Raw genomic sequence first — 46,576 nt, 5'->3', positions numbered from 1 at the left:
CACCGGCTGACCAGCCGCACGAAAACTTCGTCTTCCCTGAAGAGGTTCTGCCCCGCGGCAACGCTCTCTGATCACGCTGGCATCGACTGCCACTGCTTCAGTCATCCAGCCCGCCGAAAGGCGGGTTTTTTAATGACCAGCAAGGGATGGGAGGGGTCAAAGCGGCACGTTGCCGTTACGAAAAAGGAACGCTTTCGTGTTATCTCTCTGAATCATTGCTTCCCCCTGCTGGCAGAGGGTCAAGCCGGATGGCCAGCGTTGGCATTGCCATCCAAGAGCGTCCGCCTCATCCAGCAGCCGTTGTTGGCTGCTTCGGTTTGAGCCCCAGCCTGGGTCCTTGGGATGCAGTAACAGCAGAGTCCAGGGGCCGCTCGTTAAGGAGGGATGGCTGCCCTTCTTGACAAAGGCGACGATCGAACGACGGCTGAGCTGGGGGGCCAGGTAGCTGGTGGTCAGCACCGCATCCTGGTCGCTCACGAGTGCCATGGCACTGCGTGCTTCCGGGATCACGGTCATGCGGCTCAGGTAGGGCTCGGTAAAGAACCATGGCTTGGCCAGCGCCAGCCAACAGGCCACAGCCCAGCTGAGGGTCCACGGGAAGGACCGAGGTCGTTCTGGTTGCTCATGCAGCAATCCATCAATGGCGGCCACCACGGCCACCACAGCCAGGGGCAGGCTGTAGTGATGGATCAAGGTTCTGTAGCTGGGGGACGCTGACAGCAGGTTGGTGAGGAGCAGCGGCAGGGCGATCAACAAGGTGGGCAGTGAACGCCGTCTCCATAGCCATAGGCAGGGCAGTGCAAGCAGCAGTAGATACAGGCCCCCTCCCGACCAGTCGATGGTTCCCAGGACCTCCAGGGGTGGGCCGAGGAGATGATTGAACATGCGGCCAGCTGCCTTGGGCCCTTCCCCGTCGCGTAGCCAGGGATAGAGCCAGCGGCTCAGCAGCAGTAGCCAGCCGCTGGAGAGCAGGGCTGCAGTGAGACTCCAGCGCCAGCGGCGATGCCAGGCCTGCTCGAGAGCGATGCCGGCGGTGATCAAGACGAGGCCATCGCGGGCGCCAAGGAGCAGCAGAAGCAGTGCGAACCAGAGGAGCGGTCGCTGATCCCTGGCCGCCCAGATGCTCAGGGCCAGCACAGGCATCACCCATGTTTCAGGATGAAAGTCGAACAGGGCTGCGTTAAAGACCACCGGTTGCAGCCACCACAACAGACAAGCCAGCCAGCAGCGACGCGGCGATAGGCCGGCCTGCTGGCCAAGCATCCAGATCGGTAGGGCGGTGAATGCCAGGGCCATGGCCTGACTGGCCAGCAGCCATTGGGTTGACGGCAGCAGGGCATAGGCAGCCCCGGCGGCATAGAAGAGCCAGGCGCCGTGGTCAGCCATCACATGCACGCCCTCCATGCTGGAGATCGGCGGTAGACCGTTGCCAATCAACCAGGCCCACTGGTCAAACAGGCCCAGGTCGTAGGCATTGCTCTGCAGCCAATGATGGCGAAGGGCCGCCGTCCCCCAGAGGATGAGGCCCACCAGGGCGGCCCCCAGGCTCAGGCTCCAGGGGGGGGCAGATCTGACGGCTCGACGCCCCATCATCGTTGCTCCCCTTGGCAGTACCAGAGCTTCCACTGCGTTCCCGGCTCAGAGGGCGTCGCGTCTTGGATGGCGGGAGCATTGCGCACCGGAAGGCAGCCCGGGCTTGGTTTTTTGCTGACCAACCAGTGCTCAAGAGGCCCTGCGGCCCCAGGCCGTTGCAGTTCCCGTCCGGCATACCAGCCAAGGGATGGACGGGTGGGACCTTTGAGTTCGACGATCGCAGCGGGCGGAAGCTGTTGGATTCGGCTGGCGATCGGCCTTGGATCCCAGCTCTCATTGAGTTCCCATAACCAAAGCTGGCTCTGCCAGAAAGCCAGCAGGGCCAGCCCCCAGCCCAGCAGCAGGATCCCAAGGCCGCGCCTTCTGGCCTGAGGTGACATCTGACGCAGGCCTCCGCCACCGAGGAGCAGTCCTGTGCCAGCGAGGATCAGACTGGCGCTCGCGCTTTCGGGCGCCTGCGGCCATAGGACTGTGATGAGCGCCAGGAGCAGGCTGCCGATGCCGAGCATCTGAATGCCCCAGCCCACCCAGCGTGGCCGTCCTTTTGTCAGCAGAACGCTTAGCCCTTCTCCGCAGAGCAGGGCGATCGGGGGCCAGAGCAAATGGCTGTACCAAGGCAGTTGCGTGCGCAGGGGCAGCACCAGGGCTGCGGAGCCGATCAGTAGTCCCAGTTCCCAGCGACCGCTGCTCTGCTGCCGATGTCTCCAGGCCCAGGCGATTCCGACGGGAAGGAACAACAACCAGGGCCACCCTCCTTCCACCACCTCGGTGATCGGCATCACCCAGGCGCCACGGTTACCCCCGACGACCCCGGCCACCCTGCCGAGCCCCTGGCCGCCCCACATCACGAGCGCATCGGCCCCCCTTTGCAGGCCGTGCCAGCCATGCCAGCTGAGTCCGGGAAGGCACCCCAGGCTCAGCCAAGCTGCTGCCGCAGGCTGCCATGGTCGGCGGTCCCAGGCGCTGATGACGATGGCGATCAGCAGGAAGCCAAGCAGGGCTGGCGGTTTCAACAGCAGCACTCCGCTGCTTCCCAGACCGGCCAGAAGGGCATGCCAGTGCGTATGGCGACTGCTGATCCAGCCCCACCAGAGCAGAAGTGAGCAAGTCACGAGCGTGCCATCGAGCATCGCCAGGCGTCCATGTCTTGCCATCGGCAGAAGGGTCATCAGCACCAGGGCTGCCATCAGGGCACTGCGCTCCCTTTGTTGTTGGGCACCCCGATCTGCTGGTGATGGGTCCAGGGCACGACGCAGCAGATACAGCAAGGGAACGGCAACACTCGCCAGCAGGCACGGCATCAGCCGTATCGCCCATTCCGCCTCTCCGAACTGCTGGAGCATGCCCCCGATCAGCCAATGCAGGCCCGGTGGTTTATTCAGGTAGGCCTCGTCCCATTTGAAGGCCAGGAGCCAGCTGCTCGGGTCTTGACCAGCGCGCGCCAGCGTGGATCGGGCCAGCGTGGAGCGGGCAACAGTGGCCACCAGGCTCTCGTCCCAGTCCCGTAGGGGTAGGTTCCCAAGCCAAGGAAGCCAGAGCACCAGGCTGAGCAGCCAGAGCTGCAGAGGCCGGCACCCCAGAACCCGGAATGTTCCGTTAAGGTTCAAGCGTCAAGAACGCAGTGATGTGAAGGCATCCTCGACCTTTCGAGGTCCGGTTGTCTTCGAAGGCATTGCCGGCGTTCATCAATCCATTCAGGAGGAGGTGTCCATGAGTTCCAGTTCTTTGATTCAGGGTCTGCTGATCGCGGAGAACGCCGGCTGACGGCACCTTCTGACTGATCAATCGGTTCCGCGACAGAGCGGACCCGGCGAGAGCCCCCGATCGGTTTCCGGTCGGGGGCATCGTTTTTTGAATGTTCAACGTCTTGCTCTGGAGCCTGCCCGTGGATCTTGAGGGAGGGGGCGAGCGAGCCAGTCCTTGAGTTGTCGTTCCAGTTCGGGTTGCTCAGGGCCATTGCGCTCGAGGGCAACGATTCCGTCCTTGAATGCCTGCACTCGGTACGAGCGAGTCGGTTCAGCGAGCAGCTTGCGCATCTTGCCCAAGCTGCGCCAGTCGCTGCGAAAGGCCAGGCTGTAGCGCTCTGGAAGCGCGAGATCAATCGCTAGCCACTGCACGGGAACGACCTGGCGGGAACGATCCTGGTAGCTGCTGCTGTCCGGATAGCGCACCACCACGTCGCGTCGTGCCAGCAAGGGGACCAACGGGGTGTTGGCGCTCACGCTTGCATCCGCCGGGATCACGCTCAAGACCTCCCTGGCTGCGTGTCCGTGTCGCCACTGCGCCAGAGGAGTGCTGTACACCCAGGGCTGAACGCTGTCGGGGATCAGAAAGGACAGGCTGCGATGGGGATTGCTGCTGATGGTGAGCAAGAGCGAGAGGGCAAGGGCTGCCCCCCAGGCCAGGCGCGTTCGCGGGCCGGGTGGGGCGACGGACCTGCGCTGCCACCAGAACACCGTGCCCAGGCTGAATCCAGGCACCACAAGGAGCGTGTAGCGGATCGTGATCGACAGGGGGTCGTTGCTGCCCTGGGCTAGAAACAGCCCAAGCAGGCTCGGCCCCGCTATCACCCAGGCATCGAGGCTGATCAGGGGCACAAACAAAAAGGGGAGGGCGTGGCCGAGGAGATAAAGAACCGTCTGCCCAGGAGGGTCGATCAGCTCCTGGAGAAGGGTCAAAGGCTGACCGAGGGCCTGTCGCACCATGCTCAGGCTGCTCGCCCCATCGGCTTTGTCTGCCGTGAGGTATTGGCCGAAGTTCTCGACCATGAAACGCTTGCTGTTGTCGTCGGAGAACAGGGGCATAAGCTGACTGGTCACCACCAGCATCCAGCCGGCGCCCCAGGCGATGAGCGCAAAGGCCAGTGGCCAGCGGACCCTTTCTCGCAGCAGCATCCAGAGCCCCACGGCCACGAGGAGGATGCCGGTGTCTTCCCGGATCAGTGGGATCAGCAGCGCCGCCGTGAGGATCAGCCAGGACCGTCGCTCGAGCAGGCCGAGCATCAGTGCGAACACCGCGAAGGGAAGCTGGCAGAGATCAGTGAAATTCCCCAGGGTTGGTCCCACGAGGGCATTGCCGCAGAAAAAGCCGTAAGTGATCCAGTTGGCGGTGCGGATGGGGAGACCGCTGCTGGCGAGTCTGTGCAGCAGCAGACCGGCAGCAGCGATCAGCGTCACCTGAACCAGGGGTAGAGCTGCAGCGCCAATCAGTGCCAGCAGGGGGGCCCAGAGCAGGAGTGTGGGGGTGAAGTGTTGTCCGAGGCGGGCATAGCCAAGGGCTGGCGCTTCGCCGCCGTGGATCACGTTGGTGGAAAGCTGTGAGGAGAGGGTGCTTTCGAAGGGATGGCCCCGGAGGCTGTTCCAGAGCACCTGTTGGAAGATTCCCTGGTCGTAGCTGGCCAACAGCACGTGGGAGCGCCAGGCTTGAAGCCCAAGGCCGATGACCCAAAAGAGAAGAGCAGCGATCAGCGCTTCGCGCGACAAGCCCATGAACGTTCTGGGCGAGCGCTGGTCTGAACGCACGGAGAGGCCCCTAGGCGGAGTGAACACCGATTCTGGAGCGTTGCCGCCGGGCTGGATTTAGTAACAGCGATAACGCTTTTCCCTCGTTTTGGTTATGGCTGTTACCAGTCGTTGCGCAAGCTGGCACAGGTCAAGTTGGTTATTGGTAGGTAAAGGACGACCTTATTGATTGGCGCACTGCGCTTTTCCTGTGTGAGGAACTCCATGAAACTCTTCCAGCAACTGCTGGTGGCACCTGCTGCCCTGGGCCTTCTGGCTCCTGTGGCTGCGTCTGCCGCTGAGCTGAACATCAACGGTGTGTCTGACTACGCCGCTTCTGGCGAGCAGGTCACCAGCATCTCCCAGTTCTCCGACGTCTACCCGACCGACTGGGCTTACCAGGCTCTCTCCAACCTGATCGAGCGCTACGGCTGCGTCGCCGGTTATCCCAACGGCACCTACCGCGGTCAGCGCGCCATGACCCGCTTCGAGGCGGCTGCTCTGCTGAACGCCTGTCTCGACCGCGTCACTGAAGTGACCGACGAGCTCAAGCGCCTGATGGCCGAGTTCGAGAAGGAACTCGCCATCCTCAAGGGCCGCGTGGACGGTCTCGAGGCCCGTGTGGGTGAGCTGGAGGCGACCCAGTTCTCCACCACCACCAAGCTGAAGGGCAAGACCACCTTCGTGATCGGTGCCAACAGCTTCGGCGGTGACGCCACCGTGGTCGGTCAGTACGGCATCAGCACCAAGAGCGACTCCAGCCCCTTCTCACCGTTCTTCGGGATCGGTAAGAACAAAAAGATGGCCGCTACCGCCAACGAGAACCTTGGCGCTGCTGTCTTCAACTATGACCAGCAACTGGAACTGCTCACCAGCTTCACCGGTAAGGATCTGCTGAAAGCTCGCCTGCGCACAGGCAACTTCCAGAACAGCGCCTTCGGCTTCTCGGCTTCCACTGGGATCGCCAGCCCCTTCGGTGGTACTTACACCACCGCCTCAGGCATGGAAGCAGCCTTTGAGGAAGGCACGACCGGTAATGCGATCATTGTCGATCGTCTCTTCTATCAGTTCCCCCTCGGCAGTGATTTCACCGTCACCGCTGGTGGTCAGGTTCGTCAGGACGACATGCTGGCTGTGTGGCCGAGCGCATACCCGGCTGACACCGTTCTCGACTTCTTCACCTACGCCGGCGCTCCTGGTACCTACAACCTGAACCTCGGTTCCGGTGCTGGTATCTGGTGGCAGAAAGATGCCTTCAGCATCAGTGCCAACTACGTGTCGAGCAACGGCAACACCACTGATCCCACCGAGGGTGGCATCGCAACGGATGCTTCCTCCGGTACTGGAACGGTTCAGATCGCCTACGCCAAGGACAACTGGGGCCTGGCAGCTGCCTACAACTACAGCTCCGAGAACTTCGGAAACATGTACCAGGGCACTGCGACCCCTCTGGCGACGCAGGTTGGCAGCCTCGGCAACACCAACTCTGTGGGTATCAGCGCCTGGTGGACTCCCGAGAACTCCGGTTGGGTTCCCTCCGTTTCCCTTGGTTGGGGTCTGAACTCCACCAGTGGTGCTGATGGCGCAACGCTCTCCGGTTATGAGTTCGACTCAGCCACGACTCAATCCTGGTACGTGGGCCTGCAGTGGGCCGATGTGTTCCTGAAGGGCAACGCGGCCGGTATGGCTGTGGGTCAGCAGGGCTTCGTGACCGCCCTGGACCTCTCCGGCAACGGAACTGGCCTGGGATCATCCTCGCAAGCCGAGGACTCTCTGGTCCGCGACGGACAGTACGCCTGGGAATGGTGGTACATGTTCCAGGTCACCGACAACATCTCGGTCACTCCTGCGATCTTCTACCTGAGCCGTCCTCTTGGTGCGGCCACCCAGAACGAGACGTTCAATCAGTTCGGCGGTCTGGTGAAGACCACCTTCAAGTTCTGATCGGTTTGGATCGATCCGTCAGCTTTCGCGACAGAGGAGATGACCAACGCCCCGGCCATTGGCCGGGGTTTTTTGTTGGTAGACAGATTTTTGACTGACCAGCTGGTCGGCGATCAGATGTCCTCTGTACGCTCGGTTCGCTCGTGATACTGCGTGCTTTTCCCTGCGCACTGCTACCGCGAGCTCCATTTCCCTCAAATTGGTGTGAGGAACTCCATGAAACTCTTCCAGCAACTGCTGGTGGCACCTGCTGCCCTGGGCCTTCTGGCTCCTGTGGCTGCGTCTGCCGCTGAGCTGAACATCAACGGTGTGTCTGACTACGCCGCTTCTGGCGAGCAGGTCACCAGCATCTCCCAGTTCTCCGACGTCTACCCGACCGACTGGGCTTACCAGGCTCTCTCCAACCTGATCGAGCGCTACGGCTGCGTCGCCGGTTATCCCAACGGCACCTACCGCGGTCAGCGCGCCATGACCCGCTTCGAGGCGGCTGCTCTGCTGAACGCCTGTCTCGACCGCGTCACTGAAGTGACCGACGAGCTCAAGCGCCTGATGGCCGAGTTCGAGAAGGAGCTCGCCATCCTCAAGGGCCGCGTGGACGGTCTCGAGGCCCGCGTGGGTGAGCTGGAAGCAACCCAGTTCTCCACCACCACCAAGCTGAAGGGTCAAACCACCTTCGTGATGGGTGCTGTGAACGCTGGCGGCGACAACGGTTACCCCACCAACTCCACGTCCTTCAGCAAGAACGGCACCAAAGGCGGTGCTGACGCCTACAACCGCAACTACGGCGCCTGGGCTTTCAATTACGACCAGCGTCTGGCTTTCAACACCAGCTTCACCGGTAAGGACAAGCTGTATGCCCGTCTGCGTGCCGGCAACTTCCTGGGTGAGAACGCCTTCAACGGCAAGGGCGTGAACCTGACCAAGCTGGACATCGCTGAGAACACCTCCGCGTCCACCAACAACTCGGTGGTGCTCGACCGTCTGTACTACAAGTTCCCGGTCGGTAAGGAGTTCACCGTGATCGCCGGTGCCCTGGCTCGTAACACCGAGTCCCTGGCCCTGTGGCCTTCTGTCTACAACAAGGGTGGCGCCAAGATCCTCGACTGGACCGCTCTGATGGGCACCAGCGGTGTGTACAACAAGGAGACCGGTCAGCTGATCGGTGCTTACTGGAAGCAGAAGGTCAAGAAGGGCTCCAACGCCCTCAGCGTGTCTGTCAACTACGTGGCTGACGACGGCGACGGCAACGAGACCGATCCCACCACGGGCGGTTTCATGACCGACAACTCCCAGGCCAGCTTCCTGGCTCAGCTGGGTTACGGCGGCCCTCAGTGGGGTCTTGCCTTCGCCTACCGCTACGGCCAGTGCGACTCCGGCAACGGCTATCGCCGCGGCACCGAGTTCGCCAAGGCTTCCAACTGGAATAACCAGTGCTGGTACACCGATGCCAACGGTGACACCGTGCGTACTGGCAGCAGTGCCAACAGCTACGCCCTGAACGCCTACTGGCAGCCCAAGAACGCCGGTTGGATCCCCTCCGTCTCCCTGGGCTGGGGCATCAACAACACCACCAGCGACAACAAGCTGGGCGGTTCTGCCATCACCACCCAGAGCTGGATGGCTGGCCTGAAGTGGGATGACGTGTTCCTGAAGGGCAACGACCTGGGCTTCGCTTTCGGTCAGCCCACCTTCGCCACCTCCCTGGAAGGCGGTGATACTCCCTTCGACGGCAACTATGCCTTCGAGCTCTACTACAACTTCCAGGTGACCGACAACATCGCGATCACCCCGGCTGTGTTCTATCTGTCCCGCCCCATGGGTCAGTACACCAGCAACCTGGTGAAGGATGGTTCCGGTTACGACGGTACCTTCAACATCTTCGGTGGCCTGATCCAGACCACCTTCAAGTTCTGATCGTCTCGGATCGATCCGTCAGCTTTCGCGAAAGCGGAGCTGACCAGCACCCCGGCCATTGGCCGGGGTTTTTTGTTGCCAGACAGATTTTCGAACGGCCAGCTGTTCTGCGGCCAATTGCCCTCAGTACGCTGCGACTGTTCGTGAAGGTGTACGCATTTTTATGCGTCACTCCTTTGCGAGCTCCATTTCCCTCAAATTGGTGTGAGGAACTCCATGAAACTCTTCCAGCAACTGCTGGTGGCACCTGCTGCCCTGGGCCTTCTGGCTCCTGTGGCTGCGTCTGCCGCTGAGCTGAACATCAACGGTGTGTCTGACTACGCCGCTTCTGGCGAGCAGGTCACCAGCATCTCCCAGTTCTCCGACGTCTACCCGACCGACTGGGCTTACCAGGCTCTCTCCAACCTGATCGAGCGCTACGGCTGCGTCGCCGGTTATCCCAACGGCACCTACCGCGGTCAGCGCGCCATGACCCGCTTCGAGGCGGCTGCTCTGCTGAACGCCTGTCTCGACCGCGTCACTGAAGTGACCGACGAGCTCAAGCGCCTGATGGCCGAGTTCGAGAAGGAGCTCGCCATCCTCAAGGGCCGCGTGGACGGTCTCGAGGCCCGCGTGGGTGAGCTGGAAGCGACCCAGTTCTCCACCACCACCAAGCTGAAGGGTCAAACCACCTTCGTGACCGGTGCTGTGAACGCTGGCGGCGACGATGCCTCCAAGTACATCCGTTCCTTCGACGTGAACGGCAACACCGTGAAGGTTCAGCGTAAGAACCGCAACACCAAGTTCTCGAAGAGCGGTTTGAACGGCGGTGCCAACGCCTACAACCGTAATTACGGTGCCTGGGCCTTCAACTACGACCAGCGTCTGGCTTTCAACACCAGCTTCACTGGTAAGGACAAGCTGTACGCCCGTCTGCGTGCCGGCAACTTCGTGGGTGAGAACGCCTTCAACGGCCAGGGCGTGAACCTGACCAAGCTGGACATCGCTGAGAACACCTCTGCTGCCACCAACAACTCGGTGGTGCTCGACCGTCTGTACTACAAGTTCCCGGTCGGCAAAGAGTTCACCGTGATCGCTGGTGCCCTGGCTCGTAACACCGAGTCTCTGGCCCTGTGGCCCTCTGTGTACAACAAGGGTGGCGCCAAGATCCTCGACTGGACCGCTCTGATGGGCACCAGCGGTGTGTACAACAAGGAGACCGGTCAGCTGATCGGTGCTTACTGGAAGCAGAAGGTCAAGAAGGGCTCCAACGCCCTCAGCGTGTCTGTCAACTACGTGGCTGACGACGGCGACGGCAACGAGACCGATCCCACCACGGGCGGTTTCATGACCGACAACTCCCAGGCCAGCTTCCTGGCTCAGCTGGGTTACGGCGGCCCTCAGTGGGGTCTTGCCTTCGCCTACCGCTACGGCCAGTGCGACTCCGGCAACGGCTATCGCCGCGGCACCGAGTTCGCCAAGGCTTCCAACTGGAATAACCAGTGCTGGTACACCGATGCCAACGGTGACACCGTGCGTACTGGCAGCAGTGCCAACAGCTACGCCCTGAACGCCTACTGGCAGCCCAAGAACGCCGGTTGGATCCCCTCCGTCTCCCTGGGCTGGGGCATCAACAACACCACCAGCGACAACAAGCTGGGCGGTTCTGCCATCACCACCCAGAGCTGGATGGCTGGCCTGAAGTGGGATGACGTGTTCCTGAAGGGCAACGACCTGGGCTTCGCCTTCGGTCAGCCGACCTTCTCCACGAACAACGATTCCTGCGACAGCACCAAGTACTACTCCAACTCCACCCGTTGCAGCAGCACTCCCTTCGATGGCAACTATGCCTTCGAGCTTTACTACAACTTCCAGGTGACCGACAACATCGCCATCACCCCAGCTGTGTTCTATTTGTCCCGTCCCATGGGTCAGAACACCCGCAACCTGGTTGAGAACGGTCAGGGCTACGACGGTCAGTTCAACATCTTCGGTGGCCTGATCCAGACCACCTTCAAGTTCTGATCGCAATCAGAACGGACGATCGGAGCCCTGCTTCGCTGGGGCTCCGAGTCCATCAATGTTCACACCGTCAAACGTGAGGCACTCCTCACCATTGCCTTGCGATCAGCCCCCGGAACCCCGGGGGCTTTTTTGTGGATCTTCAGGGCATTCCATTCAGCGCCCTGTCGTCCGCTTCGGGGGTTTGATTGGATGGGTGAAGTGTTGGTGTTCAGTACCGCTCCCACCGTCTATGCCGATTGCGCCTGACATCACAGCGCTGGTGGGTCGCACCCCTCTGGTGCGCCTCAATCGGCTACCTGCTGCCCATGGATGCCGCGCTGAGATCCTCGCCAAGCTGGAGAGTTTCAATCCCACCGCCTCGGTGAAAGACCGTATTGCTGGCGCGATGGTGCAGGCGGCTGAGGCAAGCGGCACGATTCATCCTGGTCGCACGGTGCTGGTGGAACCCACCAGCGGTAACACCGGTATTGCCTTGGCGATGGTGGCGGCTGCCCGCGGTTACCGCCTGATCCTCACGATGCCCGACACGATGAGCACGGAGCGGCGCGCCATGCTCCGGGCCTACGGCGCAGAGTTGCAGCTCACACCAGGGAGCGAAGGGATGCAGGGGGCGATCGCCTTGGCGCGAGAGCTGGTGGAGGAGATTCCCGAGGCTTATTTGCTGCAGCAGTTTGACAATCCGGCCAACCCTGCGGTTCATGCCGCCACCACCGCGGAGGAGATCTGGGCCGACACCGACGGTGCCTTGGATGTCTTTGTGGCCGGGGTTGGCACCGGCGGCACCCTCACCGGCTGTGCCCGAGTGCTGCGCGAGCGGCTTCCGCAGCTGCAGGTGGTGGCGGTGGAACCTGCTGGAAGCCCTGTGCTCACGGGAGGTGTTCCAGGCCCCCACCGGATCCAGGGCATCGGTGCTGGCTTTGTACCGCCTGTATTGGACCAGGACCTGATTGATGAGGTGCTCGCGGTCAGTGATGAGGAGGCGATGGCGATGGGTCGCCGTCTCGCCCGGGAGGAGGGTTTGCTCAGCGGTGTCAGTAGCGGGGCTGCGGTGGCAGCCGCTCTGCGGATCGGAGCACGTCAGGAGATGGCTGGCCGCCGCATCGTGGTCATCCTGGCCAGTTTCGGCGAGCGTTACCTGTCCACGCCGATGTTCAGTGCAACGGCCGTGATGCCTGCCAGGCGGGATGGGCACCTATGAGTCGTGCCCCTCAGCTTGATGCCCATGGTGGTGATCCCTATGGGGTGCTGGGGGTCGGGCGCACCGCCAGTGATGCCGAGATCAAGGCTGCCTACAGGCGTCTGGTGAAACAGCATCATCCCGATGCTGGCGGCGATCCCGAGCGGATTCTGGCTCTGAATGCCGCCTGGGAACTGCTGGGGGATGCCGAGAGACGTCGTTCGTTTGACCGGACGTTTGCGCTCATGGCAGGAGGGAGCGATGAGGCGAGCCGGCGGGGGGCTCGCAATGCCCGGGCTGCCCAGGCGGCCCGCCGCTCAAGCGGCCAGGGGGCCCATGCCGATGACGCCCTGGTGCAATGGCTGCAGACCGTATATGCGCCCATTGATCGGCAGTTGGGTCAGGTCATCAATGCCTTTCCTGCTCAACTCCGTGCTTTAGCCGCCGACCCGTACGACGACACACTGATGGAGGCGTTCTGCATCTATCTCCAGCAGAGTCGCCAGCGCATCGACAAAGTCAAGTCGCTGTATCAATCCCTGCCGACGCCAGCGACGGCCCGTGGTTTCGGTTTGAGCGTCTATCACTGTCTGTCTCAGGTGGAGGATGCCCTCAACGAGTTGGATCGCTACACGATGGGTTATGTGGATAACTATCTCCACGACGGGCGCGAGATGTTGCGAGAGGCGAAACGTCGGCGTCAGCGTTTGCAGGAAGAGCGCCGTCGGCTGGAGATCAGCTGATGGGCCCGTGGCTGTTCCGTGCGCTTCTCCTGCTGATCTGGTTGCTTGCCACCGGAATCGACCGGCTTTGGTGGAGGCTGCAGAGCGGGCTCCCCGCTTGGGATCAAGCCGACTATCTCAACAGTGCCCTTGAGCATGGTCGAGCTCTTGGGTTGCTTCCCGGTGGCGGTTGGCGGGGTTGGCAGGCCCTGCTGGATCTCTCCCCAAAGATTCCGCCCCTGGCCTCGCTGGTCAACGGCACGGTAATGGCGGCGGCCGGTGATGCCCCGGCGCAAGCGGCCTGGAGCCTCAGCCTTTGGCACGGCCTGTTGTTGCTGGGCGTCGCCTCCTGGGCCTTGACGTTGCGGCAGGAGCGCCGTGAGGCCAGAGGCTTTGCGCTCCTGGCCAGCTTGCTGGTGGCCGTCACTCCAGCGCTGCTGGAGTTACGCAGCGACTACGTGTTGGAAATGGCTCTCAGTGCCACGGTGGTGTTGGCGCTCTGGCGTCTGAGCTGTTGGTGGCATCCCCAGCGCGGAGGCCGCTGGAACCAAGCGATCGCGGCGGCGCTGGCCTGCACCGTGGCGCTGCTGGTGAAACAGAGTGCGCTGCTCGTGCTGGTCCCCGCCCTCGCCTGGGTCGCCTGGGGGGCTCTCCGTTGTGGTCACGGTCGCCGTTGGCAGTTGTTGATGGGCTTCATCCTGGTGTTGGCGGGAGTGCTGCCCTGGTTGCATCACAACTGGATCACCACCCTCGGTGGCACCAACCGGGCGGTGTTGGAGTCGGCATCCCGAGAGGGGGATCCAGGCCCGCTGACCCTGGCGGGATGGCTCTGGTATCCCAAGCTTCTGCCTGGGCAGATCGGTGTCGTTCTGCTGGCCGTCGGACTGGGAGGACTGCTGCTCTGGTGGTTGCAGCGCACCCGTACCGACGGGGATGACTCCCTGGGCTGGAGGTTTCTGCTCGTCACCCTGTTGGCGGGGTGGATCGTCACAAGCCTCAGTCCCAACAAGGACGACCGTTACATCGCACCGCTGTTGGCTCCCTTGATCCTTCTGCTGACGCGCGGCTGGTGGCAGTGGGGACTCTGGTGGCGTTCGCGTTGGCCTGGATCGTTGCCATGGCTGGCGCCGTTGGCTCTGGTCTCGGGCCTGCTGGCGTGCCTTCCGGCTGGCTGGAGTGCCCAGACGTCTCGTTTGCGCGAGCAGCCGCAGGGCCCTTTGGAGGCCATCGTCCGCCGGGCTGGTGGAGGTGATCCCCAGGCTGCACCTTCCACGCTGATCGTCGTGCCGAGTACCCCTGATCTCAATCAGCACAACGTGAGCTACTACGGCCGTCGCCACGGCGGTCAGCTGGTCGGCCGCCAGCTCGGAGGCCGTCGCAGTGACCTGCAGCCCGTGCTCGATCGCGCCAGCTTGGTGCTGCTCGCTGAGGGCGATCAGGGGTCCGTTCGCAAGAGCGCCAGACGTCTTGATCAGGCGGTGCGCCGCAGTGGTCTGTTCGAGCGGGTGGAGCGCTTCCCAAGACCTCAGGGCGGCAGTTATTCCCTCTGGCGGCGGCGGCCTCAATCACCGCCGCTCCCAGGATTTGAAGAGCGTTTCCCCACGCTTGCTGCGGGCTTGGCGCAAGGGCCTGCCGGCTTGGATCCCCTGTTTCAGGCGGTAGCTCTGGAGCATATGCTCGACGGCCACATGCTCTATCGCGACCGGGTCCGTCGACAGGCGGAGCAAGAACGCCGACGCGATCCCCAGGCGGTTCAGTCCCATTGGAGCCTTGCCCTGCTCGCCCTGCTGGGGAATCGACCAGGCGAAGCGGAACGAGAGTTTGCTGCTCTTCAGGTGCGGCTGCCAGGGAACCCCTGGCCTGCGGCCTATCGGTCTGTGGTGCTCCTGGCGGATTGGGCCCCTTGGAGGGCGAGCGCGGTGGCGGCCGAGGCTCGACATCGGCATGGCCCCCAGCCGTTGTTGGTGGCTCTTGATGACCTTGGGGCCGTGCTGTCTGGGGCCTTCTGGCGCTTGCCCTCTGCCGTTATCTCGGTCCCCCGCGCTGTGCAGGAGGTTGAGCAGCAGCTTCAGCCGCAGGCTTCGAGCTGATCCAGCTTGAGCCACACATCCGGCACTGGACGACGCCAGCGCACTTGGGCGTAGTCCCCTTTCACGAGAAGGATTTCGCCCGGGCCCTCGAAGATGTAGGCAGGGGGCAATGGATCGCTGGCTGCAGCTTCGGTGCTGCCGGCGTAGGCCTGGCGGTTGACCCGCACCAGGGTGCCTTTTTTGAGGGCGGGGGCTGTCTCGGCCATCACGGGAATTGTGCTGTGAAGCAGGCTAGAACCATCCGATCGTCGCGTTGTCTCCCGCTTGGCCCATCAACTGGCGGTGTATCTGCTTGCTTTCGGTGGCTTGCTGCTGGTGGCGGTGCTTCTGGATGATCTGGCAGCTCGGATCCGAGTGCCGGGCATCTTGATGGTGCTTCTGCTCGGGCTGTTGATCGACAACAAGCTGGAAGTCTCCTCAGGCACAGCTTCCCTGCTCAGCCTGAGTCATGCCGAGCAGATCACTCAGATGGCTCTGGTGCTGGTGCTGTTCTTTGGGGGGCTGACCACCAACTGGGCTGAGGTCAGGGCTGTGATTCGCCCTGCGGCGAGGCTTGCCACCTTGGGGGTTCTCCTGACCTCAGTGCTGATCGCACTGGTGATCCTTGGTTTCGGGTCCCTTGACCCCGATGGCTCCATGGCAGCTCTGTTGCCCAAGGCCCTGTTCGTGGGCGCCATGGTCGGGAGTACCGACGCTTCGGCCGTGCTGGCACTGCTCCGCCCCCTAGCGGGTCAGCTGCCCCAGCCTTTGATGGATCTGATTGAAACCGAATCCGGGTTCAATGACCCGATGGCTGTTGTCCTGGCAGGGGTGGCGCTTGCCCTTGCCGGTGGCGAGGGGGTCGCCGCTGCTGATCTGGTGATTGATGTGGTTCGCCAGTTCCTTCTCGGCATCCTGCTGGGCTTTCTTGGCGGCAGCGTCACCGTGCAGCTGCTGGGCAGTCGCACCAGCCTGAACCACAACACCATGCTTCCCCTGGTGAGCCTGGCTCTCTTGATGGTGCTCAGTGGCGGTGCGGCGTTGATGGGCGGGAGCCCCCTGCTCGCGGCTTATGTGGCCGGTCTGGTGCTCGGCAATGGCCCCAGCCTCGATCAGGCCGTCCTTGAGGAGGCCCATGCCAGTTTCGCCAAGATGGCAGAGCTCGTGCTGTTTCTTTGCATGGGCCTTGTGGTGGAACCTCAAAACGTCGTTTTTGCAGCGGGTTGGGGATTGCTCCTCTTCCTCGTGATGCAGCTGGTGCGACTGCTGATCGTTCAGGCCCTGCTCCTGCGGACGCCCTTTCGCCCTGCTGAGCGAATGTTCGTCTGTTGGGCAGGCTTGCGGGGGGCGGTGCCGATTGCTCTGGCGATTGATGCCTGGGCTTCCGGAGTGCCCTGGGGACGCGAGATGCCACCGCTTGCCCTGGCGGTGGTTCTGTTCGGATTGTTCATTCAGGGGTTCGCATTAGTGCCCCTCGCCCGTCGCATGAAGATCACGCTTCCCGTTAGCGGTCCCTAGGCCCTTAGCCTTCAGAGCCTCGCCAATCAAGCTCCATGCGCCTGCTGCTGCTCGGTTGCACCGGTCTGGTGGGCCGCGAACTGATCCCCATGCTTCTTCAGCAGGGGCACGAGCTCACGGTCGTCAGCCGTCGTCCGGAGGCGGTCAGGATGGAGCTTGGGGCGGCTGAGGTCACCTGGGTGGGGGTGGATCCGGCCCAGTCATCCAGCTGGGAGAAGGCCGGAGCGTTGCATGCAGCGTTGGAGGCAGCTGAAGGCGTTGTGAATCTGGCTGGGGAGCCGATTGCCGAGCAGCGCTGGACTCCCGAGCATCTGAAGCGGCTCTTCGATAGCCGCATCGCCACCACGGAGCATCTGGTGCAGGCGATGGCGGGCCTGGAGCAGCCTCCCTCCGTTTTGGTGAATGCCTCGGCCGTCGGTTTTTACGGCACCAGTGAAACCGCCTCCTTCGTGGAATCCAGTGCAGGTGGAGATGATGTCCTTGGTCGGCTCTGTCAGGCCTGGGAGGCCGCCGCAGCGCAAAAGCCCTTGGCCACCAGACTGGTGGTGGTGCGGATCGGCATCGTCTTGGCCGGCGATGGCGGAGCACTGGGCAAGATGCTGCCGGTGTTCCGGGCTGGCTTCGGTGGTCCGATCGGCACCGGCCGTCAGTGGATGAGCTGGATTCATCGCACTGACCTCTGTCGTCTGATTCAGACCGCCCTGGAGACGCCGGCCTGGTCAGGGGTGGTGAATGGCGTCGCTCCTAAACCAGTGAGCATGGGGGAGTTCGCCTCCACGCTCGGTCGCTGTTTGGGGCGTCCCAGCCTGCTGCCAGTTCCTGGACCGGTGCTCCATCTGCTGCTGGGTGATGGGGCTCGTGTGGTGTTGGACGGCCAGCAGGTGCGTTCCGAGCGGCTTGAGCCACTGGGCTTCCGGTTCAGCCATCCTGATCTGATCGAGGCCCTCGCCTCTGCCACCAAGACCAGCCGCCGCTGATGAGGGCTGCGCTGATCAGCAGGCCGATGGCCGGTGTAAACAAGGGCTCCCAGAGTTCCTGAAACAGTCGCAGGGGTTGTTCCACCCCCTGACTGCTCGCCAGAACGGCCGCTGCAAACCAGAACGCGCCTGCAAGAACGAGAAACACATTCAGCACCAGCAGCCGGTCCAGCCAGCGCTTCCAGAGCGGTTCCTGCGGATTCGCGTTCATGTCGAAAGGGGCTCTTGGCAGAGGTGGAGCTGATCATCGATCGCCTGGGCGATCCTGGTGCCGCCGCCAATCGTCCCAAGGCGGATGCGGGCTTCGGTTCGGCACTGCTCCTGTAGCTGAGGATCCGAGGCACTGCGCTCCAGTAGCTCTAGAGCGAGCTGCGCTGTCGCGCTCAGGGTCTCAGGGCTGCCGATGGGACCCTCAGCGCAGAAGACGGTGGGGCCGAGCAAGCGCCGCTGGGCCTCGGCAAAGCTGGCCGTGAACTGGGGGCCTTGCCCTGCCAGCTGCAGCACAGGTTTGGCCAGGCCCACCGCCTGCTCTGCGGCGGTTCCAGCCATGCAGAGAAGCAGATTCGAGCTCTGCAAGACGGCACCGAAACAGCCGCGCCGCAGGGTGATCCTGCGGCCTCCTTGCACCAGCTCTCCGCTGACGTTCATCTGCCAGCCCCGTTGGCTCACCAACGCGGCCAATTCAGGGTCGGGAAAGCTGTTGACCAGGGCCAGGTCAAGGGCCAGTTCGCCGCTGCTGATCAGCGGCTCCGGCAGCCTCTCCACCACTTGAAGCAGCAGCATGAGATTCTGTTCCAGTTCCGGGCGCCGGCTTCCTGGAAGCAGGCCAAGACGCCGCCTGCAGGAGGGAAGCGGTTCCTGGAGCTTCAGGACAGGATCCATGAAGGGGTTGCCAAGGAAGCGCACCGGCCGTCCCAGCTGCTTGCTCAGATCATCGGCGCTGCGTTGGTCCCGGCTGAAGACCAGGCGTGACTGACGGCCTGAGAGGCAGCTGCCGCAGGGCCAGGGCAAGCGCAGCACCCCCTCATAGTGACTGGAGTAGGCCACGAGATAGGTGGCGACCGGCCTTCGGCAGAGCCAGGCGCCTATCACCGGAATCACATCACCCACCACCACCACCAGGTCGTAGCGATGGGCGACCTTCAGGAGCCTCACCAGGCCACCGAGCAGGTGGAGCACCTGACCCTGCACGAGTTCCGTCAGCCTGCCGCGCAGGCTTGTGTAGCCCAGTCCACCTGTACTGAATTCTCGGGTGCGCAGGATCAGTGGCAGTCCTGCCTCTCGGTAGGGGTGGCCGTTCCCCACCAAAGGCAGGGCGTCCACCTGATGGCCGAGTCGCTGGAGGGCAAGGCCAAGCAGGGCACCAGAGAGATCTTCGCCATGGCCATTGCTCAGCAGCAGCAGGCGCGACACCTCAGAGCTCCAACCAGGCCTTCACCTTGGTGAGGGCGGGCCAGCCGGGCTTGCGGGCCAGGCCATCGGCGATCGAGGCTTTGAGCTCGTCTCCCACCTCCGGAGCCATCGCCAGCACCTGTTGCACCATCTGGATGTGATCGCGCACCCCTTTGGCTTCGGTTTCCAGCATGGCCAGAGAAAGGTTGATCCTGGCTTGAGGGTCTTGGGGGTTGAGTTTCACCGCTGTGCGGGCCGAACGCAGGGCTTCTTCCCCCTGATCACAGAGCAGTTGGAGCCAGGCCAGGCAGGTCCAGCCTGCCGATTGCCTGGGGGCCGCGTTCGTGATCGCGATGAAGTCATCCAGCAGTTCTGAGGCCTCTGCGCCGCTCTGATAACGGCCCATCGCCTGTTCAAACAGGCTTTCCTCGTTGATCGCGTTCACCGTTCAGGTTGTTCCTGCAGTGCTCTCAGATTCCCATGCAGCGGACTCAAACGGCGAAGGAGCTGCCGCAGCCACAGGTCTGAGTGGCATTGGGGTTGGTGAAGTTGAAGCCACCACCGATGAGGGCGGTACTGAAATCCAGCTGCATTCCATAGATGTAGAGCAGGCTCTTGGGATCACAGATCACTTGGAAGCTGGCGCCATCTGGGGAGCAGTAGTCGTAGATCTCATCGCTCTCCTCGATCTCGCTCGCCGGCACAAAATCCATCGTGTAGCTCATGCCGCTGCAGCCACCGGAACGCACCCCGACCCGCAGGACACGATCCTCTCCCTGTTCGCGGCAGAGCTTGGCGAGCTGCTGCATGGCCGTGGCTGTGATCAGGATCCCCTTGCCGTCCTTCCCGGTGTGGGGCGCCGTGCCGTCAGTCGTGCCGTCAGCCGTGTTGGTCGTGGCAGCGTTGAGAGGGGATGCGGTCACGGGCATGGGTTCAGACCTGCCCTCACTGTATGGATCCCCGCTGCGTCCTGCCGATTCATAGAGTCGTCTTGTTGTTGGCGGATGCTGCCGGTGCGGGTCGCGATCGTGGGCGCTGGGTTGGCTGGTCTGGCCGCCGCCGTGGATCTGGTGGATGCCGGGCACGAGGTGAACCTCTATGAGGCGCGGCCATTTTTTGGCGGCAAGGTGGGTAGCTGGGAAGACGACCAGGGCAACCACATCGAGATGGGGTTGCATGTGTTTTTCTTCAACTACGCCAACCTGTTTGCGCTGATGCGCAAGGTTGGAGCGATCGAGAATCTGTTGCCCAAGGATCACACCCACTTGTTCGTGAACTTGGGTGGTGACCTGCGCGAGCTCGACTTTCGCTTTCCGATTGGTGCCCCCTTCAACGGCTTAAAGGCCTTTTTCACCACCCCCCAGCTCAGTTGGATCGATAAGTTGCGCAATGCCCTGGCCCTGGGCACCAGTCCGATCGTGAGGGGGCTGGTGGATTACGAGGGGGCCATGCGGACGATCCGGGCCCTGGATTCCGTCAGTTTTCAGGACTGGTTCGTCGGTCACGGTGGCAGCCCTGAGAGCATCCGCAGGATGTGGAATCCGATTGCCTATGCCCTCGGATTTATCGATTGTGAGGCGATCTCTGCGCGCTGCATGCTCACCATTTTCATGATGTTTGCGGCGAAGACGGAAGCCTCGAAGCTCAATCTGCTTAAAGGATCACCCCATCGCTGGCTCACAGGGCCAATCTTGGATTACATCAACGCCCGTGGGGGGCAGCTGCATCTGCGCCACCGGGTGAAGCAGGTGCATTGCAACGCTGCCGATACGCCGGAGGTGAGTGGCCTAACCCTTGGCACCCCTGAAGGAGACATCCATGTGGAAGCCGATGCTTATCTGGCCGCATGCGACGTGCCTGGCATTCAGCGTCTGCTGCCTGAAGACTGGCGTCGGTTCCCGCAATTCGACGCGATCCACAGGCTGGAGGCCGTTCCGGTGGCGACTGTCCAGCTCCGCTACGACGGCTGGGTGACCGAACTCGGGGATCAGCAGGGGCAGGACCAGCGTCGCCGCGATTGCTCGAAGCCCGCTGGACTCAACAACCTGCTCTATACCGCTGATGCGGATTTCAGTTGCTTTGCGGATCTGGCCCTCGCCAGTCCAGAGGACTACCGCAAAGAGGGCCAGGGCTCACTGCTGCAGTGCGTGCTGACGCCTGGCGATCCCTGGATTCCGAAGTCAGTGGATGAGATCGTCGCCCATACCGATGCGCAGGTGCGCGCTCTGTTCCCCTCTGCCAAGGAGCTCACACTCACCTGGAGCAACGTGGTGAAGCTGGCCCAGTCGCTCTACAGGGAGGCACCAGGGATGGAGCCCTACCGCCCTGATCAGCGCACACCCGTGAGCAACTTCTTCCTGGCAGGGAGCTACACACGGCAGGACTACATCGACTCGATGGAGGGGGCGACGATGAGCGGACATCTTGCCGCTGCTGCGATTCTCGACAGACCTGCGGCACTGGCCACCAACACGGCAGTGGCTTAAACCATGGGACGTTGGCTCGAACACACCGTCACCACGGAGGTCAAAGCGCCGGTGGACCGCGTCTGGGCGGTGTGGAGTGACCTCGAGGCGATGCCGCGTTGGATGCGCTGGATTGAGTCAGTGAAGACCCTCGAGGATCCTGATCTCACCGACTGGACCCTTGCCGCTCAAGGATTCCGATTTCAGTGGAAGGCCCGGATCACCACCCGCGTGGAAGCTCAGCAGCTGCATTGGGAGTCCGTGGGTGGGCTGCCCACCAAGGGTGCCGTCCGCTTCTATCCCGAGGCGGATGATCGGACGGTGGTGAAGCTGAGTGTCACCTATGAGCTGCCTGGAGTCTTGGCACCCCTGATGGAACCGACCATCCTGGGTGGGATTGTCACCCGCGAGTTGCAGGCCAACCTTGACCGTTTCCGTGACCTGGTGGAAAGCGATTACGCCGTTTCGAGCTGAGCTGTTGCTCTGCACCCTGTTGGCGGCCTGTGGCATTCCAGTTGCGCGCACGCAGAGCCCAGCGCCATCTGTTCAGCCTCCTGCTCCTGAGAAACCAGCTGAGGGTGCCGAGTCGGCAGCACCCACTCTCCAGGCTCCGGGGCTGGTGGCTCTGCCCAGTAGCGCTCAAGTGGAGGCGGCTGTGCCGCGCGGCCGTCCTGATCCATTCGCGGCCCTTCCCCTCGCTGCAGCTTCTGCAACGGCTGGAGCTGCCCAGGCCAAGCCAGCGACCTCCGGATCTGCACCGATCCTCAGCCTGCAGGGGGTGCTCGCCGTGGGCGGTCAGCTCCAGGCGCTGATCACGACGGATGCAGGCTCCGGTGCCGTCTGCGTCGGAACGCGCGGCCGTTGTTTTGCTGAGTCGGCACCTCTCCTTCCTCCCGACTGGAGCGTGCGGGCGATCGATCTGCGCAGGGGCTGTCTCATCTATGCCGTCGGTGCCAAGCTTCAGCCGCCCGTCTGCATGACCTGAACGCAGCATTGCACCAACCCCTCCAGGTCGTGGGGGTCGGCTTCACCATCCACCCGGCCCAGCAGTTCGCGGCAACGCATGCTGGTTTGGGGACCAATCGAGATCAGCTTCACCTCCCGTAGGAGTGCCCGCCAATCAGCCCCAAAGCATTCGCTTAGCAGGGATGCGGTATGCGACACGGTCTTCCCGCTGCTGAACGTGATCGCATCCACCTGCTGGTTCTTCAGGGCCTCTGCGGTGACAGCCGGCATGTCTGCGGGGCAGCGTGATTCATAGGCGGCCACTTCCACCACCCTGGCCCCGGCTTCCCCGAAGGCTTCCGCCAACACGGTGCGACCGCCGCTCTGCACGCGTGGCAGCAGCAGGCGAAGGCCCCACCCCGACACGGGGAAATGCTCGATCAGGCTGTCTGCCACGAAGGTGGGCGGCACGAAATCCGCGGGAGCGCCAAGCGCCTCCAGGGCCGCTGCAGTTTTGCGGCCAACGGCGGCAATCTTCAGGCTTGCGGGGCGACGGCTGAGGCTGCGGCCCGTCAGTTGCAGGCGCTCCTCCACCGCGTTCACTCCATTGGCACTGGAGACCACCAGCCAATGGAATTCATCCAGTTCCGACAACGCGTCATCCAACGGCCCCCATTCATCGGGCGGGCCGATCACCAAAGCCGGTAGGTCGAGCACCGCCGCACCGAGCTGCTCGAGCTGCTTCCTGGCTTCCCCTTGCTGCTCCTGAGCCCTGGTGACCACGACGGTGCGCCCGAGCAGGGGCTGCGCTGCGTTGCTCATCAGCGTGCCTCGTCCAGTTTCACGAGGCCCTCCACCTGGGCCCGCAGCGCCTGGGCATCCTGTGGGCGCGCCTGTTGATGAAGCAGCTCAATGGCCAGACGGAAGCTGCTCCTGGCCCCATCGATGTCGCCCCCGAGTAGCCGAGCGACCGCCAGGTTTTGGTGGCTTTCCGCATGCTGAGGGTTCAGGGTCAGGGCCCGTTCATAGGCCTGGAGGGCTGCGGCGATGTCGCCCTTGCGGCGTTGCATCAGCCCAAGGTTGTACCAAGCAAGGGCCACCTCCGGTGCCCTCTGGGTGGCAGTGCCAGTGAGCTGCAAGGCCTCTTCGAGAGCCCCCTGCTGAAGCAGCAGGGCCGCCAGGTTCAAGCGAGCGCCCAGGCCCAGTCGGGTGTCGATCGGCAGCTCCAGCGCCTTGCGGTACGTGCTGATGGCCGTGTCTGGATCCGTCTCTGCCTGGGCGATCGCCAGGTGCAACAGCAGTTCGTAGTGCTCGGCAGGTCGTTGTTCTCCCTGGGTTGCTTCCAGGGCCGCGAGTCCCTGCTGCAGCAGGCTGAGGCCCCGCTCCCTGTTGCCTTCGGAAACCTCGAGGGCGCCGAGCTTCGCGCAGGCGTAGGGGTCGTCGGGGTGCTCCGCAAGGGTGGCTTCCATGGCCTGGCGCAAGCGTTCGGCTTTGTCACTCCCTTGCAACAGCTCAGGGCGGTAGCCGTCATGCAGCAGGGCCGGCTCACTGCAGTTGACGATGCGCCAATGGGGTTCGCGGTCCAGGATCCCCTGCACGCTGTCGTCAATCATGGAGTGATAGGGCCGGCTCCAAGCGATGTCGGGATGTCGGCGAAACAGTCGGCTCACGCTGGAATAAGGCGCCATGGCCGCCCCCTGCTCGTAGCGGAGCAGGTTGACCACGAGCACATCCGGCTGGGCCATCAATGCCTTGAGAGGGGGGATGGCTTCCGGGCGCAGTTGCTCATCGGCATCCAGCACCAGCACCCAGTCGCCCTTCACATGCTCGAGGGCTGCGTTGCGGGCTGGGGCGAAGTCGCCTGGCCAGTCGATGCGCTCCACCCGCGCACCCGCTTGTTCCGCCAGCGCCATGGTGTTGTCGGTGGAGCCCGTGTCTACCACCACCATCTCGTCCACCAGGTCCTTGACGGATCCCAGGCAGGCCTCCAGACGCTGCGCTTCATCGCGCACGATCATCGAAAGACTGAGCATCGGATCGGGGCCGGAACTGGTGGGAGATTACGGCTGCTGCTCAGTCCGTGAAGCCCTCGACGGTCATGGCACTCGGGTCCGATGATCCCAGCAGCAGCGAAAGTGCCGCCTGCTGAGCCTCAGCCATCTGTCCTGGGGCATAGACCGCTGGGATCTGCGGCTCGAGCTCCCCGCGCAGATTGGCCCAGGTGTATGGGCATCCATACACCACAAGACCCGCCAGTCGCTGCTGTCTTTGGAGTTGCCGCAGCGCTGCGCTCCAGGGTTCGGCTCGATCCCGCTCGCCCCGGAAGGGGTTGCCCCGCAGGAACAGTTGCAGCAGCACGTTCCCATCGCCGAGGCGCTCAAGAGCGAGGGGGTGCTCGTCTGCTCCTGGTTGCCATGGCGAGATGCCTTGGGGGTGGCAGATCAGGCTTCGATAGCCAGCTGCCTCCGCCAGCGCCAGCGACGGTGCATCGGCTCGCAGCAGGGGCGATGGCAGAACAGTGTCGACTCGCAGCAGGTTGATCCCTTCAGCGTTGAGAGGTGGCAGGGGCAGTGGTCCCTGGGTCTCGAGGCTGAGTTGAATCAGCTCCACAGCCAGGCTCCTCTCCCCATCGAGTTCAAGGGGCTCGTCTTGAAACCCCTCGCCCGTCGTTCCGGAGGCGGCAGCTGCCGCGACCTTCTGGAGCGCATGCTGCCGGCGGGCGAGAGCCGTCTCTAGGTGCTCCCGGGGGATGACGCCGTTCTGGAGAGCAGCCACGATCGCCTCGATGGCGGCATCGGCATCCGCCGGCATCAGGATCAGATCCGCCCCAGCGGCGAAGGCCAGCCGCGCTGCCTCGCCGGCACCCCAGCGCTTGCTGATCGCCTCCATCACCAGTGCGTCGGTCACGACAAGCCCCTGGAAGCCCAGATGGTCTCGCAACAGATTGGTTAGTACTGCCCGGGAGAGGGTGGCTGGAAGCTCGGGATCGAGGGCCGGGATCAGGAGGTGGGCCGTCATCACGCTGTCGACTCCAGTTTGGATCAGCTGCGCAAAAGGGGGCAGTTCCACGCGCTCCAGGCGAGCTTTGTCGTGGCGAAGCACCGGCAGCTGCAGGTGGGAGTCCACGCCGGTGTCCCCGTGGCCAGGGAAATGTTTGGCGCAGCCGAGCACTCCTGTGCTGGCCAGTCCCCGCTGGAAGGCACAGGCGAGGGCCTTCACACAGTCTGGAGAGTCGCCCCAGGCCCGAACGTTGATGACCGGATTCCCCGGGTTGTTATTCACATCAGCAACCGGAGCGAGCACCCAGTTCAGTCCGCAGCGTCTGGCCTGACGTCCGGTGCAGCGTCCGTAGCGCTCCGCCAGCGCAATCGCTCGTTCGGGATCGCGGGCATGCAGTCGGCCGAGGGCCATCGGAGGCACCAGCCAGGTGCCCCCCTCGAAGCGTTGGCCGACCCCTTCCTCCACATCGGCACACAAAAGCAACGGCTCTCGGGCCCAGCTCTGCAGGGTCTGGCAGCGCTGCTGCAGTTCGGTGCTGCTGCCGCCGAGCAGAATGACACCACCAATCCCCTCACCGATCAGACGACGCAGCTCCTGATTCGGGAGTTCCCAGCGGGGGTAGCGGCGTTGTCGGTCTTCAGCATGGCCGCTGCCGCGCACCACCAGCAGCGAGGCCACCTGTCGTCGCAGTTCGGCCTCGGGGCTCATGGCCGCTCATCATCCGCGTCGGAGCCTTCGGGGATGTCTCCCCGCTCCTGACGCTCCTCCTCCAGGCGGTTGAGCAGGCTCAACACGGTGGTGCCCTTCTCAATCCCACGATCCTGCTGGAACACCACCTCAGGTGCTCGACGCATCTGCAACCGACGCCCGAGTTCACCACGCAGGAAGCCGCTGGCGGCCTGCAGTCCTGCGAGCACTTCTTGTTTCTGGCTGTCATCGCCATAGATGCTCACGAAGATCTTGCAGTGCTGCAGGTCTCCGCTGACCTCCACTTCGGTGATGCTCACCATGCCCTGATGGACCCGCTCATCGCGGATGCCGTTGATCAGTAATTCGCTTGTTTCGCGTCGGATCAAGGCCGCAACTCGTTCGACACGCCGTCCCGGTGCCATCGCCTTCTTCAGATCAGGGGGGATGGCGTCACCATGGCACGGAGCACCAATCCCACACTGATCAGGCCGCTCACCAGGGCGCCAATCAGCGCCACAGCGGTCACAGGATTGCTGCGCCGCTGGGCCAAGGGCTCCGCAACCGAGTTGAGAACCCCCAGGCTGAAGGCGATCAGATAGCGGGGATACCGCGTCACATTGATGAAGAAGTCCTTCATGGCCGGGAGCTACAGCTGAAGCGGCTCCCCATCATCGCCGAGACCCTGAAGCTCAGGAGCGTTTGAGGTAACGCTTGCGTCCATCGGCAGTCAGCACATAACGACCGCCATGCGGCCCTGTGAAGACTTCCATCTGGAGAGGAGATGGAGTTTCCGTACTCATGCTGCGCATGAAATCGATCATGCGTTCCAACAGTGTGGTGTGGGCCATGGGGCAGGTTTCTCTCTTCAAGGTATGGATCTGTCAAGACGATTTGCGCTCAGTTCATCACTGCTTTTTCAGCCTGTGGTGCGCTTGGATTGCACACAGTCCACACCTCAATCCTCCCGATCTCAGCGCTGATCCTGGATGGCTAGCCTGGAAGTCGCAGGCGGGTGTTGACCGTGCTGGAGCTGCATCAATTTCGCCATTCCGCCTTTTGTCTGAAGGTGCGGATGGTGCTTCAGGCCAAGGGGCTCAGCTATCGCGAGGTGGAGGTGACGCCGGGCTTGGGTCAGGTCGACGTCTTTCGCCGCTCTGGTCAGCGACAGGTGCCAATGCTGGTCGACGACGAGACGGTGATTGCCGATTCCAGTTCCATTGCCGCCTATCTCGAAACCCTTGCCCCAGAGCCGCCTCTCTGGCCCGAAGACCCGCGGGCGGCAGCGCAGGTTCATCTGATCGAGGACTGGGCGGATACCACCCTGGCCCACGCCGCCAGGGTGGCGTTGGCTCAGGCCGCCACCATTGACTCGGAGCTTCGGGTTGCCCTGCTGCCCGATGACCTGCCGGAGCCCCTGCGCCGCACGGTTGCAGGGATTCCGACCGGACTCCTGCAGGGGGTTGGGGAGATCATGGCTCAGGGGGAGCGTGCGTCTCTGCTGACCAGCCTGACCCAGTTGGCTCAGGCGCTGGAGCAGGCTCCTTGGATCGTGGGCGATCGCTTGTCGATAGCTGATCTTGCTGTTGCCGCTCAGCTGTCACTGTTGCGCTTTCCTTCCTCCTCGGGAGCCGCCTTGGCAGGTCGCGGTGTGGCTGGGCTCAGTGACCACCCCCGCCTCCAAGGTTTGTTCCGTTGGAGGGATCAGTTGGAGGCCCAGCTGATGCAGAGCGATCCTGCAGTCGTGTGAGTTCGAGCCGGTAGCGATGGACTGATTCAGGGCTGCGATTCAGCCCTGTGTCGGGTCCGCTGTAGCGGGCCTGCCATTGATCGGCGCAGATGCGTTCGCGGGACGCTGGGGCGCATGGTTGATAACGGCTCAAGGTTTCAACCCTGCTGATCCTCGGAGCCTCAGGACCGTGGAGGATCTGTAGGACCAGTTCGTCACTGAGGAACTCGCTGACGACATCGCTGCGGTTCGGATCACTCTGTCGTCGTCCGATCACGGTGGTTTCCAGCAGGCGATCGCCGCGCAGCCTCGCGAGTTGGCGGTTGGGTTCGCGCTCAGGTTGCTCGACTGTCAGCAGAGTCGATCCGAGAACTGCCTGGCCAACGGCAATGGCATTGAAGGCTCTGTCGCCGACCACAGCACCCCCCCGGCGGATGAATCGAGCCTTGTGTTCTAGGGGCGAGGACTCATCGTCCGGACTGTCCAAGGCCATGCTGCTGACCTTCCATTCGCCTTCAAACCAGCTGGGGTAGACGAGATCACTGTGGCGGCCAGGACGGGGGAGGGGGGCTGGCAGCTGCCATTCCGGCCAGAGCTGAAGGCGCTGGTCCAGCGTGGGATCGTCCGCAGACCAGGCTTGTCCGGCCCCGCTCAGCAGAAGCAGTCCGATGATCAGTGGCAGCAGTCCTTGCACCTTGTCTGACCCCCTGATTCGTGCCTGTGATCACTACGTGGTGCTTGAGCCTGGTCGCCCGGAGCAACTGCTCAGCGCTGCCGACACCCTGACATGGCTGGAAGCGCACTTGCGGGCGCTGGATGCGCTTCCTTCCGACCTGCAGGCTGCCGGTTCCGTTGCGGCGGCCGCCATCCGGCTGCTCGACACCGCCTGTGATCTGGAGGTGGCTCCCGGGGTCACACTCCAGTGGTTTGCGGTGCGCCTGGAGCCCCCTGGACGGGACTGAGCACCCCTGGGATGGCCTCCAGTGCCATGGCGGCGACGGCGTCTGGTGATTGCGACTGGATCCGTAGATGCAGATCAGCCTCGGCGTAGAGCGGGCGTCGGGCTGCGAGCAGCGCATCGAGGCTCGCTTCGGGATCCGCGTTCTGCAGGAGTGGCCGCTCTCCAGGATCCCGCTGCAGACGCTCCAGCAGCTGCTCCCGGTCGGGGTCGAGCCAGATCACCAGCCCCTGATGCAGGACCCCCCAGTTCTCTGGTCGCGTCACGACGCCACCGCCTGTGGCCACCACCAGGGAGTGTCGTTGTCCGATCGCCTGCAGCACCTGGGCTTCGAGGGCGCGGAAACCTTCCTCGCCCTCGTCTTGGAACAGACGTGGAATCGAGCGGCCAGCCAACTGCTCAAGCACTGCATCGGCATCAACAAATCCGTATCCCAGGGCCTGGGCCAGGGGCCTGCCGCTGCTCGTCTTGCCGCTGCCCATCATCCCCACCAGGTAGAGGTTGCGGCCCCCGAGCCTTGTCTTCAGAGGGTGAACAGCTGTGGGGGAAGACTCGGTCATGGCGAGGGAACCGCGGGGTCGGACGGTGGAAGACAGGAACTCCCTAGGATGCCTCCTGGTCTGGGCATGCCATGGCTGACATTTCCGCAATGGCCCCTGCTCCCCATGGTCAGGGTCGACGCTGTGTGATTACACGGCGGGCCTGCTTCAGTTCGTCGCATCGTTACTGGCTCCCAGAGCTCAGTTCCGATGACAACAATGCCCGATTCGGTGCTTGCGCCCTGGCGCCTGGCCATGGGCATAACTACGAACTCATCGTCTCGATGGCGGGTCCCCTTGATGCGGACGGCATGGTGCTCAACCTCTCGGAGGTCAAGCACGCGATCCGTGAAGAGGTGACCGGATCTCTGGACTTTCGCTGTCTGAACGACGCTTGGGATGAGTTCGACGTCTCCAAGCCCGAGGGCTGTCTTCCCACCACGGAAGCACTCGTCCGCGTGATCTGGACGCGTCTTGCTCCCCACCTTCCTCTGGTCGCTTTGCGGCTTTACGAATCACCAGGCCTCTGGGCCGACTATCTCGGACACGGCATGGACGCTTTCCTCACGCTTCGCACCCACTTTGCGGCTGCACACCGCCTGGCCCGCCCTGAGCTCTCCCAGGAGGAGAACGAGCGGATCTATGGGAAGTGTGCAAGGCCCCACGGCCATGGCCACAACTATTTGGTCGACGTGACCGTGCGAGGCACGATCGACCCACGGACCGGGATGGTCTGTGACTTGGCGGCGCTTCAGAGCCTTCTGGATGACCTCGTGGTCGAGCCTTTCGATCACACCTTCCTCAATAAGGACGTGCCCCATTTCGCCAGCTGTGTTCCCACGGCGGAGAACATTGCGCTTCATATTGCCGATCGTCTCGCCACTCCCATCCGGGCCATCGGAGCGGTGCTGCACAAGGTGCGCCTGCAGGAAAGTCCAAACAACGCAGCTGAGGTTTATGCGGAGACGCCTCAGCTGAATGCGAGCCCAACCGCCCTTGAGGCGGTGTTGGCCTCCTGAAGCTCACCGAAGCACCGACGCTTCGGCTGGTGCTCGCCATCAGCCTGGACGGCCGCCTCGCCCCTGCTGCTGGCGGAGCTGCTCAGCTCGGTGGAACCGGGGATCGTCGCGTTTTGGAGGAGGCCCTGGCCTGGGCTGATGGCGCCCTGATTGGCGCAGGCACGCTGCGGGCCCATCGCACGACCTGCTTGATTCGCGATGGGGAGCGTCAGGCGCAACGGGTTCAGGACGGTAGACCTCCGCAGCCGGTGGCCCTGGTGGTGTCTCGTCACCAGAGCTTTCCAAGTGAATGGCCGTTCTTCCGGCAGCCCCTGCAACGTTGGTTGCTCACCCCAGCTGTGGCCGCTCCAGTGCCCTCAGGGTTCGACCAGCGGCTGACGCTCTGTCAGTCCTGGCAGGAGACACTCCGCTCCCTGGCTCAAGCGGGGCTCCAGCGCGTCCTGCTGCTCGGTGGTGCTCAGCTTTGTGGATCACTGCTGGCCGAGGATGTTGTGGATGAGTTGCAACTCACGCTGACTCCGAAGCTGCTAGGGGGTGCTCACCACTGGGTGCCGACCGGTCCCAAGGGGCTGCCTGACCTGCTCGCGGAATCAGGCGCTTGGGGCCTCGAACGTTGCGATCGTCTCGAGACCGATGAAGTGCTGTTGCATTACTGCCGCCAGCGCTGAAGAAGATCCTGAAGGGGGAGGTCACGAAGGTTGCTCTCCTGGAGGCCCAGCAGGGAGGCCAGACAGCGCTTGATCACCACTTCGGCATCGTCGCCGACTCTGCCGGTCAACAGTTCACTGATCACCCCCAGCTCCCGGCCTGTGCGACTGGTTTCACGGATCAGGCAGGCGCTCACTGGCTTGGCGAGCGAGCGGCAGGGCTGTTCCGCCAGCTTGTTCAGCTCTGATTCCAGAGCTGCTCCCCCTTGCCTGCCGATCAGTTGCCGGCATTGATCGGTCAAACGCGATTCAATCCGGGGCTGCATCATCTGCAGCACGGGGGCCAGCCAGCCGGCCGAGGCTGCTGGGCTAGCCAGCGCCAGGCAGGCGACGCTCAGCAGCGCTGTTGGCATCTGGCGCTGGAGAAGGGATGAACCGAGCAAGGCGCATCACGGGCGGGATTGAATTCTGATCCCTGCCCGTCGCCATGGTTAGGGTCACTGCGACTTCGCCCTTTGGCGGTGATGGCATCCCTCTCCGCCCGGTGGCACCGCTCCCTTCGCGAGATTCCAGAGGCCGCCTGGGAGCAACTGGTCGGCTCGCAGGCCATTCCCTTCTATCGCTGGTCGTGGCTCACGGCCCTGGAGGAGTCCGGGAGCATCGTGCCGGAGCAGGGATGGCAGCCCCTGCATCTCTCCCTCTGGCGTGGCGCAGACAGGCTGGTGGCTGTCGCGCCTCTCTATCTCAAGGGGCACAGCTATGGCGAGTTCGTCTTCGATCAGGCTTTCGCAAGGCTCGCCGCTGATTTGGGGCTTCGCTACTACCCCAAACTTCTGGGCATGAGTCCGGTCAGCCCTGTCGAGGGTTATCGCTTCCATATCGATTCTGCGGAGGATCCTGCGGTCCTGACCGCGCTGATGTTCGAGCTGATCGATGATTTTGCGCGACGAAACGGCATCCTCAGCTGCAATTTTCTCTATGTCGATCCCGCTTGGCGGCCCCTCGCCGAGGTGGCGGGCTGTGCGACTTGGCTGAATCAGCAGAGTCTCTGGTCAGCCGAGGGACAGCGGGATTTCAACGATTACTTGAGGGGCTTCAATGCCAACCAGCGCCGCAATATCAAACGGGAACGCAAGGCCGTTCGCGAGGCGGGTCTTGAGGTGACGGCCCTGAGGGGTGAGACGCTGACCCCTGGGTTGTTGACACGCATGCATCGCTTCTACGAGCAGCATTGCGCTCGCTGGGGGATGTGGGGAAGCAAATACCTGGAGGCCTCCTTTTTTGATGCCCTTGCGGGCGAAGCCCTGCGTTCGCATGTGGTGTTGTTCAGTGCCCATCGGGGCGATCCCCAGGAGCCAGTGGCCATGTCGCTGTGTATTCAGGATCAGCAGCAGCTATGGGGCCGTTACTGGGGCAGTGACGAGGAGATCGACTGCCTGCATTTCGAGGTCTGTTACTACGCACCAATCGCCTGGGCTCTGGAGCAGGGGCTGCAGCACTTTGATCCCGGTGCCGGGGGCAGCCACAAACGCCGCCGCGGATTCGTCGCCAGGCCTCAGCACAGCCTTCACCGCTGGTACGACGAGGGCATGGATCGCTTGATCAGGACCTGGCTGCCCAAGGCCAATGCCCTCATGGTCGAGGAGATTGATGCGGTGAATGCTGAACTGCCCTTCCGGGCAGAAGCTCCTCAGTTGGGAGCGACGGCGGCTGATTTGTAGGGTGTCGGGATGGCAAGCAGCAGTTCTTCGGCGTCGTCCCACCCCTCCGCATCCGAGCCGGTGGCTCCTCCTTGTGATCCGGGTGAGGGCCGGGCACTCGATGATCGATTGTCCCAGCGTTTCATTGCCCTCGATCCGGCCGGGTATTTCTTGATCCGGGTGGATGCGGCCTCTGCAGAGCTGGTGGCTGAGCATTACCGAAATGATGTGGATGACCGAGGGCGTGCCACGGATCCCGACACAGGTGAGGTGCTGGGTTGTCGGGGCGGTGGACCCCGCTCCCCTGATCGTGTGTACCGCGGCAAGACGGCAAAACAGCTGGGAATCGAGCTCAGCGAGGGGGATGAGCCCCTTCCTATTAGCCGGCTCGACCACGCCCTGTATCTAGGGCGTGAACTCCAGAAGGCCGAGCAGTGCCTCCTGGAGGGGCGCCCCTACGTGCAGGACTGAGAGCGTCTCGATCAGGCCGGTTGAAGTTCGCGCGGATTGCTGGGTTCCTCGGGGGGCAGTGATTCGAGCTGTTCTCGAATCTCCCGCTGCACGATGGAGCGATATTCCAGGAAATGTTCGTTGTGCGCGAGCACCACGAGGAACTGCTCCAGCAGGGCCGGGTTGTGGCGGGCCATGCCGAGCATGTAGCGCCAGAAGCGGGTCCGGGTGCTTCGCTTGACTCCCTGGCGCCAGATCACGATCGACAGCGCTCGGAGATCCGTCCAGGTGGGCAGCTTGGCAGCAGCCTTCCAACGGGGTGCCCCCATCTTGAGGTAGTAGGTATAGACCCGATCCATGTAGGCATTAGGTTCGTAAAGAGCGCAGAAGGCCTCTACGTATTCGTTCGCAATGTCCCGGATCGGGCGGGTTGGTTTGAAGTTCAGAAGGTTCGTCTGGTTCACCCCCTTGGCGGCGGCTTTCTCCTGAATGAGGCGTCCTTCCTTCTCCAGGCGATACCAGAGCGCCGTGTTGGGGAGAGCTTGCAACATGCCCATCATTGCGGCCGGGATGCCAGTGCGGGTCACAAAGTCGACGATCCTGCGACCGGCTCCATCTTTTTCGCCATCGAAACCGATGATGAAGCCCGCCATCACCCGGATTCCGTTGGCGGTGATCCTGTCGACAGCGGCATCAAGAGGGTTGCGCGTGTTCTGCACCTTCCGTGCTGTTTCCAGGCTCGCCTCGTCGGGCGTTTCGATCCCGAGAAAAACGCTCTCAAAACGGGCGTCGTGCATCATCTGCATCATCTCCTCGTCGTCGGCGAGATCGACGGAGGCCTCGGTGGCGAAACTGAACGGGTAGCCCCGCTCCTCCTGCCAGCGCCTGATTTCAGGAAGCAACAGCTTGGCGTTCCGTTTGTTGCCGATGAAGTTGTCGTCCACCAGAAAGATGGAGCGTCTCCAGCCCAGGTCGTAGAGCCGCTGTAGCTCGGCGATCAGCTGTTCGGGGGTTTTGGTGCGGGGCTTGCGGCCGTACAGCACGATGATGTCGCAGAACTCGCAGTTGAACGGACAGCCACGGGAGAACTGCACGCTCATGGAGTCGTAGGCATCCAATTCCAGAAGGTCGAATCGGGGAATCGGAGTCGAGGTCACATCCGGTTTGTCACCCTCCGCGCTGAACCGACCGCTCCGATCACCGCGTTGAATTGCTTCCACGAACATCGGCAGAGTGATCTCACCCTCGTCCAGCACCTTGAAATCCGCTTCGGCGATCTCCGGTGCATCAGGGGTGGAGCTGGCGTAGGGGCCACCAACGGCAACCAGGAGGCCTCTCCGTTTGGCTTCGGCGATCTGTCGCTGCATGTCGTCCTTCTGGACGATCATTCCCGAAATCACCACCAATTCCGCCCAGTTCCATTCCGCTTCGGTGAGCTCCCGCACATTGCGGTCAACCAACTTCATCTCCCAGTCCTGAGGAAGCAGGGCTGCAACGGTTGCCAGTCCTAGGGGTGGAAGCAGAACCTTGCGGTTAACGAGCTCGAGGATTTTTTCGTAGCTCCAGAAGGTCTTCGGGAACTGGGGATAGATGAAGAGGGTGCGCATGGATCTTGCTGGCGGACGCTGGCTTGACGGTGCTTGGGCTGGTGGCGCTGAGCTGGGGCTTGCCGCTGACCCTTGGCGCGGATTGCGTCAACCTTAGGGGGTGTGGCCACGAAGGCGTCCCTGTTTCTGGTCTAATAGTTGCGACTTGCTGTGTCTGTCGTGGGCGTTGTCATCTATCTGGGTTTGGTCGGTGCCGGTCTCGTTACCGCTGCAGTGATCAGCGGCGTGCTGCGTGGCATCAAACTGATCTGAGCTTGTTTGTCTCGTCCAGCACGGTTTGACCGCGCTGGCTGATTTCAACTATGGCCAGCGCAAGGCCAATGCCTCCGGCAATGGCGAATGCGCTCTTGAGTCCGAGGGTGAGTGTGATGGCTGCGGCCAGTATTCCGCTCAGTCCTCCGCCCCCAAGGAAGGCGATCTGACTGAGACCTGCCATCCTTCCTCGCATCACCTGCTTGGATCCAACTTGGGTGATCAAATTGGTGCTGCTCAGAAGCCCGGCTGTTCCGGCTCCGATCAGAAAGGCCATCATCAGCACCAGGCCTCGCGTCTCACCCTTGGCCATTCCCAGCTGGGCCAAGGCCGTGATCAGAGCGAAGCAACCCAAGGTCAGGCATGGACGCTGACAGAAGCGGTGACTATTTCTCTGCAGCACTAGGCCGCCGGTAATGCTCCCTGCGGCCAGCACGCTGGTGAACAAGCCAAGATCCCTCGGATCAGGTCCGATCGTGTCGGCGGCGATCAGTGGTGCCAGGCCGGGGTGGAAGAAGCCCACCAGGCAGATGACCGCGGTGAAGCGCAGCACATGGCGCAGAGTGGGCCCGCAGTCGCGCCAGGCATGCAGCAGGGACGCGTGTTCTTGATTGCCACTGCGCTGTTCCTGTTCGAGATTCGGTTTGAGCAGCCAGATCACGCTGGCAATGGGCAGCAGATAGGTGAGGGCATCGAGGCTGAGGGCTGTTGCTGCTCCCGTGAGGGCCACCAGCCATCCCCCAATTGGGGGACCCACGAGCTTTCCGACGTTGAAGACCACGGAAAAGCTGGTGAGGTAGGGGGCGAGCTGGGTGGGTTCATCCACCAGCAGTGCGCAGTATTTGTTGCGTGCTGTGAGCTCGTAGGCGCTGGCGATTCCCACCAGCAGCGTGCTGCCCAGCAGTGCGCCGACCTGGGCAGTGCCTTCTAGGAGCGGGATCGACAAAGCGCCTAGCAGTCCAGCGGCCAGCAGTGCCCACTGGGCCTGAATGAGCACTGTTTCGCAGCCGACCCTGTCGGTCCTCACGCCCGCCGGCCCACTCACCAGCAGGGTGGGAAGGGACAGGGCTGCGAAATGAAGGGCCAGCAGCATCGGATTTTCCGTGCCGTTCATCAGGATCCAGCCTTTCGCCGTGAGCCCTGCGAAGGACCCTGCGGTGCTCATTCCTGACGCCACAAGAAAAATGCTGCGCTGTCTGGCCTGGGAGAACCGTGTGGCGGTCACGATGAGGAGCGGGCGGCCGCCACCATGGCCGCGGCTCCCACCATCTGCCCGCTCAGGTCATAGACGTCGGAGCCGGTGATTTTGACGGGCACCATCGTGCCAGGACCAGCCTGCAGACCGTTCTCCCCTGGCTGGACGAGCACCTCGCCATCCACCTCAGGCGCAAAGCGTCCGCACCGTCCGATCATGGCGCCAGTGGAGGGGTTGTGCTGCTCGATCAACACATCCACTGTGCGACCCACCCAAGAGGCATTCGCTGCGGCGGAGATCGGTTGCTGAAGGGTCATCAGCCTGTCCTTGCGGGCGATGGCAAGGTTCTCCGGGACTCGTTCAGGCAATGCGGCTGCCGGGGTCCCCTCTTCGGGGGAGAACGTGAACACGCCCACATGATCGAAGCGCTGGCTCTCCAGGAAGCGAGCCAGATGCTCGAACTGGGCCTCGGTCTCCCCTGGGAAGCCGACGATCAGCGTGGTGCGTAGCACCGCGTCGGGGAGCTGGTCGCGGATGCGGTCCAGCAGTCGTTCATTCACCTCTGCCTGCCAAGGACGGTTCATGGCCCGCAGCACATCGGGGTGACTGTGCTGCAGGGGCAGATCCAGATAAGGCAAGACGTTGGGCACCTCCCGGTAAGCACTGAGCACTTCGGGGGTTAGGCCGGTTGGATAGGCGTAATGCACCCGGATCCAGGGGATCTCCACCTCGCCAAGGGCGCGCAGCAGATCAGCTAGGCGGGGCTTTCCATAGAGGTCCAGTCCGTAGTTCGTGGTGATCTGGCTGATCAGGATCAACTCCTGCACACCCTGGGCTGCGAGCTGATGGGCTTCGGCCACGATGGATTCGATCGGCCTAGAGCGTTGATCGCCTCGAAGATGGGGAATGATGCAGAACGCGCAGCGGTAGTCGCAGCCCTCGGCAACCTTCAGATAAGCCACGGCCTCGCCGGTGGTTCGGTATCGGGGCAGGTGCTCATCACCCACGAAGGTCGGGGTCCGGCTGACCCGGTTCACCCGCTCCCCGGCTTCCACCCTCTGTAGCACCTCAACAATGTGCTGGTAATCGCCGGTGCCCACGATCGCTTTTGCTTCCGGTAAGGAGTCGAGCAGTTCCTCCTGAAAATGCTGCGCCAGACAGCCGGCGATGATCAGCTCCTTTCCCTGTTCTGCCAGGCCCACCAGGGTGCGCACCGATTCCTCACGGGCGTCCTGGATGAAACTGCAGGTGTTCACCACCACCACGCTGGCGTCGTTTTCATCGCTGCTGACGCCGTAACCCGCTTGGGCCAGGAGCCCAAGCATGTGCTCCGTGTCGACCCGGTTTTTTTCGCAGCCAAGATGGGCAAAGGCAACGGTCGGTCGACGGGTTGTCTGAGCCTCAGTGCCTGGATCTTTGCTCATGCCCCGACCGATTCGGCAATCTCTCACCATAGGGTTGCGGCACTATTCCTTTGTGTTCAGAACGGTTCTGGCCGGCGGTTGCTGTCAGACTTGACGCGCTCTGGACGCAGCTGATGTCGACCACCCGCCTCACTAGTCGTCGCCGCCAGGATTCCGGGTCGAAATGGGTCCGAATCGCCATGGCGGTTCTGGCCACGGTTGGGGTGATCGACACCGGCTCAATCACTCTCAAGCGCTGGGGAATCCTGGGGGATCTCAGCTGCCCGCTGGGGGCTGACGGCTGTGACAAGGTCCTGAACAGCGCCTGGGGCACCCTGCTTAAGGGGGATGGTTTCAGTATTCCGCTCTCCTTTGCCGGCCTGATTGCTTATTTGGCTGTGCTGGTGATGGCGATTGTGCCTCTGCTGCCTGGGTTAGCGGAGAACAAGGCGAATCTGTCTCGACGCACCTGGTGGGGCTTGTTCGTCGTGTCCGTTGGCATGGCGATGTTCAGCCTTGTGCTGGTGGGCCTGATGCTGTTCAAGATCCAGGCCTTCTGCTTCTTCTGTGTTCTGTCGGCACTGATCTCGATCGCTTTGCTGATTCTTTCGGTCGCCGGCGGTGGCTGGGAGGATCCAGCGCCGCTTCTGTTTCGAGGGGTGTTGCTGGCTCTTGCCGTTTTGTTGGGCAGCTTGATCTGGGCTTCGGTGGTCGACCCCAATCGCCCTGACGCTGCGGTAACCGGGCCTGGAGCGCCTCCCTCTGTCACCACCTCGAGCAATCCAGCCAAGATTGAGCTTGCTGAGCATCTCACCGCTTCCGGTGCCGTCATGTACTCGGCCTACTGGTGCCCGCACTGCCATGAGCAAAAGGAGTTGTTCGGCCAAGAGGCCGCCGCCAAGCTCAAGGTCGTGGAGTGTGCCCCGGATGGTCAGAACAGTCAGACCAAGCTCTGCCAGCAAAAGGGCGTTGAAGGCTTCCCCACCTGGGAGATTGATGGAAAGCTCGATTCCGGTGTGAAGCCACTGGCCGATCTCGCCAAGCTTTCCAATTACCAGGGCCCAAGCATCGACTGATTTCGATCGCCTTCACTCCCGTGAGTCAGCGCACAACGGGTCGGGTTCCGATCGCCTGGCCCAGCTGTTGTCTGGAATGACATTCCCACTGGGGCATGGGCCAGGGAGCGTCATGACGGAAATGGCCTCCGCGACTCTCCTTCCTGAACAGACAGGCCTCCAGAAGCAGGGCACTGGCGCGCAGTCGATGCTGAAGGTCGAGCAGAAGGTTCAGCTCCCGCCGGCTCTCCTCATTCAGTCGGTGCAGCGCGTCCACAGGCTGTGATCTGATCAGTTCCAGGGATGGCTCTGCTTCCAGTTGGTCCAGCGTCACTTGAACCTGATTCAGAGCCTGCGCCATTCCGCGGCTGTCCCGGTCCACTCCCGCCACCTGCCAGCAACGCAGTCGCCAGATCTCGATGGTTGCGATCAGCTTTTCGGCGCTCATCCGGCTGCGGCTCTGCAGGGGTGCGCCTGCCCGGAGATCGGTGCCTGGGTGATGGACGATTGCCTTGGCTGGAGCGTTCGGAAGGTCGATCGTTCGTAGCTGTCGGGCAAAAACCAGGCATTCCATCAGGGAATTGCTGGCTAGGCGGTTGGCACCATGCAGCCCTGTGCAGGCCACTTCCCCCACCGCGTAGAGACCAGGAAGGTTGGTTGAGGCATGGAGATCAGTGGCCACTCCTCCCATCCAATAGTGGGCTGCGGGGGCCACGGGAATCGGCCGCTCCAGAGGATGAAGCCCAAAACTGCGGCAGCGTTCGAGGATGGTGGGAAAGCGCTGGACTGCGCGCTCTCGAGGGATCGGTGAGAGGTCCAGGTCGATGTGATCCGTGCCCCGGTCGCGCATGGAGCGCACGAGCGCCCGGCTGACCTGGTCGCGCGGTGCCAGATCAGCTCCCGCAAGATCTGCGACGGGGCTTTGCCCTTGGTCGTCGCGCAGGACCGCCCCTTCGCCACGCACCGCTTCTGAAATCAGGAAACAGGGGGCGCCTGGAAGTCGCAGAGCCGTGGGGTGAAACTGCATGAATTCCAGATCTTCAACTGCAGCCCCCGCCTGCCAGGCGAGGGCGACGCCTTCTCCGCAGGCCTGGGGGGGATTGGTGGTGTTCGCATAGAGATGGCCTCCTCCCCCTGTGGCGAGCACCACAGCCCGGGCTGAGATCCAGTGCAGACTTGGGCCATCGAGCACCTGAACTCCGCAGCAGCGACCGTGCTCTACCCAAAGTCGGGTCACGCGGATCCCTCGGCGATGCAGAAGGTCATGACGTTGTTCGACGCGTTCGCGCAGCACATCGACCAGCGCCCTTCCGGTCTGGTCTTGCACGTGCAGCACCCGGTGATGGCTGTGGGCTGCCTCAAGGGTGGTGGCTAGCTTGCCGCTGCTGTTGCGATCGAAGGCCATGCCCAGTTGCTGAAGCCTTTCAACGCAAGCGGGGGCCTGATTGACCAGCAGTTCAACAGCATTCCTGTCGCAGAGCCCTGCCCCGGCGATGAGTGTGTCGCGGGCATGACTGCTGGCACTGTCTTCCGGTCGAGTCACGGCGGCAATACCGCCCTGGGCCCATCGACTAGAAGAGCGCCTGCTGGTGTTGCGATTGAGCAGCAGGATGCGCAGTCCTTCGGGGAGCTCCAGGCAGGTCATCAGACCGGCAGCTCCTGCACCGATCACGATCACATCCCATGGCCCTGGGGGAATCGGTTCGCTCGATGGCTGGTGCTGCGTCATGGCATCAGCAAAAAAACCGCCGGGGTCACCGGCGGTTCGGGATGAAACATAGTTTGACCGAAGTCGGTCTCAAGATCGGCACTCAGCGGTACTGACCATCGTTGATGCGGTCGAAACCTTCGTTCAAGGCAATCGAGGGAGCAGTCACCACAAAGTTGTCGCGATATTTGGCGAACAGTTCCTTCTGACGATCACTCAGGTCGAGGTTGAGCACATCGTCAACACTTTCATAAGGACCGCCGAGCACGATCTTGCCGGCGAGGGTGGGATACATCCCCGGGAATTGCTGGAACCGGCGCACAGAAGAATTGTTGAGGTCGACCTTGTTACCTCGCTCGGCCAGTTTCTCGTCAGCGACATTGCGAAGGTCGTCAGCGTGCACGGCTGGGGGCATGACGAGGCCAAGCACCAGGCCTGCCATCAGCATCACACCAGTCAGCCAGGAGACCAGCCGCTTCATCGGAACACTCCGTCAGGGATCGGAACGGGACTGCCGGCGACGCCGGTGAGCAAACCTTACAAGTGCGTCACGGACAAACCCCCCGATGAGGCGTGAGCTTTTGCAGTTCGTTTCAGATCAGTCCACTGAAGCGCGGTTGGATCAGGGCCGTCAGAAGGAACAGGCCGTCGATCATCAGGGTCGTGATCAGAACAGCGGAGGCCACTCCCCAGCTGGCATCACCTGATGGGCAGAGACGTCCACGGCGGCGAAGGGTTCTGGCGATCAGCAGGATCAGGCCCGTGAAGGCGAGAAGGATGGCTAGCGAGGTTGGGCGGCTCAGGGTCAGGGCAGCCTGCTGGAGAAGCGGCTGAGCTTCCTCGATCGGTGCCTCAACCACTGCTGGCCAGAGGCGCATCACGCCGGTGAGCGCCATCGCCAAGTCAGTCAGTGTTGTGCCAACCAAAGAAGCTAAGTAAAAACTGCAACCCAGGCGCCAGCGCCCTTGCAGACCTGTGAGCGCAAGGGGAAGGGCAAGGGCTTCGATGGGGAGATGCAGGAGCGGATGGGCCCGCAGCCAGCCCCAGAAGAGAGTTCCCGCGAGCCAGCTTCCACTGAAGCCAACCAACAGAGCACCCCAGCGGGCTTTCGCTGGCTCAACTCTCATTCCCAGCAGGATCCCGACACCCAGGAGCAGGAAGCTGAACAGGCCGGCACTGAAAGGGTGGAGGCGCACCCAGGGGGCCTGAAGAAAAACCGGCAGCACGACAAGTGCCGCTGCTCCACGGGAAAGGATGACCTCCTCCCCAGCCTTCGGAATCGGAAGCAGCAGCTCGGCGCCATTGAGCCTTGGAGGGTCCAGGGCAGCCGTTTTGATCAGGCCGCTGGACAACGGACGACTCCTGATTGTGAAGAAAGTCCCGAAACCTTAGAAGATTCGACCCCGCCCACTGCGCTGGCGTCGGTCGCTCGGTGGTCATAGCGTGCGGCTGCTTCGAACCGATTCATGACCGACGTCGCCACCGCCCCCGGGCTGCTCGAAGCCTGCTGGCGGGATTTTGTGCTTGGCGTGGTGCAAGGGCTGACGGAATTTCTGCCAATCAGCAGCACTGCTCACCTCAAGGTCGTTCCCGTCCTGGCTGGTTGGGGTGACCCCGGCGTCTCGGTGACAGCCGTCATTCAGCTTGGAAGCATCGTGGCGGTGATTGCTTATTTCCGTCAGGACCTTCAGAGCGTGCTGAAGGGCATCTCAGTCGCTGTTTCCCGTGGCCAGTGGCGTGAACCCGAGGCTCGTCTCGGTATCGCCATGGCGGTGGGAACGGTCCCGATCCTGATCGCAGGTCTGGCAATCAAGCTGTTCTGGCCTGCTTATGAGTCATCGCCCCTGCGCAGCGTGCCTGCCATTGCCGTGGTCTCGATTGTGATGGCCTTGCTGCTGGCCCTCGCCGAGAGGATTGGTCCCCGGATTAAGCAGCTTGTTCAGGTGGAGGGGCGTGACGGGTTGGTGGTTGGCCTTGCCCAGGTGCTGGCGTTGATTCCCGGCGTTTCGCGTTCGGGCAGCACGTTGACAGCCTCTCTTCTCGATGGCTGGCAACGGCAGGATGCGGCCCGCTTCTCCTTCCTGCTGGGAATTCCGGCGATCACGATCGCTGGACTGGTGGAACTCAAGGGTGCCTTCACCGAGCCGAGCGGCGGGGGTGTGCTGCCTTTGCTGGTGGGCATCGTGTCGGCCGCCGTGGTGTCCTGGCTGGCCATTGATTGGCTGCTTAAGTTCCTCCAAAGGCACAGCACCTGGATCTTCGTGATCTATCGCTTGCTCTTCGGGGTGCTGCTCCTGGTCTGGTGGGCCGGCTCAGGATCAAACTGAGATCAGCTGCCTCCATCGCGGTGTGGAATGAACCATCCGCCGGCGTCGCTCTGGCGGCCCTGGATCCGGAATCGGCCTCGCGTCAGCCCGCACCAGCCGTCGTGGCCGCCGTTGAGCCTGGGTCCATCGGCGAAGAGTTGGGTTTTGAACCAGGAGACCAACTGCTCAGTATCAACGGCATCCGTCCGAGGGATCTGATCGATTACCGCTATCTGGTGGTGGAGGAAGAGCTCCATCTCGAGGTGATGGATGCAGCGGGCGAGCTTCATCAGGTGGACCTTGAAAAGGATGCGGATGACGGTCTTGGTCTTCAGTTCACCGAGGCACTCTTTGACGGACTGCGTCAGTGCAATAACCACTGCCCCTTCTGTTTCATCGATCAGCAGCCGCCTGGGCATCGCAGCAGCCTCTACCTCAAGGACGATGACTACCGGCTGAGCTTTCTTTACGGCTCCTATCTCACACTCACGAACCTCACCGAGGCGGATTGGCAGCGCATCGAGGCCCAGCGCCTGTCTCCCCTGTTCGTGTCCGTGCATGCCACGGATCCAGACCTGCGCTCCAAGTTGCTGGAGAATCCGCGCGCCGCACTGTTGCTGGATCAGCTGCGCTGGTTTGCGGAACGCGATTTGCAGATTCACGCTCAGGTGGTGGTCTGCCCAGGCCTCAATGACGGAGCAGCGCTGCAGCGCACATTGGAAGACCTTGCTGCGTTTGCGAGCGGTGCTTGGCCTGCCGTGCTTTCGGCCGCTGTGGTGCCCGTGGGCCTGACTCGCTTTCGGCCTTCCGGCGATGGACTGGTCCCTGTCGATCCTGACCATGCCAAGGACGTCATCACCCAGGTCGAGGCCCTACAGAGCCACTTTCAGGAGACTCTGGGCAGTCGGTTCGCCTGGCTCTCGGATGAGTGGTATCTGATCGCAGGCCGTGCCCTCCCGCCACGAGCCAACTACGAGGATCTGCCCCAGCAGGAGAATGGAGTCGGAAGCATCCGAGCCTTTTTGGAGGACTTGGATCAGGCCACCGAGACCCTGCCCCCTCGGAGTGCAAAGCCGATGCGCAGCAGCTGGGTGGTGGGTCGTTTGGTCGACCAGGCCTTGAGACCCGTGTGTGACCGCCTCAATGGCATCGAAGGGGTGTCGCTCTCTCTCCACGGTCTACCGAGTCCCTACTGGGGACAGGATCAGGTGGTGACGGGCTTGCTCACCGGTGAGGATTTACTGGTGGGTCTTGAGGGGGTCGACCTCGGTGATCAGCTCTTATTGCCCTCGGTGATGCTCCGACAGGGGGCGCCGGTGTTTCTCGATGACATGACCCTGGAAGAGGTGCAGGCACGATTGCCGGTCACGATCCGGATCGTGCATGGAGCAGCTGACATCGTGGCCGCAGTGCTCGGTCAGGAGCCCTAAAGCCCCTAAGCTCCCGGCAGATTGCAATCTGTCGTGGCCAGGACCGCTGCCCGTTTTCTTCTCATTGCAGGTGCTCTGGCCGCGACTGTCCCTGCGGGACTGCAAGCTCAAGATGCACCTGCTCAGGCCCCGGTGGCCTCTGAGGCAGCGAACTCTGGAGCGCTGATTGATCAGAAGACCCTCCCGACCGCCATCGAGCTCAAGGGACCGCGTCCGAAAGCCGATCCGTCCGTTCTGCCCCCTGCTGCCACCACGCTTCCTGAAGCGCTGAGCCCCCTGCAGGCGCCTCCAAGTCTGGCGCTCCCAGACAAACCGTCTCAGGTGCGGATCCGTGAACTCCGTCCGCTCACCCTCGCGGAATCCGAGCAGCTGATGGAGGTCAACAACCCCAGCCTCAAGGCAGCGGCCAGTCAGGTGGAGCAAGCCAAGTCGGCTCTGCTTGCCGAGATTTCCCTCTGGTATCCCACGGTCAATCTCTCTGCTAACGGTCTGCCCCAGTACCTCGCCGCTGATCAATATCGCAATCCTGATTTCGCACCCACGTTCAATCCCTCGACCGGAGCACCGTCCACGGCTCCCTACACCACCAGCAGCCAGTGGACGGCCAATTTCGCGGCCCAGGTCCAGTGGAACCTCATCGACCCCAAGAGAGTGCCAAGGATTGCTGCAGCTCGCGACAATTTTGAACGCGCTCGTGATGCTTACCTGATCGCTCTTCGGGACCGACGGCTGGAAACAGCAGAGTCCTATTTCGATCTTCAACGCGCCGATGAGCAGGTGCGGATCGGTCAGCAGTCGGTGCGGGCTTCCCTGGTGAGCCTGAAAGACGCCCGCGCCCGCTTTCAGGCTGGTGTCGCCACCAAGCTTGAAGTGCTGGAGGCTGAAACTCAGCTTGCCCGAGATCAGCAGGTGCTCACCAACGGCATCGGCTTCCAGAACAAGACCCGCCGATCCCTGGCCGGATTGTTGGATCTCCCCCAGGACGTGACCCCTACCGCTGCAAGCCCATCGCAGGTGATCGGCGTCTGGCAACCCTCTTTGCAGGAGAGCATCGTGGCTGCCTTTGCCTTCCGCGAGGAACTTGATCAGCTGATCCTCGATATCTCGATCAACAACAGCAATGCCAATGCGGCGCTCGCTGCTGTGCAGCCTGTGCTCAGTCTGGTGAATACCTTCAGCACGGCTCGCTTCCAGGGCCAAACCAACGTGGTTTCGCCCGTGGATATGGACGATTACGGCTGGAATGCCAACAACACGGTGGGCCTGAATGCCACCTGGAACATCTTTGACGGCGGGCGTGCCCGCGCCGAATACCGCCGCAACAAGCAGCGGGCTGAGGAGAGTGCCTTCAACTTCGCCTCCACCCGTGATCGCATCCGCGTTCAGGTGGAGGAAAGCTTTTACAACCTCCGCACGGCCAATCAGGACATCTTCACAACCTCCCGGGAAGTGTTGTCAGCCAGGGAGTCGCTGCGTTTGGCTCGTCTGCGTTTCCAGGCGGGTGTGACCACCCAAAGGGAAGTGGTGGATACCCAGCGGGATCTCACCCAGGCCGAGGTTCGCTATGCCGATGCGATCAACACCTACAACAAGAGCATTGCCCAGCTGCGTCGTCGGACCGGTCTTGATCAGGTGAAGGCCTGTCAGCCTCAGAACCTCCCAGCCGCCAAGCCGGCTGAGGACGATGCCTACACGGTGCCGATCGAACCTTCTCCGAATCGTCCGGCTTGCCAGGCCATGGCCTCCGCTGCCAAGGGCTGATTGGTATCTGTGGCTGAACTGCTCACGTTCCATCAATTGACCGGCGTTCATCAGTTGCTGGATCAGGTGGCGGAGCGACAGCGGCGTGATTTCGGCCACATCGTCTCTGATGTGAAACCTGACGGCACTCTGATCACTGCCTGTGATCGGTGGAGTGACAGTGCGATCGTTGACGGCTTGGCTTCCCTGGCCCCAGGTGAGGGGGTCTTGAGTGAGGAAGGGTCCAAGCAACTTCCAAAAACGGAGGCTTATTGGGTGGTGGATCCCCTCGATGGCACCACCAATTTCGCTGCTGGTATTCCCTACTGGGCCATCTCAGTGGCCCGTTGCATCGATGGCCGTCCGGTTGAGGCTTTTCTGGAGATTCCATCCCTTCATCAGCGGATTGTGGCGATTCGTGGCAAGGGAGCCTGGCGAAATGGCAAGCCCTTGACACCCCAGACCCGCCTTGCCGCTGACAGTGCCTGTGTGTCTTTATGCAGCCGCGCGATCCGCGTGCTCCAGCGCCGTCCCGATCAGCCGTTCCCCGGGAAGATCCGGCTTCTTGGGGTGGCGAGTTTGAATTTGCTCAGCGTGGCGATGGGGCAGACCATGGCTGCCTTGGAGGCCACTCCGAAAATCTGGGATCTGGCTGCGGCTTGGTTGGTGCTCTCCGAATTGGAGTGCCCCTTGCACTGGCTCGCGGCCGATCCTGCCTGTCTTCAGCCCGGGATGGACCTTGCTGAAGCGGATTTCCCGGTGTTGGCTGCGACCTCTCAGGAGCAGCTGCAGCGTCTGATGCCCTGGGGAACAGCGCTACTTCGCCCCTGAGGTTGCGAGTAGGGGAGTTGATGGGTTATGTTTTTGGACTGCGCGGGAAGCCGAAGGGCGGAAGGCGCAGCCGAGAGGAGCACAGGGGAAGCGAGAGCTT

Annotated in this window: 47 protein-coding genes; 24 read left to right on the top strand and 23 right to left on the bottom strand. The window is 62.6% G+C overall.

From position 1 onward, the window contains the following. Positions 1-156: 156 nt before the first annotated feature. Both CWE16_RS11935 and CWE16_RS11930 read right to left on the bottom strand, forming a co-directional pair. A complete protein-coding gene (locus tag CWE16_RS11935) occupies positions 157-1,590 on the bottom strand; it encodes a DUF2079 domain-containing protein (RefSeq protein ID WP_131595719.1) in 1,434 nt (477 codons plus the stop codon). Further along, positions 1,590-3,200 carry an ArnT family glycosyltransferase gene (locus CWE16_RS11930; RefSeq protein WP_131595708.1) on the bottom strand — a complete coding sequence of 537 codons (1,611 nt, stop codon included), beginning with the start codon at positions 3,198-3,200 and terminating at the stop codon, positions 1,590-1,592. Before CWE16_RS11930 ends, CWE16_RS11935 begins: the two co-directional genes overlap by 1 nt. 19 nt (positions 3,201-3,219) lie before the next feature. On the opposite strand from CWE16_RS11930, the gene CWE16_RS12185 reads away from it, so the two are divergent. After that, positions 3,220-3,357 carry a hypothetical protein gene (locus CWE16_RS12185; RefSeq protein WP_201738003.1) on the top strand — a complete coding sequence of 46 codons (138 nt, stop codon included), beginning with the start codon at positions 3,220-3,222 and terminating at the stop codon, positions 3,355-3,357. Positions 3,358-3,452: 95 nt separating this feature from the next. Here the strand turns inward: CWE16_RS12185 and CWE16_RS11925 are convergent, their stop codons facing one another. Then, positions 3,453-5,081, bottom strand: a complete 1,629-nt coding sequence (locus CWE16_RS11925) for a DUF2079 domain-containing protein (protein WP_131595706.1) — start codon at positions 5,079-5,081, stop codon at positions 3,453-3,455. A 237-nt stretch (positions 5,082-5,318) separates the two neighbouring features. Between CWE16_RS11925 and CWE16_RS11920 the strand changes: the two genes are divergently transcribed. From CWE16_RS11920 to CWE16_RS11895, 6 genes are all read left to right on the top strand, one after another. Then, positions 5,319-7,037 (top strand): iron uptake porin, encoded by a 1,719-nt coding sequence (locus tag CWE16_RS11920; protein ID WP_131595704.1) that lies wholly within the window; start codon positions 5,319-5,321, stop codon positions 7,035-7,037. Positions 7,038-7,253: 216 nt separating this feature from the next. Next, a complete protein-coding gene (locus CWE16_RS11915; protein WP_131595702.1) occupies positions 7,254-8,951 on the top strand; it encodes an iron uptake porin in 1,698 nt (565 codons plus the stop codon). Between the two features lie 216 nt (positions 8,952-9,167). After that, entirely contained in the window at positions 9,168-10,955 is a 1,788-nt protein-coding gene (locus CWE16_RS11910) for an iron uptake porin (RefSeq protein ID WP_131595700.1), read from the top strand. Between the two features lie 229 nt (positions 10,956-11,184). Further along, positions 11,185-12,153 (top strand): cysteine synthase A, encoded by a 969-nt coding sequence (gene cysK / locus CWE16_RS11905; protein ID WP_131595698.1) that lies wholly within the window; start codon positions 11,185-11,187, stop codon positions 12,151-12,153. Beyond that, complete coding sequence (locus tag CWE16_RS11900; protein ID WP_131595696.1) at positions 12,150-12,875, top strand: J domain-containing protein; 726 nt, start codon at positions 12,150-12,152, stop codon at positions 12,873-12,875. Before cysK ends, CWE16_RS11900 begins: the two co-directional genes overlap by 4 nt. Next, a complete protein-coding gene (locus CWE16_RS11895; protein ID WP_131595695.1) occupies positions 12,875-14,944 on the top strand; it encodes an ArnT family glycosyltransferase in 2,070 nt (689 codons plus the stop codon). Before CWE16_RS11900 ends, CWE16_RS11895 begins: the two co-directional genes overlap by 1 nt. Here CWE16_RS11895 and ndhO read toward each other — a convergent pair. Further along, positions 14,923-15,150, bottom strand: a complete 228-nt coding sequence (gene ndhO / locus CWE16_RS11890; RefSeq protein WP_131454862.1) for an NAD(P)H-quinone oxidoreductase subunit O — start codon at positions 15,148-15,150, stop codon at positions 14,923-14,925. The two genes, CWE16_RS11895 and ndhO, sit on opposite strands and share 22 nt — an antisense overlap. Before the next feature lie 58 nt (positions 15,151-15,208). Here ndhO and CWE16_RS11885 point away from each other — a divergent pair, with 58 nt between their 5' ends. Then, positions 15,209-16,441, top strand: coding sequence for a cation:proton antiporter domain-containing protein (locus CWE16_RS11885; protein ID WP_131595693.1), 1,233 nt, complete (start codon positions 15,209-15,211; stop codon positions 16,439-16,441). Positions 16,442-16,476: 35 nt separating this feature from the next. Continuing rightward, complete coding sequence (locus tag CWE16_RS11880) at positions 16,477-17,418, top strand: TIGR01777 family oxidoreductase (protein WP_131595691.1); 942 nt, start codon at positions 16,477-16,479, stop codon at positions 17,416-17,418. Here CWE16_RS11880 and CWE16_RS11875 read toward each other — a convergent pair. The 4 genes from CWE16_RS11875 to CWE16_RS11860 form a co-directional block, all read right to left on the bottom strand. Beyond that, positions 17,360-17,629, bottom strand: coding sequence for a hypothetical protein (locus CWE16_RS11875; RefSeq protein ID WP_131454859.1), 270 nt, complete (start codon positions 17,627-17,629; stop codon positions 17,360-17,362). The genes CWE16_RS11880 and CWE16_RS11875 overlap by 59 nt on opposite strands. Beyond that, positions 17,626-18,831, bottom strand: a complete 1,206-nt coding sequence (locus tag CWE16_RS11870; RefSeq protein WP_131595689.1) for a lipid-A-disaccharide synthase-related protein — start codon at positions 18,829-18,831, stop codon at positions 17,626-17,628. Before CWE16_RS11870 ends, CWE16_RS11875 begins: the two co-directional genes overlap by 4 nt. A gap of 1 nt (position 18,832) precedes the next feature. Then, the gene (locus tag CWE16_RS11865; RefSeq protein ID WP_131455195.1) at positions 18,833-19,216 is read right to left on the bottom strand and encodes a hypothetical protein; all 384 of its coding nucleotides are present in this window, start codon (positions 19,214-19,216) and stop codon (positions 18,833-18,835) included. 85 nt (positions 19,217-19,301) lie between these two features. After that, the gene (locus CWE16_RS11860; protein WP_131595687.1) at positions 19,302-19,739 is read right to left on the bottom strand and encodes a HesB/IscA family protein; all 438 of its coding nucleotides are present in this window, start codon (positions 19,737-19,739) and stop codon (positions 19,302-19,304) included. An 84-nt stretch (positions 19,740-19,823) separates the two neighbouring features. Between CWE16_RS11860 and zds the strand changes: the two genes are divergently transcribed. Genes zds through CWE16_RS11845 form a run of 3 tightly spaced genes read left to right on the top strand, consistent with a single transcriptional unit; the run spans position 19,824 to position 22,260 of the window. Beyond that, positions 19,824-21,296, top strand: coding sequence for a 9,9'-di-cis-zeta-carotene desaturase (gene zds, locus CWE16_RS11855; RefSeq protein WP_131595717.1), 1,473 nt, complete (start codon positions 19,824-19,826; stop codon positions 21,294-21,296). Between the two features lie 3 nt (positions 21,297-21,299). Next, complete coding sequence (locus CWE16_RS11850) at positions 21,300-21,749, top strand: SRPBCC family protein (protein ID WP_131454856.1); 450 nt, start codon at positions 21,300-21,302, stop codon at positions 21,747-21,749. Beyond that, complete coding sequence (locus tag CWE16_RS11845) at positions 21,700-22,260, top strand: hypothetical protein (RefSeq protein ID WP_161567596.1); 561 nt, start codon at positions 21,700-21,702, stop codon at positions 22,258-22,260. The genes CWE16_RS11850 and CWE16_RS11845 overlap by 50 nt, the downstream gene beginning before the upstream one ends. Here the strand turns inward: CWE16_RS11845 and CWE16_RS11840 are convergent. The 6 genes from CWE16_RS11840 to CWE16_RS12060 are packed head-to-tail and all read right to left on the bottom strand — an operon-like array spanning position 22,236 to position 26,758. Further along, a complete protein-coding gene (locus CWE16_RS11840; RefSeq protein WP_131595683.1) occupies positions 22,236-23,042 on the bottom strand; it encodes a uroporphyrinogen-III synthase in 807 nt (268 codons plus the stop codon). The genes CWE16_RS11845 and CWE16_RS11840 overlap by 25 nt on opposite strands. Further along, positions 23,042-24,253 carry a glycosyltransferase gene (locus tag CWE16_RS11835; protein WP_131595681.1) on the bottom strand — a complete coding sequence of 404 codons (1,212 nt, stop codon included), beginning with the start codon at positions 24,251-24,253 and terminating at the stop codon, positions 23,042-23,044. The genes CWE16_RS11840 and CWE16_RS11835 overlap by 1 nt, the downstream gene beginning before the upstream one ends. A gap of 40 nt (positions 24,254-24,293) precedes the next feature. Further along, positions 24,294-25,928, bottom strand: a complete 1,635-nt coding sequence (locus CWE16_RS11830; protein ID WP_131595679.1) for a glycoside hydrolase family 3 N-terminal domain-containing protein — start codon at positions 25,926-25,928, stop codon at positions 24,294-24,296. Beyond that, positions 25,925-26,332 (bottom strand): 30S ribosome-binding factor RbfA, encoded by a 408-nt coding sequence (rbfA, locus tag CWE16_RS11825; RefSeq protein WP_131595677.1) that lies wholly within the window; start codon positions 26,330-26,332, stop codon positions 25,925-25,927. Before rbfA ends, CWE16_RS11830 begins: the two co-directional genes overlap by 4 nt. Before the next feature lie 8 nt (positions 26,333-26,340). Beyond that, entirely contained in the window at positions 26,341-26,547 is a 207-nt protein-coding gene (locus CWE16_RS11820) for a DUF751 family protein (protein ID WP_131454850.1), read from the bottom strand. A gap of 52 nt (positions 26,548-26,599) precedes the next feature. Further along, positions 26,600-26,758 carry a hypothetical protein gene (locus tag CWE16_RS12060; RefSeq protein ID WP_161567595.1) on the bottom strand — a complete coding sequence of 53 codons (159 nt, stop codon included), beginning with the start codon at positions 26,756-26,758 and terminating at the stop codon, positions 26,600-26,602. Between the two features lie 173 nt (positions 26,759-26,931). Between CWE16_RS12060 and CWE16_RS11815 the strand changes: the two genes are divergently transcribed. Next, positions 26,932-27,657: a glutathione S-transferase family protein gene (locus tag CWE16_RS11815; RefSeq protein WP_131595714.1), complete on the top strand. Its 726-nt coding sequence runs from the start codon at positions 26,932-26,934 to the stop codon at positions 27,655-27,657. Here CWE16_RS11815 and CWE16_RS11810 read toward each other — a convergent pair. Then, positions 27,569-28,330, bottom strand: coding sequence for a DUF6816 family protein (locus tag CWE16_RS11810; protein ID WP_131595675.1), 762 nt, complete (start codon positions 28,328-28,330; stop codon positions 27,569-27,571). The genes CWE16_RS11815 and CWE16_RS11810 overlap by 89 nt on opposite strands. 1 nt (position 28,331) lies before the next feature. Between CWE16_RS11810 and CWE16_RS11805 the strand changes: the two genes are divergently transcribed. Beyond that, on the top strand, positions 28,332-28,598 hold the full coding sequence (locus tag CWE16_RS11805) for a chlororespiratory reduction protein 7 (RefSeq protein ID WP_131454848.1): 267 nt from the start codon (positions 28,332-28,334) through the stop codon (positions 28,596-28,598). On the opposite strand, the gene CWE16_RS11800 is transcribed toward CWE16_RS11805, so the two are convergent. Then, positions 28,549-29,154: a shikimate kinase gene (locus CWE16_RS11800; protein WP_131595673.1), complete on the bottom strand. Its 606-nt coding sequence runs from the start codon at positions 29,152-29,154 to the stop codon at positions 28,549-28,551. The two genes, CWE16_RS11805 and CWE16_RS11800, sit on opposite strands and share 50 nt — an antisense overlap. A 71-nt stretch (positions 29,155-29,225) precedes the next feature. Between CWE16_RS11800 and CWE16_RS11795 the strand changes: the two genes are divergently transcribed. Both CWE16_RS11795 and CWE16_RS11790 read left to right on the top strand, forming a co-directional pair. After that, a complete protein-coding gene (locus CWE16_RS11795; RefSeq protein WP_131595671.1) occupies positions 29,226-30,152 on the top strand; it encodes a 6-carboxytetrahydropterin synthase in 927 nt (308 codons plus the stop codon). Further along, entirely contained in the window at positions 30,149-30,820 is a 672-nt protein-coding gene (locus CWE16_RS11790) for a RibD family protein (RefSeq protein WP_269088350.1), read from the top strand. The genes CWE16_RS11795 and CWE16_RS11790 overlap by 4 nt, the downstream gene beginning before the upstream one ends. On the opposite strand, the gene CWE16_RS11785 is transcribed toward CWE16_RS11790, so the two are convergent. Next, positions 30,802-31,242 carry a hypothetical protein gene (locus CWE16_RS11785; protein WP_236629729.1) on the bottom strand — a complete coding sequence of 147 codons (441 nt, stop codon included), beginning with the start codon at positions 31,240-31,242 and terminating at the stop codon, positions 30,802-30,804. The genes CWE16_RS11790 and CWE16_RS11785 overlap by 19 nt on opposite strands. An 81-nt stretch (positions 31,243-31,323) precedes the next feature. Here CWE16_RS11785 and CWE16_RS11780 point away from each other — a divergent pair, with 81 nt between their 5' ends. After that, positions 31,324-32,520: a GNAT family N-acetyltransferase gene (locus tag CWE16_RS11780; RefSeq protein WP_131595667.1), complete on the top strand. Its 1,197-nt coding sequence runs from the start codon at positions 31,324-31,326 to the stop codon at positions 32,518-32,520. A gap of 9 nt (positions 32,521-32,529) precedes the next feature. After that, on the top strand, positions 32,530-32,970 hold the full coding sequence (locus CWE16_RS11775) for a DUF4346 domain-containing protein (RefSeq protein ID WP_131595665.1): 441 nt from the start codon (positions 32,530-32,532) through the stop codon (positions 32,968-32,970). A gap of 11 nt (positions 32,971-32,981) precedes the next feature. On the opposite strand, the gene CWE16_RS11770 is transcribed toward CWE16_RS11775, so the two are convergent. Beyond that, positions 32,982-34,556, bottom strand: a complete 1,575-nt coding sequence (locus CWE16_RS11770) for a B12-binding domain-containing radical SAM protein (RefSeq protein ID WP_131595663.1) — start codon at positions 34,554-34,556, stop codon at positions 32,982-32,984. Positions 34,557-34,694: 138 nt separating this feature from the next. On the opposite strand from CWE16_RS11770, the gene CWE16_RS11765 reads away from it, so the two are divergent. Next, positions 34,695-34,808, top strand: coding sequence for a cytochrome B6 (locus CWE16_RS11765; RefSeq protein WP_201738002.1), 114 nt, complete (start codon positions 34,695-34,697; stop codon positions 34,806-34,808). Here the strand turns inward: CWE16_RS11765 and CWE16_RS11760 are convergent. Both CWE16_RS11760 and rimO read right to left on the bottom strand, forming a co-directional pair. Further along, on the bottom strand, positions 34,795-36,033 hold the full coding sequence (locus CWE16_RS11760) for an MFS transporter (protein ID WP_269088349.1): 1,239 nt from the start codon (positions 36,031-36,033) through the stop codon (positions 34,795-34,797). The two genes, CWE16_RS11765 and CWE16_RS11760, sit on opposite strands and share 14 nt — an antisense overlap. Continuing rightward, positions 36,030-37,427: a 30S ribosomal protein S12 methylthiotransferase RimO gene (gene rimO, locus CWE16_RS11755; RefSeq protein WP_131595661.1), complete on the bottom strand. Its 1,398-nt coding sequence runs from the start codon at positions 37,425-37,427 to the stop codon at positions 36,030-36,032. The genes CWE16_RS11760 and rimO overlap by 4 nt, the downstream gene beginning before the upstream one ends. 113 nt (positions 37,428-37,540) lie before the next feature. Here rimO and CWE16_RS11750 point away from each other — a divergent pair, with 113 nt between their 5' ends. Then, entirely contained in the window at positions 37,541-38,482 is a 942-nt protein-coding gene (locus tag CWE16_RS11750; RefSeq protein ID WP_131595659.1) for a vitamin K epoxide reductase family protein, read from the top strand. A 25-nt stretch (positions 38,483-38,507) separates the two neighbouring features. Here the strand turns inward: CWE16_RS11750 and nadB are convergent, their stop codons facing one another. From nadB to CWE16_RS11735, 3 genes are all read right to left on the bottom strand, one after another. Continuing rightward, positions 38,508-40,190: an L-aspartate oxidase gene (gene nadB / locus CWE16_RS11745; RefSeq protein WP_131595657.1), complete on the bottom strand. Its 1,683-nt coding sequence runs from the start codon at positions 40,188-40,190 to the stop codon at positions 38,508-38,510. 82 nt (positions 40,191-40,272) lie between these two features. Next, a complete protein-coding gene (psbU, locus tag CWE16_RS11740) occupies positions 40,273-40,650 on the bottom strand; it encodes a photosystem II complex extrinsic protein PsbU (protein ID WP_131454839.1) in 378 nt (125 codons plus the stop codon). A gap of 112 nt (positions 40,651-40,762) precedes the next feature. Further along, the gene (locus CWE16_RS11735) at positions 40,763-41,521 is read right to left on the bottom strand and encodes a DUF3120 domain-containing protein (RefSeq protein WP_131595655.1); all 759 of its coding nucleotides are present in this window, start codon (positions 41,519-41,521) and stop codon (positions 40,763-40,765) included. Positions 41,522-41,635: 114 nt separating this feature from the next. Between CWE16_RS11735 and CWE16_RS11730 the strand changes: the two genes are divergently transcribed. Genes CWE16_RS11730 through CWE16_RS11715 form a run of 4 tightly spaced genes read left to right on the top strand, consistent with a single transcriptional unit; the run spans position 41,636 to position 46,476 of the window. Further along, positions 41,636-42,496 (top strand): undecaprenyl-diphosphate phosphatase, encoded by an 861-nt coding sequence (locus CWE16_RS11730; RefSeq protein WP_131595653.1) that lies wholly within the window; start codon positions 41,636-41,638, stop codon positions 42,494-42,496. A 20-nt stretch (positions 42,497-42,516) separates the two neighbouring features. Then, the gene (locus CWE16_RS11725) at positions 42,517-43,905 is read left to right on the top strand and encodes a TIGR03279 family radical SAM protein (protein WP_131595651.1); all 1,389 of its coding nucleotides are present in this window, start codon (positions 42,517-42,519) and stop codon (positions 43,903-43,905) included. 33 nt (positions 43,906-43,938) lie between these two features. Continuing rightward, the gene (locus CWE16_RS11720; RefSeq protein ID WP_131595649.1) at positions 43,939-45,666 is read left to right on the top strand and encodes a TolC family protein; all 1,728 of its coding nucleotides are present in this window, start codon (positions 43,939-43,941) and stop codon (positions 45,664-45,666) included. Between the two features lie 9 nt (positions 45,667-45,675). After that, a complete protein-coding gene (locus CWE16_RS11715) occupies positions 45,676-46,476 on the top strand; it encodes an inositol monophosphatase family protein (RefSeq protein WP_131595647.1) in 801 nt (266 codons plus the stop codon). The last annotated feature ends 100 nt before the right edge of the window (positions 46,477-46,576 follow it).

Origin of the sequence: Synechococcus sp. BS55D (assembly GCF_004332415.1) — a bacterium.
Lineage (GTDB): Bacteria > Cyanobacteriota > Cyanobacteriia > PCC-6307 > Cyanobiaceae > Synechococcus_C.
Note: the sequence above shows the minus strand (reverse complement) of the source record. Positions and strands in the feature narration are given on the sequence as shown.

What these genes read in the sequence shown, in the direction of transcription:
- rimO (WP_131595661.1), bottom strand. Translation starts at nt 37,427, where the DNA reads ATGAGCAAAGATCCAGGCACTGAGGCTCAGACAACCCGTCGACCGACC.
- CWE16_RS12060 (WP_161567595.1), bottom strand. Translation starts at nt 26,758, where the DNA reads ATGGCCCACACCACACTGTTGGAACGCATGATCGATTTCATGCGCAGC.
- CWE16_RS11830 (WP_131595679.1), bottom strand. Translation starts at nt 25,928, where the DNA reads ATGAGCCCCGAGGCCGAACTGCGACGACAGGTGGCCTCGCTGCTGGTG.
- CWE16_RS11730 (WP_131595653.1), top strand. Translation starts at nt 41,636, where the DNA reads ATGACCGACGTCGCCACCGCCCCCGGGCTGCTCGAAGCCTGCTGGCGG.
- CWE16_RS11900 (WP_131595696.1), top strand. Translation starts at nt 12,150, where the DNA reads ATGAGTCGTGCCCCTCAGCTTGATGCCCATGGTGGTGATCCCTATGGG.
- nadB (WP_131595657.1), bottom strand. Translation starts at nt 40,190, where the DNA reads ATGACGCAGCACCAGCCATCGAGCGAACCGATTCCCCCAGGGCCATGG.
- CWE16_RS11750 (WP_131595659.1), top strand. Translation starts at nt 37,541, where the DNA reads ATGTCGACCACCCGCCTCACTAGTCGTCGCCGCCAGGATTCCGGGTCG.
- psbU (WP_131454839.1), bottom strand. Translation starts at nt 40,650, where the DNA reads ATGAAGCGGCTGGTCTCCTGGCTGACTGGTGTGATGCTGATGGCAGGC.
- CWE16_RS11850 (WP_131454856.1), top strand. Translation starts at nt 21,300, where the DNA reads ATGGGACGTTGGCTCGAACACACCGTCACCACGGAGGTCAAAGCGCCG.
- CWE16_RS11840 (WP_131595683.1), bottom strand. Translation starts at nt 23,042, where the DNA reads ATGAGCAACGCAGCGCAGCCCCTGCTCGGGCGCACCGTCGTGGTCACC.
- CWE16_RS11875 (WP_131454859.1), bottom strand. Translation starts at nt 17,629, where the DNA reads ATGAACGCGAATCCGCAGGAACCGCTCTGGAAGCGCTGGCTGGACCGG.
- CWE16_RS11920 (WP_131595704.1), top strand. Translation starts at nt 5,319, where the DNA reads ATGAAACTCTTCCAGCAACTGCTGGTGGCACCTGCTGCCCTGGGCCTT.
- CWE16_RS11835 (WP_131595681.1), bottom strand. Translation starts at nt 24,253, where the DNA reads ATGCTCAGTCTTTCGATGATCGTGCGCGATGAAGCGCAGCGTCTGGAG.
- CWE16_RS11775 (WP_131595665.1), top strand. Translation starts at nt 32,530, where the DNA reads ATGGCAAGCAGCAGTTCTTCGGCGTCGTCCCACCCCTCCGCATCCGAG.
- CWE16_RS11795 (WP_131595671.1), top strand. Translation starts at nt 29,226, where the DNA reads ATGGCTGACATTTCCGCAATGGCCCCTGCTCCCCATGGTCAGGGTCGA.
- cysK (WP_131595698.1), top strand. Translation starts at nt 11,185, where the DNA reads ATGCCGATTGCGCCTGACATCACAGCGCTGGTGGGTCGCACCCCTCTG.
- CWE16_RS11910 (WP_131595700.1), top strand. Translation starts at nt 9,168, where the DNA reads ATGAAACTCTTCCAGCAACTGCTGGTGGCACCTGCTGCCCTGGGCCTT.
- rbfA (WP_131595677.1), bottom strand. Translation starts at nt 26,332, where the DNA reads ATGGCACCGGGACGGCGTGTCGAACGAGTTGCGGCCTTGATCCGACGC.
- CWE16_RS11880 (WP_131595691.1), top strand. Translation starts at nt 16,477, where the DNA reads ATGCGCCTGCTGCTGCTCGGTTGCACCGGTCTGGTGGGCCGCGAACTG.
- CWE16_RS11935 (WP_131595719.1), bottom strand. Translation starts at nt 1,590, where the DNA reads ATGGGGCGTCGAGCCGTCAGATCTGCCCCCCCCTGGAGCCTGAGCCTG.
- CWE16_RS11915 (WP_131595702.1), top strand. Translation starts at nt 7,254, where the DNA reads ATGAAACTCTTCCAGCAACTGCTGGTGGCACCTGCTGCCCTGGGCCTT.
- CWE16_RS11895 (WP_131595695.1), top strand. Translation starts at nt 12,875, where the DNA reads ATGGGCCCGTGGCTGTTCCGTGCGCTTCTCCTGCTGATCTGGTTGCTT.
- CWE16_RS11780 (WP_131595667.1), top strand. Translation starts at nt 31,324, where the DNA reads ATGGCATCCCTCTCCGCCCGGTGGCACCGCTCCCTTCGCGAGATTCCA.
- CWE16_RS11925 (WP_131595706.1), bottom strand. Translation starts at nt 5,081, where the DNA reads ATGGGCTTGTCGCGCGAAGCGCTGATCGCTGCTCTTCTCTTTTGGGTC.
- CWE16_RS11820 (WP_131454850.1), bottom strand. Translation starts at nt 26,547, where the DNA reads ATGAAGGACTTCTTCATCAATGTGACGCGGTATCCCCGCTATCTGATC.
- ndhO (WP_131454862.1), bottom strand. Translation starts at nt 15,150, where the DNA reads ATGGCCGAGACAGCCCCCGCCCTCAAAAAAGGCACCCTGGTGCGGGTC.
- CWE16_RS11860 (WP_131595687.1), bottom strand. Translation starts at nt 19,739, where the DNA reads ATGCCCGTGACCGCATCCCCTCTCAACGCTGCCACGACCAACACGGCT.
- CWE16_RS11865 (WP_131455195.1), bottom strand. Translation starts at nt 19,216, where the DNA reads ATGGGCCGTTATCAGAGCGGCGCAGAGGCCTCAGAACTGCTGGATGAC.
- CWE16_RS11800 (WP_131595673.1), bottom strand. Translation starts at nt 29,154, where the DNA reads ATGACCGAGTCTTCCCCCACAGCTGTTCACCCTCTGAAGACAAGGCTC.
- CWE16_RS11770 (WP_131595663.1), bottom strand. Translation starts at nt 34,556, where the DNA reads ATGCGCACCCTCTTCATCTATCCCCAGTTCCCGAAGACCTTCTGGAGC.